At 70.6% G+C, this 47179-nt stretch carries 42 protein-coding genes, 1 tRNA gene and 1 pseudogene (1 of these 44 cut by a window edge); 26 read left to right on the top strand and 18 right to left on the bottom strand.

Annotated elements, in window-relative coordinates:
* Window positions 1–1432, bottom strand: a pseudogene (locus tag ACFWJW_RS21925) (hypothetical protein); the annotation flags it as partial.
* A gap of 8 nt (window positions 1433–1440) precedes the next feature.
* Complete coding sequence (locus ACFWJW_RS21920) at window positions 1441–2448, bottom strand: SMI1/KNR4 family protein (RefSeq protein ID WP_387243807.1); 1008 nt, start codon at window positions 2446–2448, stop codon at window positions 1441–1443.
* Window positions 2449–2769: 321 nt separating this feature from the next.
* Here ACFWJW_RS21920 and ACFWJW_RS21915 point away from each other — a divergent pair, with 321 nt between their 5' ends.
* A complete protein-coding gene (locus ACFWJW_RS21915) occupies window positions 2770–3282 on the top strand; it encodes a YwqJ-related putative deaminase (RefSeq protein WP_387243804.1) in 513 nt (170 codons plus the stop codon).
* A gap of 8 nt (window positions 3283–3290) precedes the next feature.
* Complete coding sequence (locus tag ACFWJW_RS21910; protein ID WP_387243801.1) at window positions 3291–3854, top strand: SUKH-3 domain-containing protein; 564 nt, start codon at window positions 3291–3293, stop codon at window positions 3852–3854.
* A gap of 27 nt (window positions 3855–3881) precedes the next feature.
* On the opposite strand, the gene ACFWJW_RS21905 is transcribed toward ACFWJW_RS21910, so the two are convergent.
* A complete protein-coding gene (locus ACFWJW_RS21905; RefSeq protein ID WP_387243798.1) occupies window positions 3882–5342 on the bottom strand; it encodes a sensor histidine kinase in 1461 nt (486 codons plus the stop codon).
* Window positions 5343–5498: 156 nt separating this feature from the next.
* Here ACFWJW_RS21905 and ACFWJW_RS21900 point away from each other — a divergent pair, with 156 nt between their 5' ends.
* From ACFWJW_RS21900 to ACFWJW_RS21870, 7 genes are all read left to right on the top strand, one after another.
* A complete protein-coding gene (locus ACFWJW_RS21900; RefSeq protein WP_387243795.1) occupies window positions 5499–6359 on the top strand; it encodes a hypothetical protein in 861 nt (286 codons plus the stop codon).
* A 29-nt stretch (window positions 6360–6388) separates the two neighbouring features.
* Window positions 6389–6460: transfer RNA gene (locus tag ACFWJW_RS21895), tRNA-Gln, on the top strand.
* Between the two features lie 132 nt (window positions 6461–6592).
* Window positions 6593–8050, top strand: coding sequence for a bifunctional UDP-N-acetylglucosamine diphosphorylase/glucosamine-1-phosphate N-acetyltransferase GlmU (gene glmU, locus ACFWJW_RS21890; RefSeq protein ID WP_387243792.1), 1458 nt, complete (start codon window positions 6593–6595; stop codon window positions 8048–8050).
* 72 nt (window positions 8051–8122) lie between these two features.
* Entirely contained in the window at window positions 8123–9097 is a 975-nt protein-coding gene (locus tag ACFWJW_RS21885; RefSeq protein ID WP_387243789.1) for a ribose-phosphate diphosphokinase, read from the top strand.
* Between the two features lie 192 nt (window positions 9098–9289).
* Complete coding sequence (locus tag ACFWJW_RS21880) at window positions 9290–9886, top strand: 50S ribosomal protein L25/general stress protein Ctc (protein ID WP_387243786.1); 597 nt, start codon at window positions 9290–9292, stop codon at window positions 9884–9886.
* Window positions 9887–10028: 142 nt separating this feature from the next.
* Window positions 10029–10616, top strand: coding sequence for an aminoacyl-tRNA hydrolase (gene pth, locus ACFWJW_RS21875; RefSeq protein ID WP_387243783.1), 588 nt, complete (start codon window positions 10029–10031; stop codon window positions 10614–10616).
* Between the two features lie 80 nt (window positions 10617–10696).
* Window positions 10697–11218 (top strand): hypothetical protein, encoded by a 522-nt coding sequence (locus ACFWJW_RS21870; protein ID WP_387243780.1) that lies wholly within the window; start codon window positions 10697–10699, stop codon window positions 11216–11218.
* Window positions 11219–11325: 107 nt separating this feature from the next.
* Here the strand turns inward: ACFWJW_RS21870 and ppc are convergent, their stop codons facing one another.
* Window positions 11326–14088 carry a phosphoenolpyruvate carboxylase gene (gene ppc / locus ACFWJW_RS21865; protein WP_387243777.1) on the bottom strand — a complete coding sequence of 921 codons (2763 nt, stop codon included), beginning with the start codon at window positions 14086–14088 and terminating at the stop codon, window positions 11326–11328.
* 303 nt (window positions 14089–14391) lie between these two features.
* Between ppc and ACFWJW_RS21860 the strand changes: the two genes are divergently transcribed.
* Entirely contained in the window at window positions 14392–15405 is a 1014-nt protein-coding gene (locus ACFWJW_RS21860; RefSeq protein ID WP_387243774.1) for an acyl-CoA desaturase, read from the top strand.
* A gap of 21 nt (window positions 15406–15426) precedes the next feature.
* Window positions 15427–16110: a TetR family transcriptional regulator gene (locus tag ACFWJW_RS21855; RefSeq protein WP_386689315.1), complete on the top strand. Its 684-nt coding sequence runs from the start codon at window positions 15427–15429 to the stop codon at window positions 16108–16110.
* A gap of 143 nt (window positions 16111–16253) precedes the next feature.
* On the opposite strand, the gene ACFWJW_RS21850 is transcribed toward ACFWJW_RS21855, so the two are convergent.
* Window positions 16254–17078 (bottom strand): trans-aconitate 2-methyltransferase, encoded by an 825-nt coding sequence (locus ACFWJW_RS21850; RefSeq protein ID WP_387243771.1) that lies wholly within the window; start codon window positions 17076–17078, stop codon window positions 16254–16256.
* 164 nt (window positions 17079–17242) lie between these two features.
* Between ACFWJW_RS21850 and ACFWJW_RS21845 the strand changes: the two genes are divergently transcribed.
* From ACFWJW_RS21845 to ACFWJW_RS21835, 3 genes are all read left to right on the top strand, one after another.
* The gene (locus tag ACFWJW_RS21845) at window positions 17243–17740 is read left to right on the top strand and encodes a MarR family winged helix-turn-helix transcriptional regulator (RefSeq protein ID WP_085926438.1); all 498 of its coding nucleotides are present in this window, start codon (window positions 17243–17245) and stop codon (window positions 17738–17740) included.
* 182 nt (window positions 17741–17922) lie between these two features.
* On the top strand, window positions 17923–18717 hold the full coding sequence (locus ACFWJW_RS21840; RefSeq protein WP_387243767.1) for an SDR family NAD(P)-dependent oxidoreductase: 795 nt from the start codon (window positions 17923–17925) through the stop codon (window positions 18715–18717).
* Window positions 18718–18811: 94 nt separating this feature from the next.
* The gene (locus ACFWJW_RS21835; RefSeq protein WP_387243764.1) at window positions 18812–20845 is read left to right on the top strand and encodes a beta-galactosidase; all 2034 of its coding nucleotides are present in this window, start codon (window positions 18812–18814) and stop codon (window positions 20843–20845) included.
* Window positions 20846–20852: 7 nt separating this feature from the next.
* Here ACFWJW_RS21835 and ACFWJW_RS21830 read toward each other — a convergent pair whose 3' ends face one another.
* Window positions 20853–22082 (bottom strand): MFS transporter, encoded by a 1230-nt coding sequence (locus tag ACFWJW_RS21830; protein WP_387243761.1) that lies wholly within the window; start codon window positions 22080–22082, stop codon window positions 20853–20855.
* A gap of 46 nt (window positions 22083–22128) precedes the next feature.
* Between ACFWJW_RS21830 and ACFWJW_RS21825 the strand changes: the two genes are divergently transcribed.
* Window positions 22129–23556: a PLP-dependent aminotransferase family protein gene (locus ACFWJW_RS21825; protein ID WP_387243758.1), complete on the top strand. Its 1428-nt coding sequence runs from the start codon at window positions 22129–22131 to the stop codon at window positions 23554–23556.
* A 65-nt stretch (window positions 23557–23621) separates the two neighbouring features.
* Here ACFWJW_RS21825 and ACFWJW_RS21820 read toward each other — a convergent pair whose 3' ends face one another.
* From ACFWJW_RS21820 to galT, 4 genes are all read right to left on the bottom strand, one after another.
* Complete coding sequence (locus tag ACFWJW_RS21820; protein WP_387243755.1) at window positions 23622–24392, bottom strand: LuxR C-terminal-related transcriptional regulator; 771 nt, start codon at window positions 24390–24392, stop codon at window positions 23622–23624.
* Between the two features lie 270 nt (window positions 24393–24662).
* The gene (gene galK / locus ACFWJW_RS21815) at window positions 24663–25859 is read right to left on the bottom strand and encodes a galactokinase (RefSeq protein ID WP_387243752.1); all 1197 of its coding nucleotides are present in this window, start codon (window positions 25857–25859) and stop codon (window positions 24663–24665) included.
* Window positions 25859–26884, bottom strand: coding sequence for a UDP-glucose 4-epimerase GalE (galE, locus tag ACFWJW_RS21810; RefSeq protein ID WP_387243750.1), 1026 nt, complete (start codon window positions 26882–26884; stop codon window positions 25859–25861). The genes galK and galE overlap by 1 nt, the downstream gene beginning before the upstream one ends.
* Window positions 26881–27978, bottom strand: a complete 1098-nt coding sequence (galT, locus tag ACFWJW_RS21805) for a galactose-1-phosphate uridylyltransferase (protein ID WP_387243747.1) — start codon at window positions 27976–27978, stop codon at window positions 26881–26883. Before galT ends, galE begins: the two co-directional genes overlap by 4 nt.
* Window positions 27979–28223: 245 nt before the next feature.
* Between galT and ACFWJW_RS21800 the strand changes: the two genes are divergently transcribed.
* On the top strand, window positions 28224–29894 hold the full coding sequence (locus tag ACFWJW_RS21800; protein WP_387243744.1) for a sodium:solute symporter family protein: 1671 nt from the start codon (window positions 28224–28226) through the stop codon (window positions 29892–29894).
* A gap of 30 nt (window positions 29895–29924) precedes the next feature.
* Entirely contained in the window at window positions 29925–30233 is a 309-nt protein-coding gene (locus ACFWJW_RS21795; RefSeq protein ID WP_387243741.1) for a hypothetical protein, read from the top strand.
* 8 nt (window positions 30234–30241) lie between these two features.
* Here ACFWJW_RS21795 and ACFWJW_RS21790 read toward each other — a convergent pair whose 3' ends face one another.
* A complete protein-coding gene (locus ACFWJW_RS21790) occupies window positions 30242–30961 on the bottom strand; it encodes a response regulator transcription factor (protein ID WP_387243738.1) in 720 nt (239 codons plus the stop codon).
* A 485-nt stretch (window positions 30962–31446) separates the two neighbouring features.
* Here ACFWJW_RS21790 and ACFWJW_RS21785 point away from each other — a divergent pair, with 485 nt between their 5' ends.
* The 4 genes from ACFWJW_RS21785 (at window position 31447) to ACFWJW_RS21770 (ending at window position 37748) form a co-directional block, all read left to right on the top strand.
* Window positions 31447–31878 carry an SseB family protein gene (locus tag ACFWJW_RS21785; RefSeq protein WP_387243735.1) on the top strand — a complete coding sequence of 144 codons (432 nt, stop codon included), beginning with the start codon at window positions 31447–31449 and terminating at the stop codon, window positions 31876–31878.
* Window positions 31875–32492 (top strand): hypothetical protein, encoded by a 618-nt coding sequence (locus ACFWJW_RS21780; protein ID WP_387243732.1) that lies wholly within the window; start codon window positions 31875–31877, stop codon window positions 32490–32492. The genes ACFWJW_RS21785 and ACFWJW_RS21780 overlap by 4 nt, the downstream gene beginning before the upstream one ends.
* Before the next feature lie 66 nt (window positions 32493–32558).
* Entirely contained in the window at window positions 32559–37361 is a 4803-nt protein-coding gene (locus ACFWJW_RS21775; protein WP_387243729.1) for a putative T7SS-secreted protein, read from the top strand.
* A 45-nt stretch (window positions 37362–37406) separates the two neighbouring features.
* On the top strand, window positions 37407–37748 hold the full coding sequence (locus ACFWJW_RS21770; protein WP_387243726.1) for a hypothetical protein: 342 nt from the start codon (window positions 37407–37409) through the stop codon (window positions 37746–37748).
* A gap of 629 nt (window positions 37749–38377) precedes the next feature.
* On the opposite strand, the gene ACFWJW_RS21765 is transcribed toward ACFWJW_RS21770, so the two are convergent.
* Window positions 38378–38530 carry a hypothetical protein gene (locus ACFWJW_RS21765; protein ID WP_387243723.1) on the bottom strand — a complete coding sequence of 51 codons (153 nt, stop codon included), beginning with the start codon at window positions 38528–38530 and terminating at the stop codon, window positions 38378–38380.
* A 64-nt stretch (window positions 38531–38594) separates the two neighbouring features.
* Here ACFWJW_RS21765 and ACFWJW_RS21760 point away from each other — a divergent pair, with 64 nt between their 5' ends.
* Window positions 38595–39077, top strand: a complete 483-nt coding sequence (locus tag ACFWJW_RS21760; protein ID WP_387243720.1) for a hypothetical protein — start codon at window positions 38595–38597, stop codon at window positions 39075–39077.
* A gap of 201 nt (window positions 39078–39278) precedes the next feature.
* Here the strand turns inward: ACFWJW_RS21760 and ACFWJW_RS21755 are convergent, their stop codons facing one another.
* A complete protein-coding gene (locus ACFWJW_RS21755) occupies window positions 39279–41081 on the bottom strand; it encodes an ABC-F family ATP-binding cassette domain-containing protein (protein WP_387243717.1) in 1803 nt (600 codons plus the stop codon).
* A 187-nt stretch (window positions 41082–41268) separates the two neighbouring features.
* On the opposite strand from ACFWJW_RS21755, the gene ACFWJW_RS21750 reads away from it, so the two are divergent.
* Together ACFWJW_RS21750 and ACFWJW_RS21745 are read left to right on the top strand one after the other, a co-directional pair.
* Window positions 41269–41634: a hypothetical protein gene (locus tag ACFWJW_RS21750; protein WP_387243714.1), complete on the top strand. Its 366-nt coding sequence runs from the start codon at window positions 41269–41271 to the stop codon at window positions 41632–41634.
* A 123-nt stretch (window positions 41635–41757) separates the two neighbouring features.
* Window positions 41758–42645, top strand: coding sequence for an alpha/beta hydrolase (locus tag ACFWJW_RS21745; protein ID WP_387243826.1), 888 nt, complete (start codon window positions 41758–41760; stop codon window positions 42643–42645).
* A gap of 201 nt (window positions 42646–42846) precedes the next feature.
* Here ACFWJW_RS21745 and ACFWJW_RS21740 read toward each other — a convergent pair whose 3' ends face one another.
* The 3 genes from ACFWJW_RS21740 to ACFWJW_RS21730 form a co-directional block, all read right to left on the bottom strand.
* Complete coding sequence (locus tag ACFWJW_RS21740; protein ID WP_387243823.1) at window positions 42847–43974, bottom strand: protein-L-isoaspartate(D-aspartate) O-methyltransferase; 1128 nt, start codon at window positions 43972–43974, stop codon at window positions 42847–42849.
* Between the two features lie 59 nt (window positions 43975–44033).
* Window positions 44034–44201, bottom strand: a complete 168-nt coding sequence (locus ACFWJW_RS21735) for a hypothetical protein (protein WP_387243711.1) — start codon at window positions 44199–44201, stop codon at window positions 44034–44036.
* 352 nt (window positions 44202–44553) lie between these two features.
* On the bottom strand, window positions 44554–44769 hold the full coding sequence (locus tag ACFWJW_RS21730) for a hypothetical protein (protein WP_387243708.1): 216 nt from the start codon (window positions 44767–44769) through the stop codon (window positions 44554–44556).
* Window positions 44770–44953: 184 nt separating this feature from the next.
* Between ACFWJW_RS21730 and ACFWJW_RS21725 the strand changes: the two genes are divergently transcribed.
* Both ACFWJW_RS21725 and ACFWJW_RS21720 read left to right on the top strand, forming a co-directional pair.
* A complete protein-coding gene (locus tag ACFWJW_RS21725) occupies window positions 44954–45835 on the top strand; it encodes a Scr1 family TA system antitoxin-like transcriptional regulator (protein WP_387243705.1) in 882 nt (293 codons plus the stop codon).
* Window positions 45786–46004, top strand: coding sequence for a DUF397 domain-containing protein (locus tag ACFWJW_RS21720; protein ID WP_387243702.1), 219 nt, complete (start codon window positions 45786–45788; stop codon window positions 46002–46004). Before ACFWJW_RS21725 ends, ACFWJW_RS21720 begins: the two co-directional genes overlap by 50 nt.
* 160 nt (window positions 46005–46164) lie before the next feature.
* Here ACFWJW_RS21720 and ACFWJW_RS21715 read toward each other — a convergent pair whose 3' ends face one another.
* Together ACFWJW_RS21715 and rsmA are read right to left on the bottom strand one after the other, a co-directional pair.
* Entirely contained in the window at window positions 46165–47139 is a 975-nt protein-coding gene (locus ACFWJW_RS21715) for a 4-(cytidine 5'-diphospho)-2-C-methyl-D-erythritol kinase (protein ID WP_387243699.1), read from the bottom strand.
* A protein-coding gene (gene rsmA / locus ACFWJW_RS21710) for a 16S rRNA (adenine(1518)-N(6)/adenine(1519)-N(6))-dimethyltransferase RsmA (RefSeq protein WP_387243696.1) crosses the window boundary here: on the bottom strand, window positions 47136–47179 show its final stretch. Its footprint extends 943 nt past the window's final position; the window shows 44 of its 987 coding nt (coding positions 944–987); the start codon falls outside the window, past its right edge — the gene reads right to left on this strand; its stop codon occupies window positions 47136–47138. The genes ACFWJW_RS21715 and rsmA overlap by 4 nt, the downstream gene beginning before the upstream one ends.

The following is a 47179-nucleotide window of genomic DNA, read 5'->3' as shown; positions in this document are numbered from 1 at the left end:
GCACCCCGGGGCCGGCGGCGGCACCGCCCGCACCCCCGAGGGGAGCCTGAAGGGCCGCGCCGTCGGCGAGCATCGTCGCGGCGGCATGCACCCCGCCGGACCCGGGACCGCCGGCCGCGGGGGAACCCGCGCCACCGGAGCCGGACCCGTCGGACGCCTCCGCCCCGCCCGGCCCGTCCACCGCGCTGAGATCCACGTCCGCCGCGTCCAGCTGCGAGACCAGCTGCGTCGGCACATAACCACCGGCCGGCCCGCCGGGCGCACCGGGGCCGGACGCCGCGGGGCCGCCGTCGGCCTGCTGCGGCGCACCGTCCCGGCCCGCACCGGGCGGACCGGGTGCGGCGGGCGGCGGGGGCGGGCCCGCGGCGGCGTTACCGGGCAGCGCCGAGCCGTCGGCCAGCATCGTCGCGGCGGCATGCACCCCACCGCCGGCGGGCGGCGCGGGCGGCGCGGCAGGAGGCGGCACCCCCGGCCCGGCCGCGGCGGGCGTACCGGCACCCGGCGGGGGCGGCACATCGGTGACCGGCACACCCGACGGCGGCGGCAGATCCGGCAGCGGAGCGGCGGCCGGCGGCGCGGGCGGCATCGGCGGCGGCAGCGGACCGCCGCCGGGCCGGGCCCCGTCCTCCGGCAGCGCCGGCGAGACCTGCGTACGCGGCAACTGACTGCCACCGTGCAGAAGTTCGGTCTTGGCCTCCGGCCGGGACCGCGGCGCCGACGGGGCGTCGTCCTCCTCGTCGAAACCCGCCAGCGGCGGTGCGAACACCGTGGCGGGCAGCCCCACCGAACGGTCCTCGCCCCCCGCACCGGAGGTGGTGTCCGCGTCGGCCCACGGCGTCGGCACACCGGAGGCACCGGCCCCCGGGCCCGTCTCCGCCGGCTGCGCACCGCTCTGCGCGGCCGCGCCGTCCGTGCCGTTGACGCTCACCTCGGCCCAGGCGTCCGAGGCCGACGCCTCGGGGGCGTGCGCGGGAGCGGGCACGGCCGGCGGGGCCGCCGGGGCCTGCGCACCGCCCGCGCCCCGCTGCTCCGCAACGCCCCGCGCGTCCGCCGCCTCCTGCAACCACTCCGGCGGCGTCAGCAGGAACGAGGTGGCCTCCAGGTCGATCCGCTGCGGCGGCGCCCCGTCCCCGCCGCCGTCCACCGCGGCGCCGTACTCCTCCTCGTAACGCCGGATCACCTCGCCCACCGGCAGCCCCGGCCACAGCGTCGTCTCCCCGCTGTCCCGCGCGATCACCAGCCGGGCCCGGCCGCCCTCCGCCGCCGGACCTCCCCCAGAGCCTTCGGCACCGGGGGGACCCCCATCCCGGTCCTCGGCCCAGGCCACGAAGCCCAGATCGAACTCCCGCACCCGCACCTCACGATGGAGCGCCGCCGGCACGTCACCGTTCACCCACCGCTCGGCGCGCTCCTGCGCCTGCGCGAACGTCACCACCGTGCTCAGCTCCCCACCGCGACCGCGTACGCGAAGCCGCCGTCGACCATCAGATCCGCCACCGTCTCCAGCTCCGGCGGATTGCCCGCCAGCCGCTGGAGAAAGTCATCGAAATCCGCGCCGCACGGCAACAACAGCCGCTCGACCCGCTCCTGCACCGTCCACCCGTCCTGGTCCCGCGCATCGTCGTACGGGCAGAACCACACCGAGCCGAGCGCCTCGCCGCGCACCTTCACCGCGACCACACCGCCCTGCACGAACGCCACGCCCAGATAGTCCTTGGTGAAGTGGTCCCGCAGGCACTTGTTCACATAGAGCAGGTCGTTGACCGCCGCGTCATCGCGCACCGTGAAGAACGGCTGGTCGACCAGCAGCCCCAACTCCGCGTCCAGCGCCGCCCCCACCGGCGCACAGCCGCCCGCCGCCTTCAGGAACGACCGGTAGGCACCCGGCAGCCGGTAGCCCAGCGCCTCCTCCGCCTGCGCCAACTGCTCCTCGCCCACGGACAGATCACGGTGCGGCAGCCCGAAGTGCGCCGGCCGGGTCTCCTGCAACGGGCGGGTACCGCGCTTGTCGTGCGCCACGGCGGCCGTCGCCAGCCCGCCGTGATGCCGCAGCAGCGCCTTCACCTCGACCGGGATCAGCTCCATCCGCCGGGTGCCGGCCACGTGATGCCAGGTCCAGCCGTGCGGCGTCGCCACCGCCGGCACCTCTATCCACAGCTCGTGCCCCTGCGCGTGCAGGGCCGCGTTCGCCGAGACATAGTCCGTCAGCCGCAGTTCATCGACGCCGAATCCCTCCGGCGGCTCGGCGATCTCCGCCGCCGCGCGCGCGTACGGCGAGAACTCCGGGAATCCCCGTTCGTCCATCCGCACACCGGCGGGGTACCGTGCGGCACGGACCGGATCCGGAAAATGCACGACCTGCCCGGCATAGGCCGAATTCGGTGGCGCGGCATGTCCCGCCGCCCGGGGGCCGGGGAGTGCCCCCAGCCCTTGCCGACCTGTCGTCATCGCGCTTGCCCCCTGGCTGAAGCTGGCTTTGGAGCACAGCCTAAGCCGTACCGCAATGCCCTCCGCCCTCCCCCGCCCCCGTCCGTCAGCCCCGCGACACACCGACGTCACCCACCGCCCCACCACCCCCGAGCCCCCCGCGCACCACCCCGCCCACCAGCTCCGTTACCCCACGACCGACGCCCCGTCAGCCCGCCGTGAGATCACCGACAGCCCGCCCGACTACCGCAACACCCAGCACATTTGGCAGGCTGACCCTCCCCCACCTAGGGCCGGGGGGACCCCCAGCGACACGGGGATTCGGGGAGGGAAAGCACCACCATGAGCACCACCGCACGCCACCACAACTCAGCCGCCGGCGACCCCCGCATCGGCTGGAGCGGCACCGCCGACGGCGCACCCGCCCTCCACCACCGCCGCGACGGCATCCTCCCCACCATCGGCGCCGCCCTGTCGGTACGCGGACAAACACTCACCTGCACCGCCGGCAAGGCCGAACAGCCCCCCGCCCTGCACCCCCTCGTCCAGGACTTCCTCGACACCCTCCCCACCGCACAACGCGAACGTTTCACCGGACGCTGCCCCGAAGCCGTCCTGCTCTCCCGGCACCTCACCGCCGTCGAAGGCAACCGCGGCAAACGCGCCTCCCGCAAACCCCTCACCAACGGCGAAGCCCGCCGCTCCCTCAAACACTCCAAACTCACCGCACGCCACATCCGCGAGGACGGCGACCCCCAGCACGGCAGCTACGCCCCGCCCTGCCGCTCCTGCGACGCCCTCCTCGCCCACTTCGGCGTCATGCCCATCAGCGGCACCACGCCCACAGGAAGCTGACCGCCACCATGCCGCCCACCACTCCCGGCCCCCGCACCCCCGCCCACGACCGGACCGACTCGACCCGCTTCCCCGCCGCCGTCGACGTCGCCCTGCACGAAGCCGGCTGGCACCCCGGCCGCTGGGACATAAAGCAGGCGGAACACTGGGCCGACACCCTCCGCGCCCACACCTCCCCCGCGGGCCACCGCCACACCGTCTTCGCCGCCGCCGTCGAAGCCTGGGCCGAATTCGGCGGACTGCGCCTCACCGGCCCCGGCCCCGGCCGGCACATCGCCCCCACCCCCTTCGCCATCGACCCGCTGCACGGCCTCCACCTCGCCCGCACCCTCGGCGACCTCGGCCGCGCCCTGGAAACCGACGTGGCCCCCCTCGGCCGCGAAGAACTCACCACCCACGACGGCGCCACCTACGGCCAGGCCACCCTCGCCATCGACGCCGAAGGCCGCGTCTACAGCCTCGACCACACCGGCGACTGGTACCTGGGACCGGACATCGACAGCGCGCTGGGGGTCCTGGTGCTGGGGACCCGGCCCGTACGGCTGGGCGTCGCGGGCCACACCGGCGACTGAACCGCCACCGCCCCGCGCACGGCGGGGTCAGCGCACCGCGGAGGCCGCCGGCAGCACCGCCGACACCCGGAAGCCACCGGCCTCCGTCGGGCCCGACACGAACACCCCGCCCAGCGCCGTCACCCGCTCCCGCATCCCCACCAGGCCATTGCCGCCGCTGGGCAGCCCCGCATCGGCCGCGCCGCCCTCACTGGGGCCGTTCTCCACCTGCACCGCGAGCTCACCGTCCCGGTGCGCCAGCCGCACCCGCGCCCGCGCACCCGGCGCATGCTTGTGCACATTCGTCAGCGCCTCCTGCACCACCCGGTAGACGGTCCGCTCCACCGGCGGCGCATACCGCTGCCCGGCGGCAGCCGCCGGCTCCCCCTCGGCCACCCCGTCCACCGTCAGCTCGACGACCATCCCGGCCGCCCGGGACTGACCCACCAGATCCCCCAGCTCCGCCAGATACGGCCCCTCGGAATCCGCCTCCGCGGCAGCCTGCGCCGGCACCGGCACACCGCCCTCAGGACCCCCGCCCCCCGCCGACTCCGCCACCACGGACACCTCCGGCGACCGCGCCTGCACCGTCGCCTGCGCACCCGCCCGGGACGCCACCGCCGCCAGCCGCTCCGGCGCACCCGACGCCGCCGCGCCCCGCACCGCCGCCCCGTCGGCCGTCCGCAGCACCCCCAGCATCTCCCGCAGCTCCGTCAGCGCCTGCCGCCCCATGTCACCGACCAGCCCCGCGTTCTTCGACGCCTTCTCCGGGTCCTTCAGCGCCACCGCCTGCAACGCCGCCGCATGCACCACCATCAGACTCACCCGGTGCGCGACCACATCGTGCATCTCCCGCGCGATCCGCGTCCGCTCCTCGTTACGGGCCCACTCCGCCCGCTCCTCGGCCCGGTCCGCCAGCAACGACAGCTCACGCTCCAGACCGTCCGCCCGCTCCCGCAGACTCTCCACGAGCCGCCGCCGGGCCCCGACATACAGCCCCCACAGCACCGGCGGCGCCGTCAGCACCAGCCCCAGCGCCAGCGACATCGCCGGCAGCAGCCACATCGGCGGCTGGAAGTCCTCCTGCGCCAGCACGTCCTGCCGCAGGCTGAGGAACGTCGTCACCAACGTCCCCGCCACGGTCATCCCCGCCAGCACCCCGGTGATCCGGCGCGGCACATCCGACGCGGCGAGCGTGTACAGCCCCACCGTGCTCAGCAGCCCGCCCATCTCCGCCGGGATCACCGCTATCGAGACCAGCACCACCACCACCGGCCAGCGCCGGCGCAACAACAGCACCGGACCCGCCAGCAGGCCGAGCAGCACCCCGACCAGCTCCGGCAGCTGCGCCCCCGAGGCGAACCGCGCGCCCTCGAACGCACACTCCACCGCCGAAGCCGCCGCCAGCACCACATCCAGCACGGCACTCCGCCGCCGGGCCCACCACCACGGCCCGCTCACCGGCGCGCCCCGCGCCCCCACACCTTCACTTGCCCCCGTCGCGGTCATACCGACCAGCCTACGGGCGCCCGCACCCGATTCCCCCGCCCCGTTATCAGCCACGACCCGGGCCGTTACCAGCCCTTACCGCCGGTCACCACTCGAACTACTGAATCGCCCACATTTTCGATACATCCGCCTGCCCGCACGCGTCACCCTGATCCCATGCCGAACCCCCACCGGGACCACCCCGACTACGAGTCCTTACGCCCCCAGGCCGTCGCCCTGCGCCGGGCCGGCCTCAGCCGCCGCCAGATCCGCGACCGCCTCCACCTCCACAACAACGACATCCTCAACCGCCTCCTCGAAGGCGTCCCCGCCCCCGACTGGACCCGCCGCCCCAACGCCAAGGACGACCTCCGCGCCCGCGCCCGCCAACTGCGCAAGCAGGGCCTGACCTACGACGCCATCCAGGTCGAACTGGGCTGCTCGAAGAGTTCGATCTCGCTGTGGGTACGGGATCTGCCGAAGCCGGCGCCGCGCCGCACCCCGGCGGAGCAGGCCCGGATCGCCCGCGAAAAACGGTGGGAGCACGAGCTGGCGGTACGGGACAGGGAGCGCCGGGAAACGAAGAGCGCAGCGACCCAGGAGGTCGGCGACCTGTCGGACCGGGAGCTCCTCTTCGCCGGAGCCGCCCTCTACTGGGCCGAGGGAGCCAAGGACAAGCCGTACAACCGGCGGGAACACGTCCAGTTCGTCAACAGTGACCCCGGCGTCATCGAGGTCTTCCTGGCCTGGCTGCGCCTGCTCGGCGTGGCGCCGGATCGGATTGCCTACCGGGTCATGATCCACATGACCGCCGACGTGGAGACGGCCGAGCACTACTGGGCCGAACTCGTCGGCGTGGACGTCGCCGCGCTCCAGAAGACCACGATCAAGAAGCACAACCCCAAGACCACGCGCAAGAACGTCGGAGAGGGCTACCGCGGCTGCCTGGTGGTCCGGGTGCTACAAAGTGCAGAGCTATACCGTCGCATCGAAGGCTGGTGGTACGGCATAGTGTTGGGTGCCAAGCGGCCAGACTGACGAGATGTCCGGTTTGGGCCGCTTTACTATCCCCTGTGGTGTAATTGGCAGCACTGAGGCTTTTGGTGCCTTATGTCCGGGTTCGAGTCCTGGCAGGGGAGCACACCCACAACAGGCGATTTTCCGGGTCCTGACCACCACGTCAGGACCCGCCCGCGTTTCGGCTGCAATACGCACCGGTATCCTTCGGATGACCACCACCCGAAGTAGCCAAGAAGCCGAAGGGCATCCCCGTGAGCGCCAACCGCCCGGCAGCCGTCGTCGTTCTCGCAGCGGGTGAGGGCACCCGCATGAAGTCGGCCACCCCAAAGGTCCTGCACACCGTCTCCGGCCGCTCCCTCGTCGGCCATGTCGTCGCCGCCTCCCGTGAGCTGGACCCCGAGCATCTCGTCGTGGTCGTCGGCCACGCCCGTGAGCAGGTGCAGGCACATCTCTCCGAGATCGATCCCGGCGTGCGCACCGCCGTGCAGCACGAGCAGAACGGCACCGGTCACGCGGTACGTACGGCTCTGGAGGAGCTGAGCCAGAGCGGTGTGGCCATCGACGGCACGGTGATCGTCGTCTGTGGTGACACCCCGCTGCTGACCGGTGAGACGCTCCGGCTGCTCGGTGACACGCACGCCGCGGACGGTAACGCCGTCACGGTGCTGTCGGCCGAGGTGCCGGACGCGACGGGTTATGGGCGCATCGTGCGTGAGGAAGGCTCGGGCGCGGTGACCGCGATCGTCGAGCACAAGGACGCGAGCGTGGCGCAGCGGGCGATCCGGGAGATCAATTCCGGGGTGTTCGCCTTTGACGGGCGGCTGCTGGTCGATGCGCTCGGCAAGGTGCGGACGGACAACAGTCAGGGTGAGGAGTACCTGACCGATGTGCTGGGCATCGTGCGGGAGGCCGGGCACCGGGTCGGTGCGGCGGTGGCCGCGGATCACCGGGAGATTCTGGGGATCAACAACCGGGTGCAGCTGGCGCAGGCGCGGCGGCTGCTGAACGACCGGTTGCTGGAGCGGGCGATGCTGGCCGGTGTGACGGTGGTGGATCCGGCGTCGACGTGGGTGGATGTGTCGGTGACGTTCGAGCCTGATGCGACGGTGCATCCGGGGACGCAGCTGCTGGGTGCCACGCATATCGCGTCGGGTGCCGAGGTGGGTCCGCATTCCCGGCTGACGGATACGTCGGTGGGTGCGGGCGCGGTGGCGTCGTTCACGGTGGCCGAGGGTGCGCGCATTGGCGACGGGGCGAATGTCGGGCCTTACGCCTATCTGCGTCCGGGGACGGATCTTGGTCCGAAGTCGAAGGCCGGTGCGTACGTGGAGATGAAGAACGCGTCGATCGGTGAGGGGACGAAGGTGCCGCATCTTTCGTATGTGGGGGATGCGACGATTGGTGAGTTCACCAATATCGGTGCGGCGAGTGTCTTTGTGAACTACGACGGTGAGGCGAAGCACCACACGACGGTCGGTTCACATTGCAGGACGGGGTCGGACAACATGTTTGTGGCTCCGGTCACGATCGGGGACGGCGCTTATACGGCGGCCGGCTCGGTTATCACCAAGGATGTGCCCCCGGGTTCGCTGGCGGTCGCGCGTGGCCAGCAGCGGAATATCGAGGGTTGGGTCGCGCGCAAGCGGCCTGGAAGTGCCGCCGCGCAGGCGGCTTCGGCTGCTCGCCAGGAGTCCGAGGGCGAGCGGTGATCGTGCAGAGGGCACGCCGTGCGGGGCGTACCGTGATGAGCGCACGCAAACTGTGATTCGAGGAGATTTGCTGTGACCGGGATCAAGACGACCGGCGAGAAGAAGCTGATGCTCTTCTCCGGCCGCGCCCACCCCGAGCTTGCCGAGGAGGTCGCGCACCAGCTGGGTGTGGGCCTGGTCCCGACGAAGGCATTCGACTTCGCCAATGGCGAGATCTATGTCCGCTATCAGGAGTCGGCGCGTGGCGCGGACTGCTTTTTGATTCAGAGCCACACGGCTCCGATCAATAAGTGGATCATGGAACAGCTGATCATGATTGATGCGCTGAAGCGGGCCTCGGCCCGGAGCATCACCGTGGTCGTGCCGTTCTACGGTTATGCGCGTCAGGACAAGAAGCACCGTGGCCGTGAGCCGATTTCGGCGCGGCTGATCGCGGATCTGATGAAGACGGCCGGTGCGGACCGTGTGGTCACGGTGGATCTGCACACCGACCAGATCATGGGCTTCTTCGACGGCCCGGTGGATCACCTTTTCGCGCTGCCGGTCCTCGCGGACTACGTGGGCGCGAAGGTGGACCGCGAGAAGCTGACGGTCGTGTCGCCGGACGCGGGCCGGGTGCGGGTGGCGGACCGCTGGTGTGACCGTCTGGGTGCGCCGCTGGCGATCGTGCACAAGCGGCGCGACAAGGACGTGGCGAATCAGGTCACCGTGCACGAGGTCGTCGGCGATGTGCGGGACCGGGTGTGTGTCCTGGTCGACGACATGATCGACACCGGTGGCACGATCTGCGCGGCGGCGGACGCACTGTTCGCGAATGGCGCGTCGGATGTGATCGTGACGGCGACGCACGGTGTGCTGTCGGGTCCGGCGGCGGACCGGCTGAAGAATTCGAAGGTGAGCGAGTTCGTGTTCACGAATACGCTGCCGACGCCTTCGGAGCTGGAGCTGGACAAGATCACGGTGCTGTCGATGGCGCCGACGATCGCCCGCGCGCTGCGTGAGGTGTTCGAGGACGGTTCGGTGACGAGCCTCTTCGAGGAGCAGTGAATCGTGCGGTGAGGTAGTTCCTCGCTGATCGACTTTGGGGCGGCCTTCCGGCCGGGTAGACTCATCGAGTTGCTCGGCGAGGGAGGCCGCCCTTTTGTGGTGGCTGTCCGTTATCGACGCGCTCTTCGTAGCAGGTCTGTCGTGGGCCGGGTGACGCCCACCAGATGTTTCTGAGATACGAGGAGTGCAGTCATGGCTGAGGTCAAGCTCGACGCCCAGGTCCGTTCCGACTTCGGTAAGGGTGCCGCCCGTCGTGCGCGCCGTGCGGACCTGGTTCCGGCGGTCATTTACGGTCACGGCGCGGAGCCGCAGCACGTGGCGATCCACAACCACGCGCTGATGATGGCGCTGAAGACCCCGAACGCGCTGATCCGTCTGGAGTTCGACGGCAAGAGCGAGCTGGTCATCCCCAAGGCCGTGCAGCGTGAGGCGATCCGTGGCTTCCTGGTGCACGTGGACTTCCTGGCCGTGAAGAAGGGCGAGAAGGTCAACGTCGAGCTGCCGATCCACACCGAGGGCGAGCTGGCCCCGGGCGGCAACCTCCTCGAGTACGTGCTGAACACCCTGCCGGTCGAGGCCGAGGCCACCCACATCCCGGAGTCGGTGACGATCTCCATCGCGGGTCTGGACGCCGGTCACTCGGTGTACGCCAAGGACATCGCGCTGCCGTCCGGTGTGTCGCTGGGCGTGGAGGACGACGCCGTGGTGCTCCAGGTCGTCGCGGCGCAGGCGGAGGCGCCGGCCGAGGAGGCCGCCGAGGGTGAGGGCGCCGAGGGCGCCGAAGCCTGAGTCGTTTTCGCTGAGGCGGGTTCTCAGCGCTTTGGCCAGCCGCTGCCGCGCGCCTTTGGGCGCGGGGTGGCGGTTGGGCTGTTTCATGGGCAGTTGCGGTCGGGGCCGGCGGGTGTGGCCGGCGGATGTGGGAGTGGCTGAGATGGCGGACGCTGATCCGTGGCTGGTGGTGGGGCTGGGTAATCCGGGCCCGGAGTATGCGCGTAATCGCCACAATGTGGGGTTCATGGTGGCGGATTTGCTGGCGGAGCGGATGGGGGGCCGTTTCAAGGCGCACAAGTCACGGGCTCAGGTGGTGGAGGGGCGTTGTGGTGCGCCGGGTCCGTCGAGCCGTCGTGTGGTGGTGGCGAAGCCGGGGACGTTCATGAATCTGTCGGGTGGGCCGACGACCGCGCTGCGGGATTTCTACAAGGTGCCGGTGGCCCATATCGTGGCGATTCACGATGAGTTGGATATTGATTACGGTGCGCTGCGGCTGAAGCTGGGCGGCGGTGACAACGGTCACAACGGTCTGAAGTCGATCACGAAGTCGCTGGGGGCGGAGTATCACCGGGTGCGGTTCGGGATCGGGCGTCCGCCGGGCCGTATGCAGGTGGCGGATTTCGTGCTGAAGGACTTTTCCGCGGCCGAGCGGCGTGAGTTGGACTATTTCGTGGACCGGGCGGCGGATGCGGTGGAGACGCTGATCGTCGATGGTCTGGAACGGGCGCAGAGTACGTACAACTCCTGAATAGGGCAGGTGTGGTCAGGCTCTGACGAACCGTTGTCGGAGGTTGACCGGGTGCTGGTGCATGGCCAAGGATCGCGGCCATGCCCAGAAGCAGTACGCGCACCCGTTCGGTCAGACGTAGTCGTACCCGGCGGGTCGGTGAGAGCGCCTATGGGGCGCTGCTCGTCGCCCGGGTGGGGGTGATGGGTCTGCTGGCGTTGCTCCTGCTGGTTGCGGGGGTGTGGACGTCGTGGCAGACGGCGCAGTACGCGATGCTCGTCAAGGCACAGGGGCGCGGCATGATGACGGTGTCGGCGTGTGCGGGCGAGCGGTGCACGGGCCCGTACGAGCCGTCGTCGGGTGAGACGCAGAAGCTGGCGAAGGTGTCGATCGCGGAGGGCGCCGCGGACAAGGGCACGCAGGTCGAGGTGACGGTCAAGCCGGGGACGACGCATGCGGTGCGGACCGGGGCGGCCGGGATCCTGCATGCGTGGGTGCCGTTCGCGGGGTCGTTGCTGCTGGCGGCGCTGGTGGTGGCCGGGGGGATGCGGCTGCGGCGTACGGCGTGGGTGATGGGCCTGTTGGGGGCGGTGTTGCTGGGCGCGGCCTTCGCGGCGCTCTAGAGCTTCCCCGGGACTGCTGCCTCCAGGGCTTCCCGGGACTGATACGGCGGCGGCCCGTCCTCCTCGGTGGGAGGGCGGGCCGCCGCCGTGGTGTGTGCCGGGCCGGGTCAGCCGGTGTTGCGCAGTCCGGCGGCGACGCCGTTGACGGTCAGCAGCAGGGCGCGGGCGAGGACCGGGTCGGCCTCCTCGCCGCGTTCGGCGGCGCTGCGCTGGCGGTGCAGCAGCGAGACCTGGAGGTAGGAGATCGGGTCCAGGTAGGCGTCGCGGATGTGGAAGGTCTGCTTGAGGACCGGGTTGGAGTCGAGGAGCTCCTTTTCGCCGGTGACGCGCAGGACCTCGGCGACGGTGAGCTCGTGCTCGGCCTTGATGACGTCGAAGACGTGCTTGAGCTCGTCGGGGACCAGGGTGTCGACGTAGTGCTGGGCGATCCGCAGGTCGGTCTTGGCCAGCGTCATGGTGACGTTGGACAGGAAGTTGCGGAAGAAGTGCCAGTACTCGTGCATCTCGTCCAGCACGCTGTCGAGTCCGGCTTCGCGGGCGGCCTTGAGGCCGGTGCCGACGCCGAACCAGCCGGGGACGATCTGGCGGGACTGGGTCCAGCCGAAGACCCACGGGATGGCGCGCAGTCCGTCGAGGCCGGCGCCGGAGTCCGGGCGGCGCGAGGGGCGCGATCCCAGGTGGAGCTCGGCGAGCTGGTCGACGGGGGTGGAGGCGAAGAAGTACGCGGGCAGGTCCGGGTCCTCGACCAGGCGGCGGTAGGCGCCGTGGGCCGCGTCGGAGACCTTCTCCATGGCCGCGTCCCAGCGGGCCAGCGCCTCGTCGGACTGCCGGGGGGCGGTGTGCAGGGCGGACGCCTGGAGGGTGGCGGCGACCGTCAGCTCCAGGTTCTCCCGCGCCAGCGACGGGACCAGGTACTTGTCGGAGATGACCTCGCCCTGCTCGGTGACCTTGATCTCGCCTTCGAGGGTGCCGTACGGCTGGGCGAGGATCGCGTCGTGGGAGGGGCCGCCGCCGCGGCCGACGGTGCCGCCGCGGCCGTGGAAGAGCCGCAGCCGGACGCCGTGCCGGTGGGCGACGTCGCGCAGCAGGCGCTGGGCGCGGTGGATCTCCCACTGGGAGGTGGTGATGCCGCCGAACTTGGAGGAGTCGGAGTAGCCGAGCATGACCTCCTGGACGTCGCCGCGCAGGGCGACCAGACGCCGGTAGGAGGGGTCGGCGAGCATCTCGTCGAGCAGCTGGTCGGCGATCTTCAGCTCGTCGGTGGTCTCCAGCAGCGGCACGATGCCGACCTTGGCCCAGCCGGCGTGCAGGTCGATCAGGCCGGCCTCGCGGGCGAGGACGGTGGCGGCGAAGACGTCGTCGGAGCCCTGGCACATCGAGATGATGTAGGACTCGATGACCTCGGGGCCGAAGGTGTCCTTGGCCTTGAGGATGGTGTGGAAGACGCCGAGCGTCTTGGCGCCGGCCTCGTCGAGGGGGGCCGGGGTGGGGGCCAGCGGACGGCGCGAGCGCAGTTCCTTGGCGAGGAGCTTGCGGCGGTAGTCGCGCGGCATGTCCACGTAACGCCAGGACTCCTCGCCGAGGCGGTCGAAGAGCTGGCCGAGGGCGTGGTGGTGCGCGTCGGCGTGCTCGCGGATGTCCATGGTGGCGAGCTGGAGGCCGAACGCGGCGATGGTGCGCAGGGTGCGCTCCAGACGGCCGTCGGCGACCAGGCCGCCGCGGTGTTCCCGCAGCGAGGTCTGGATGAGCGCGAGGTCGTCGAGGAGCTCGGTGGTGCCGAGGTAGTCCCGGCCGGGGACGTGCGGGGTGTCGCCGGCGAGGCGCTCGCGGGTGTTGAGGAGCTTCTGCCGGATGCAGGTCGCCTTGAGGCGGTAGGGCTCCTCGCTGTTCAGCCGCTTGTAGCGCGGGCTGATCTCCGGGAGGAGGTCGAGGTCGCTCTGGAGGGAGGCGAGCAGCTCGTCGGTGGCGCCGCAGTTGCGGATGGAGTTGGACAGCGCGCCGCGCAGCTCGTCGACGTGCTCCAGGGCGTCGGTGATGCCGTGCTCGTGCTGGAGCAGCAGGACGTCCCAGGTGACCTGGGGGGTGACGTTGGGGTTGCCGTCGCGGTCGCCGCCGATCCAGGTGCCGAAGGTGAGCGGGCGGGTGCCGGCGGGCAGCTCGGTGCCGGCCCGCTCCAGCTCGGCGGCGAGGTCCTCCAGGACGTCGCCGACCGCGCCGCGGCCCAGCTCGTCGAGGTAGTAGATGGCGTTGCGGGCCTCGTCGGTGGGCTCGGGGCGGGCGACGCGCAGCTCGTCCGTCTGCCAGATGAGGTCGATGTTCTCGGCCAGCCGCAGGTCGGCGCGGCGGCGCTCGCTCTCGGGGCTGTCCAGCAGCTCGGCGACCTTGCGGAGCTTGGTGAGGACGGAGCGCCGGGCGGCCTCGGTGGGGTGCGCGGTGAAGACGGGGCGTACGCCGAGGTTGCCGGCGGTGGCGCGCAGGTGCTCGGGGTCGGCGTCCTTCAGCATGTCGGCGGTGCGGGCGAGGATGCTGCCCTCGGCGGCGCGCCGGGCGCCCAGCTCGCGGCCGCGGTGGACCTGCTCGGTGACGTTCGCGAGGTGGAAGTACGTGGAGAAGGCGCGCACCAGCTTGGCGGCGGTGGCCAGGTCGGTGTCGCCCAGGAGCCCGGCAGCGGCTTCGCCGTCGGAGCGGGTCAGGGCGCGTACCTGCTCGACCAGGTCGAGCAGTTCCTTCCCCTCCTGTCGGACGAGGGTCTCGCCGAGGAGATCACCGAGGCGGCGGATGTCGGCGCGCAGGGCGACGTTGTCGCTCGGGCCGGTTTCCGGGCCTTCGATGGACACGATCTCGGCTGGAGTGTTGTCGGCACTGCTCACAGGTGCGGCTCCTTGCGGCGATCAGGGACGTCGCACGTGACCCATGGGTGGGGTCGGGACGGGCGACGGATTGGGCAGGTCTGATGCGGGCGGGTTGCGGACCGCGCTGTCCGACGTCCCCAGGATAGGTCTGCCCAGCCTCCGCAGATCACACCGTCCGCTGGGTGGGCACTGCGTCACAGCCGGGCGGGTGTGGCGCCTGTCACGGCCTTGCCCGGGGCTGCGGCACTGCCATACTTACGAGACCGTAGGTTACGGTTCCGTAGCCGTAGCCGTGCCCCCGAGCCCCCGACGAGGGACACCATGACCGCTGGTCCTGAAGCCGTAGAAGATCCCCCGATTCCCGCCGATTCCGCCGTTGGTGCGGCCGCCGGTGCGCCGGTTCCGTCCGCGACGCTCGGCGGCGAGCAGCGCAGGTCGGTCGAGCAGATCTCGCTCCTGCTGTTCATCACCGTCCCGTTCGTGGCGCTGGTGGCCGCGGTGCCACTGGCCTGGGGCTGGGGGGTGAGCTGGCTCGACCTGGCGCTGATGGTGGCGATGTACTACATCGGCTGCCACGGCATCACGATCGGCTTCCACCGTTACTTCACGCATGGTTCGTTCAAGGCGAAGCGGCCGCTGCGGATCGCGCTCGCGATCATGGGGTCGCTGGCCGTGGAGGGGCCGCTGGTGCGCTGGGTGGCGGATCACCGCAAGCACCACAAGTTCTCCGACGCCGAGGGCGACCCGCATTCGCCGTGGCGCTTCGGTGAGACGGTGCCCGCCCTGATGAAGGGCCTGTGGTGGGCGCACATCGGCTGGATGTTCGACGAGGAGCAGACGCCGCAGCAGAAGTACGCACCGGACCTGATCAAGGATCCGGCGATCCGGACGATCTCCCGCCAGTTCGTGCTGTGGACGGCGGTGTCGCTGCTGATCCCGCCGCTGGTGGGCGGCCTGGTGACCTGGTCCTGGCAGGGCGCGCTGAGCGCGTTCTTCTGGGGGTCCCTGGTCCGGGTGGCCCTGCTACACCACGTCACCTGGTCGATCAACTCCATCTGCCACGCGGTCGGCAAGCGCCCCTTCAAGTCCCGCGACCGCTCCGGGAACGTCTGGTGGCTGGCCGTCCTCTCGTGCGGCGAGTCCTGGCACAACCTGCACCACGCGGACCCGACCTCCGCCCGGCACGGGGTGATGAAGGGGCAGCTGGACTCCAGCGCCCGCTTGATCCGCTGGTTCGAGAAGGCGGGCTGGGCGTACGACGTCCGGTGGCCGGACGCGTCCCGTCTCGATGCCCGACGCGCGGAGAAGGCCGCCGGGGGTGCCGCCCGGCGGTAGCGGGGAAGGCATGATTGACGGGTGGCGATCGACGACAGCAGTACCAGCGGCAGCAAAAGCAAGTCTTCCTCCGCGGGCACGCGGCGGGCCCGCAGGGTCCGGATGACCGGTGCGGAGCGCCGGGAGCAGCTGCTGGACATCGGTCGCACACTCTTTGCCGAGCGGGGCTACGAGGGCACGTCGGTCGAGGAGATCGCCGCGAAGGCCGGCGTTTCCAAACCGGTGGTCTACGAGCACTTCGGCGGCAAGGAGGGCCTGTACGCGGTGGTGGTGGACCGCGAGATGCGGCAGCTGCTGGACATGGTGACGGGCGCACTGACCGCCGGCCATCCCCGCGAACTCCTCGAACAGGCGGCCTTCGCGCTGCTCGACTACATCGAGACCTTCACCGACGGCTTCCGCATCCTGGTCCGCGATTCCCCCGTGGCCCAGTCGACGGGCACGTTCGCCTCGCTCATCAGCGATATCGCCACCCAGGTCGAGGACATTCTGGGCCTGGAGTTCAAGGCCCGCGGCTTCGACCCGAAACTCGCCCCGCTCTATGCCCAGGCACTGGTCGGCATGGTGGCCCTGACCGGCCAGTGGTGGGTCGACACCCGCAAACCGAAGAAGGCCGAGGTGGCGGCCCACCTGGTCAACCTGGCCTGGCACGGCCTGGGCAACCTGGAGGCCAGGCCGCGGTTGATAGGGCATCGGAAGAACTGAGGGGCTCCCGCTCTCCGCGGCGGCCCGCGTCCGGGCGGTTCGCGCGGGAGCAGGCCCCGCCGCACCCGCCGGCGCCTGCGCTCCGGCCTTCGTACGAACCGGGCGTGGGGGCTGCCGTGACAGCCGCCGGCGGGCGGGACGGGTCAGCCGGCGGCGGGCTTTTGGGCGACGGCGAAGATGCGGCGGAACGGGAAGACCGTGCCGTGGCGGCCGGTGGGGTAAGCCTTGCGGAGGGCGTCGCGGTATTCGGCGAGGAAGGCTTCGCGGGCGGCCGGGTCGTTCTCCAGGGCGGTGAGGACGGGGCGCAGGGCGGTGCCCTTGACCCAGTCGAGGACCGGGTCGTCGCCCTCCAGGAGCTGGACGTAGGTGGTCTCCCAGACGTCGGCGGCGCAGCCGAGGTCGGCGAGGCGCTCCAGGTAGTCGGCCGGTTCGAGGACATGGACGAAGCGGCGGCCGTGGGTGGTGAGCCGCTCGCGCCACTGGGGGGCGTCACACAGTTCGCCGAGGAGGGCGTGGCTGGGTGAGGTGAAGTTGCCGGGGACCTGGAAGGCGAAGGTGCCGCCGGGGGCGAGGGCCTCGATCCAGCGGGCGAAGGAGTCCGGGTGGTTGGGGACCCACTGGAGGGCCGCGTTGGAGACGATCAGGTCGAAGGTCTCCTCGGGCGTCCAGTCGGCGGCGTCGGCGGGGGCGAAGTCGAGGTGGCCGCCGCCCGGGGTGGGGCCGGCGTAGGTCTCGGCCTCTTTGAGCATCTCCGCGGAGTTGTCGTATCCGGTGATGTGCGCGTCCGGCCAGCGGGCGGTGAGCTGGGCGGTGACGTTGCCGGGGCCGCAGCCGAGGTCGGCGATGCGGGCGGTGCGGTCCTGCCGGGGCAGGTCGGGTATCCGGTTGAGCAGGTCGTGGAACGGACGGGTACGGTGCCCGGAGTGGCGGAGGTATTGCTGCGGATCCCAGGTTGGTGCGTCGTGCATGTTCGAAACCCCTTTGCCGATGCAGGGCTGACACAAGGCTGGCACGGTCTGGTTCGGGCCGTCTCGGCTGGAAACCGAGCCCCCGCCGACGATGCCCATAGTCCAGCGAAATATATCTCGACGTCAAGAGACTTCATGTCGACAGACCCTCTACACTGATCGTCATGGAGGACGAGGTCGACCGACTGGTCGCAGCATGGCGCCGTGAGCGCCCGGACCTCGACGTGGAGCCGCTTGAGGTCCTCAGCCGCGTCTCCCGGCTGGCCAGACACCTTGACCGGGCCCGCCGTATCGCCTTTTCCGAGGTGGGCCTGGAGCCCTGGGAGTTCGATGTGCTCACCGCGCTGCGGCGCGCCGGGGCGCCGTATCAGCTCTCCCCCGGGGCGCTGCTGACACAGACACTGGTCACCTCGGGGACGATGACCAACCGCATCGACCGGCTGGCCAAGAAGAACCTCGTCGAGCGGCTGCCCGACCCCAGCGACCGGCGCGGGGTGCTGGTCAGGCTGACCGCGGAGGGCCGCGACAAGGCGGACCGGTCGCTGGCCGGGCTGCTCATCCAGGAGCGCGCGATTCTCGCCGAGCTCTCCCGGCAGCAGCGCGGCGAACTGGCCGGGCTGCTGCGGAAGTTGACCGGCCCGTTCGACAACACTCCCGGCTAGGGCCCCAGGGGCGCGGCCGCCCCGGGCGCGTCCGGGACGGCTTCCCGCACCGGCGTACGATCGGTTGGCGCACCGTATTTGGCGGCGCGTAAGAAGGCGGCGCGCGCCCCCTGAATTCACGCGCGCCCCTCTCCCTCCCTGTCCCCTTGCCCGCCGCTCGCCCCGTGGGCTTGGATCGCGCCATGAGCCAGCAGCGCGCATCGCATCCGCCGAACGGCCCGTACGGCAGGCGGTTCGAGGGCCGTACGGTCCTGGTGACCGGGGCCGCCGCCGGGATCGGGGCGGCCACCGCCGACCGGCTGGCGGCCGAGGGCGCCGGGGTGCTGCTGCTGGACATCGACGACGCGCGCGGCGAACGCACCGCGCGGCGCATCCGGGCAGCCGGCGGCCACGCCTCGTACGAGCACTGCGATGTGGCGGACGAGGACGGCTGGCGGCGGGCCGTCGAGGCGGCGCGGCGGCGCTACGGCCCGGTGGACGGGCTGGTCAGCAACGCCTTTCTGCCGCATGTGGCGGCCGCCGAGCACATCTCGCTCGCCGACTGGGACCGGCAGCTGGCGGTCAATCTCACCGGTTCGTTCCTCGGCGTACGCGCCGCCCTGCCCGACCTGCGGGCGCGCGGCGGCGCGGTGGTGCTGACCTCGTCCGTGCATGCCCTGGTCGGGCTGCCGGGGCGGCCCGCCTACGCCGCGGCGAAGGCCGGGCTGACCGGACTGGGCCGTCAACTGGCCGTCGAATACGGGCCGGAGGTGCGGGTCAACTGCGTGCTGCCGGGCCCGGTGCTGACCGCGGCCTGGGACGGTATCGGCGAGGAGGAGCGGCGGGCCAGCGCCGCGGAGACGGCGGCGCGACGGCTGGGGCGGCCCGAGGAGGTCGCCGCGGCCATCGCCTTTCTGCTCTCCCCCGAGGCGTCCTTCGTCACCGGGGCGGGCCTGGTCGTCGACGGCGGCTGGAGCGTGTACAAGAACTCCTCGTGAGGCGTGAGGCGTGAGACGTGCCCGCTGACGGCGGGGCGGCGGCGCCCCGCCGGGCTTCGGTCCGTAGGGAATCCATCGATCCGTAGGGGAATCCATGGGCATCCATTTCGGCGGCGACTACAACCCCGAGCAGTGGCCCGAGGAGGTGTGGGCCGAGGATCTGAAGCTGATGAAGGCGGCCCACGTCACCATGGTCACCGCCGGGATCTTCTCCTGGGCCAAGGTGGAACCCCGGCCCGGGGACTGGGACTTCGGCTGGTTCGACCGGGTGATGGACGGGCTGGCGGGCGCCGGGATCGCCGTCTGTCTGGCGACGATGACCGCCTCACCGCCACCATGGCTCTCCCGCGCGTACCCCGAGATCCTGCCCGAGGACGCCGACGGCCGGCGCCGCTGGCCCGGCAGCCGACAGCACTACTGCCCCTCCAGCCCCGTCTACCGCACCCACGCCGTACGCCTCGTCGAACGGCTCGCCACCCGCTACGCCGGCCACCCCGCGCTCGCCATGTGGCACATCGGCAACGAGTACGGCTGCCACACCCGCCACTGCTACTGCGAGGTGTCGGCGGAGGACTTCCGGCGCTGGCTGCGCGAGCGCTACCGGACCGTCGACGCGCTCAACGCCGCCTGGTCGACGGCCTTCTGGTCGCAGGCGTACGGCGACTTCGACGAGGTACTGCCGCCGCGCACCGCGCCCACCTTCCCCAACCCCGCCCAGCAGCTGGACTATCTGCGCTTCGGCGACGAGGCGCTGCGCGCCTGCTATCTGGCCGAAAAGGCGGTCCTGGAACGGGTCACCCCAGGGATTCCGGCCACCACCAATCTGATGCCGCAGCACAAGCCGGTCGACGCCTTCGCCTGGGCGCCCCATATGGACGCGATGGCACTGGACTTCTACCAGGACCCCTATGTGCCCGACGACCATGTCCGGGCCGGCTATGTCTTCGATCTGATGCGCTCGGCGCGCTCCGGGCAGCCCTGGATGCTGCTGGAGCAGGCGCCGGGCGCGGTCAACTGGCGGCCCCGCAACGGCCCCAAGCCGCCCGGCGCGATGCGGCTGTGGAGCTGGCAGGCCGTCGCCCAGGGCGCGGACGCGGTGCTGTTCTTCCAGTGGCGGCAGTCGCTGGGCGGCGCCGAGAAGTTCCACTCGGCGATGCTCCCGCACGGCGGGACCGACACCCGCATCTTCCGCGAGGTGACCGAACTCGGGCGGGAGTTGGCGTCCCTGCCGGGGATCGAGGGGACCCGGTCGCGGGCCGGGGTGGCGCTGCTGGCGGACTGGCACAGCTGGTGGGCGCTGGAGCTGGACTCCAAGCCGTCGACCGCGCTGGACCACTCCCGTATCGCGCTGGACCACTACCGGCCGCTGTTCGAGGCGGGCGTGGCCTGCGATGTGCTGCCGCCGCGGCGCGACCTGTCCGGCTACCGGCTGGTCGTGGCGCCCAACCTGTATCTGCTCACCCCATCGGACGCCGAGCGGCTGGCCGCCTATGTACACGGCGGCGGGCAGCTGCTGGTGTCGTTCTTCTCCGGCATCGTCGACGCGCACGACCGGGTGCACCCCGGCGGATATCCGGGGGCCTTGCGGGAGCTGCTGGGGCTGCGGGTGGCGGAGTTCTGGCCGCTGGACGCGGGCCGGTCGGTGGGCATCGGCGACGGGGCTTACACGGGGCGGGCGGATCTGTGGTCGGAGGAGATCGACCTGGAAGGGGCCGAGGCACTCGCCCACTTCACGGACGGGGAGCTGGCCGGCCGCCCCGCGCTGACCCGGCACTCCTACGGGCGCGGCACGGTCTGGTACGTCACCACCCGGCTCGATCCGGCGCTGATGCGGACGCTGCTGGACGATGTCCGCGCGGCGGCCGGGGTGGAACCCGTACTCCCGGGCCTGCCACCGGGCGTCCAGGCCACCGTCCGCGAGGGCACCGGCGGACGCTATCTCTTCCTGCTCAACCACGGGGCGCAGGCCGTGGAGGTCGGACTGCCGTCGCCGATGCGGGAGGCGCTCGCAGCACACGGGACGGCCGAGGTCGGCGCCACCGACCGGATCACGCTGGAGGCACGGGGCGTGGCCGTCCTGACGGAGCCCTGGGCGGTGCGTCCTGTCCCGGGGCAGGTGCGGGTGTGATCACACGTCAGCCCGACCCTGCTGACGCCTGATCCGTCCCGTCACCCGAGGCGTTCGTCATCTCGCCAGGCCGGCGGTCGCGCCAGGCCGGGGCGACGGCGGTGAGCATCAGCGCGGCGGTGAGGGTGAAGGCCAGGGGGTAGCCGACCCCGTCGGCGAGCACGCCGAACCCGAGGGCGCCGGCGCCCATGCCCGCGTCGTAGGCGAAGTTCCACAGGGCGCTGACCGTGCCGTAGCCGGCGGCGGAAACCCGCGCGTACATGAGGGTCAGGGTGGCGTTCTGGATGACCCCGAAGCCGATCCCGAACAGGGCCACACCGGCCATGACGGCGACCGGGCGGTGGGTCATCGCGATGAGCAGCGTCCCCGCGGCCGCCGCGGCCAGGCCGGGCAGCACGAGTCCGGCCGGCCCGTGCCGGTCGCTGTGCCGGCCCGCGACCCAGCGGGCCACGGTGGCTGCCGCGGACTGCGCGAACAGCGCCACGGAGACGAGTCCCAGGGAGGCCGACGGCACGGCCAGGGGGAGAAAGGTGACGATGATGCCGGCCGCGAGCGCGGCGGCCGCGAAGACGACAGCGGGCCGCAGCAGCGCCGCCGTTCGGAGCCCGGACAGCATGGTGACCGACCGTTCCGAGGCCGGCTCCCGGTCGGGCAGGCCCGGCACCGAGACGATCGCGGCCAGCGCGGCCAGGCCGCCGGCGAGGCAGACCGGTGCGTACCCCACCTGCCCGACCAGCCACACCCCCAGGGGCAGCGCCACCAGCGACGGCACCCCGGACACGATGCCGACCAGCGCCAGCCCCTCACCGCGGCGCTCCGGCGGGATCAGCGACGCCGTCAGCGCGCCCCCCGCGACGACCGTGAAGGCGAAGCCCAGACCGCGCACCAGACAGACCGCCACGATCCACACCATGTCCGCGGAGGCGGTCAGCACCAGTGCGGGTGCCCCGAGCAGGACCAGCCCGGTCGCCAGCACCAGGCGGTAGCCGAAGCGGGCCACCAACCGGGGAGTGGCCAGCTCACCCACGACCGTGGCCAGCATCAGGGCACCCGTGGCGGGCCCCGCCCCGTTATCGCCCCCACCGGACGTCTCGGCGTAGAGCGGCACGACCGACAACAGGAGGAAGAAGCTCGTCGAGGCACCGATGATCGACACGAACCGCAGCAGCAGCGGCCGCGTCACCAGCGGCGGGCGTGAACCGGCGTTCCGCGAGGGGGAGTTGGTCGTCTTCGTCATGCCTCGACGCTAGGGTCCGAGCGGACCACCAGTAAGCTCCAATTCCATGCCTCTTGAGTGGTCCGGTCTGTCCCCCGACCTGTTGTTGGACCTCGACCGGGACGGCGGCGAGCCCCTGCGGTCACAACTGGAACGCCGGATACGGGACGCGATCCGCACCCAGCGGCTGCGGGTCGGCGAACGGCTGCCGTCCACCCGTGAACTCGCCCGGACCCTCGGGCTGTCTCGCGGACTGGTGCAGGACTGCTATGCCCAACTCCAGGCCGAGGGCTACCTCGTGGCCCGCCCGGGCGCCGCCACGCAGGTGGCCGCGGGCGCCGGCGTACCGGCCGCGCCCACGACACCCCCTGCGGCGCCGCCACAGCTGCTGGCCGACTTCCGATGGGGCGTCCCGGATCTGGGCGCCTTCCCGTTGTCCGACTGGATGTGGGCCCTCCGCGATGCGGCACGCACCCTGCCGACGGCGGCGCTCGACTACGGCGACCCGCGCGGCAGCGCGGCGTTGCGCGAGGTCCTCGCCGGATATCTGCGGCGCGTACGGGCCGCCGCGGCGGATCCCGAACGGACCGTCGTCTGCTCCGGCTACGCGCAGGGCCTCGGTCTGGCCCTGCGGGCCCTGGCCCGGACCGGTGTCCACACGGTGGCGTACGAGGATCCCGGCTCACCGGCCACGCTCTCCTCGGCCGTCTCCTGGGCCGGCCTGTCGGCGGTCCCGGTGCCGGTCGACGCGCACGGCATCGACGTACGGGCGCTGGCCGCGACCGGCGCCCGTGCGGTCGTCGTGACCCCCGCGCACCAGTGGCCCACCGGTGTCGTCATGTCACCGGAGCGGCGGCTCGCCCTGATCGAGTGGGCCAGGCACCGGGACGCCGTGGTCATCGAGGACGACTACGACGCCGAATTCCGGTACGACCGGGAGCCGGTGGGTGCCCTGCAAGGGCTCGCCCCCGACCGCGTGATCTCCATGGGGACCGTCAGCAAGTCCCTCGCGCCCGCGCTGCGCCTCGGCTGGATGCTCTGCCCGCCCGCACTCGCCCCGCACATCATCACGCACAAGCAGCTGACCGACCGCGGGTCGCCCACGCTCGACCAGCTCGCCCTGGCGAGGATGATCGAGTCCGGGCGCTTCGACCGGCATCTGCGCCGGATGCGGACGGCCTACGCGGCACGGCGCACCGCCCTGGTGGCAGCGCTCGCCGCGCACGCCCCGGAGGCCCGGGTGACCGGCCTGGCGGCCGGCTTCCACGCCGTCGTCCACCTCGGCGGAGCGGCCGACGAGCAGACCGTCATCGCCGCCGCCCGCGCCCGCTCCGTCGGCCTCTACGGCATGCACGCCTGCCGCACCGCGCCGGCGGCACAGGGGACACAGCTGGTCCTGGGATTCGGCAACGTCGGCGAACGCGCCGTCACCGCAGGTATCGCGGCGGTCGGCGACCTGCTCAGAGGCGAGCGGCCCCGGGCCGCCAGGACCTAGGCACGTCGACCGGGGTGCGCGGGGTCTCCCCCAGGGCGGCCGGCCCGTCCACGGGCCCCGTCCCCTCACGGCACCGGTACCGACGCCGCCGCGCCCGCCGTCTCCAGTTCGACCGGGCCGACCCCGGCCCGGCGGGCCAGGGCCACCGCCGCGAGGGTGGAGTGCACCCCGAGCTTGCCGAGCACGTTCTGCATATGGGTACGGACCGTGTGCGGGGAGAGGAACAGCCGCTCGGCGACCGCCTTGCGGCCCAGGCCGGCCACCATGCAGCGCAGCACCTCACGCTCGCGCGGCGTCAGCGACTCCACCAGCCGCTCGCTCTCCGAACGGTGCTTGCGGGCGGCCGTCAGCTCCCGCAGGACGCCGGTCAGCAGCGCGGGCGGCAGATGCGTCTCGTCGCGCAGCACTCCGCGGATGACGGCGAGCAGCCGGGACAGCGAGCAGTCCTTGGCGACCCAGCCGGAGGCGCCGGCCTGGAGGGCGGCGGCCGCGCGGCGCGGGTCGTCGCGGTCGGCGAGGACGACGGTGCGCAGATACGGATGGCTGGTGCGCAGGCCGGAGACCAGCGCGATGCCGTCCCGCGGCACGGCGCGCGGCACCGCGTCGCGGGCCGCTCCCTGGGCGGGCACCGCGAGCAGCGGCGCGGCGAGGTCGGCGTCGGCGAGCAGCACGTCGAAGCGGCGGCCGTCGGTGGCCGCGCGGTCCAGATTGCGCAGGGCAGCGGGGGCGCTGCCCGCGGCCGCGACGTCCACGTCCTGTTCCGCGGCGAGCGCGGCCGCCAGGGATTCGGCGAAGATGCGGTGGTCGTCGACCACCAGAACCCGGATGCGTTGCACAGAGACCCCCTGTCTCGGTGAACGGACCATAGCGGGCACGACGCCCGGATTGAAGATCGCCCCAGCCGCACGGCCGCCGCCGTGCCGACATGACTACCCCACCCCGGGCGCCGTACCCGAACGGTCTCGCCCCCTGATCGGCACCGGCCCCCACCGGTGCAGGTTCCCAGCGTACGGACGGGGTGCGACGAGGGAAGGTGATTGGCGAAACTGCTCCGCCGGCCGGGCCATTCGGTGCCTGTCCGGCGGCTTCACGCCGTCCGGCGCGCCCTACGCGACGCGGTGCGCCCCCGCGCTCGCGACGGCCTCGAAGATCCGCGGGGCGGCATGGCCGGCCGCCGCGAACGCCTCGCCGACCGCCGTACCGACGGCCGTGGCAGCCGCCTCCTCGACGAGCACGATGGCCGAGCCGCCGAAGCCGCCGCCGGTCATCCGGGCCCCGAGGGCGCCCGCCGCCAGCGCGGTGTCGACGGCGAGATCGAGCTCCCGGCAGGAGATCTTGAAGTCGTCGCGGAGCGAGGCGTGACCGGCCGTCAGCAGGGGGCCGATGGCGCGGGTGCGGCCCGCGTCGAGGCAGGCGATGACCTCTTCGACGCGGTGGTTCTCGGTGACGATGTGCCGGACGAGGGCCTGGGTGACGGGCTCGCCGGCCAGCTCGGCCAGCGCCTCGGACAGATGCGCGTAGGGCACCTCACGCAGGGCACGCACCCCGAGCGCCCGCGCGCCACGCTCGCAGCCGGCGCGCCGCTCCGCGTATGCGCCGTCCCCCAGCTCATGCTTCACCCGGGTGTCGACCACGAGGAGCCGCAGCCCCTCCCCCGCCAGGTCGAACGGGACCTGGCGCCGGGTGAGGTCGCGGGTGTCCAGGAACAGGGCGTGGCCCTCGGTGCAGCAGGCCGCGGCGGTCTGGTCCATGATTCCGCAGGGCACGCCGACGAAGGCGTTCTCGGCCCGTTGGGCGAGCTGGGCCAGCCGCTGTGGCTCCTGGCCGAGCCCGTACAGGTCGTTGAGGGCGAGCGCGGTGACGACCTCCAGGGCGGCGGAGGAGGAGAGCCCGGCTCCGGTGGGCACCGTGCTCTCGAAGTGCAGATCCGCGCCGCCGACGGGCAGACCGGCCTCCCGCATCGCCCAGACGACGCCGGCCGGGTAGGCCGCCCACCCGCCCTGGGGGGCGGGGCGCAGCTCGTCGAGCCGCAGTTCGACGATGCCGCCGTCGGCACCGCCGGAGTGCAGTCGCAGCACCCCGTCGGTGCGGGCCGAGGCGGCGGCGAGGGTGGTGTGCGGGAGGGCCAGCGGCATCACGAAACCGTCGTTGTAATCGGTGTGTTCACCGATCAGGTTGACCCGGCCGGGCGCCGCCCAGGTGCCCGTGGGGGCGGCGCCGTACACCGCGGCGAACCGCGCGGCGGTGTGCTGAGCGCCGTGCGGGCGCTCGGTGGCCGGGGCGGCGGCTCCGGGTGCGGTCATCAGGACTCCTTCGTCCGTTCGAGGTGCTGCGCGAACTCCCAGGCGTCGGCGACGATGCCGGCGAGGTCGGCGCGGGCGGGCCGCCAGCCGAGGCGGTCGACGGCGGTCTGCGCGGAGGCCACCAGTACGGCGGGGTCGCCGCCGCGGCGCGGGGCGGCCACCTCCGGGATGGGGTGCCCGGTGACCTTGCGGACGGTCTCGATGACCTCGCGGACGGAGAAGCCGTTGCCGTTGCCGAGGTTGCAGATCAGGTGCTCGCCGGGATTGACACGGCGGCGCGAAGCGCCTCCTGCCGGGGTGGTGGCGGGAGAGGGGCTGGCAGCGTCGAGGGCGAGGAGGTGGGCCTCGGCGAGGTCGGCGACGTGGATGTAGTCGCGGACGCAGGTGCCGTCGGGGGTGGGGTAGTCCTCGCCGAAGACGGAGATCGCCTCGCGCTTGCCCTGGGCGACCTGGAGGACCAGCGGGATCAGGTGCGACTCGGGGTCGTGGCGCTCGCCGCAGCTGCCGTAGGCGCCGGCGACGTTGAAGTAGCGCAGCGAGACGGCGGCCAGCCCATGGGCGGCGGCCTCGCCGCTGATCATGTGGTCGACGGCGAGCTTGCTGGCGCCGTACGGGCTGGTGGGCGCGGTCTCGGCGGACTCGGTGATCGGGGTGGACCGCGGCTCGCCGTAGGTGGCGGCGGTGGAGGAGAAGACGAGGGTGCGGACGCCGGCGTCGCGCATCGCGGCGAGCAGGTCCATGGTGCCGCCGACGTTGTTGCGCCAGTACTTCTCGGGGTGCACGACGGACTCGCCCACCTGGGAGAAGGCGGCGAAGTGCAGCACCGCGTCATAGGAGGGGTCGAGCCACTTCGCCGCGTCCTGGATGCGGCCCTCGATGAAATGGGCGCCGGCGGGGATGCCCTCGCGGTGGCCGGTGGACAGGTCGTCCAGCACGGTCACCTCGTGGCCGGCCTGGAGCAGATGTGCCGCGACGACGCTGCCGACGTATCCCGCACCACCGGTGACCAGGTACTTCTTGCTCACTCGCTCGCTACCTCTCGCAGTCGGTCGGCCGCGGCCTCCGGCGGCACGTCATTGATGAACACGTTCATGCCGGATTCGGAACCCGCGAGAAACTTCAGCTTGCCGGAAGTACGTCGGATGGTGAAAAGCTCAAGGTGGAGGGCGAAGTCGCCGCGGTTCCCGGCGCGCAGCGGCGCCTGGTGCCAGGCGGCGATGTACGGCGTACGGGCGGCCTCGGCCGCCCGCTCCCCGCTCCCGCCGCCGGGCGCGGCCTCGCTCCCACCACCCTGCCCGGCGAAGATCCGGTCGAAGCGCCGCAAGACTTCCAGATAGATCTGTGGGAATTCTGTGCGCGCGGCGTCGTCGAGGGCGAGCAGGTCGGGGACCCGGCGCTTGGGGTAGAGGTGCACCTCGTAGGGCCAGTGGGCGGCGTACGGGACGAAGACCACCCAGTGCTCGCCCTCCAGGACGATCCGGCGGCCGTCGGCCAGCTCGTCGGCGACCGTGTCGTCGAAGAGGTTGCCGCCGGTGGCCTCGCGGTGCGCGGCGACCGAGGTGAGCATGCGCGCGGTGCGCGGGGTGACGAAGGGGTACGCGTAGATCTGGCCGTGCGGGTGGCCGAGGGTGACGCCGATCTCCGCGCCGCGGTTCTCGAAGCAGAAGACCTGTTCCACGCCCGGGAGTTGGGAGAGCTCCGCGGTGCGGTCGGTCCATGCCTCCAGGACCAGGGCGGCCTGCTCCTCGGTGAGGTCGGCGAAGGAGGCGTCGTGGTCGGGGGTGAAGCAGACGACCTCGCAGCGGCCGCTGTCTCCGGCGAGGGACGGGAAGCGGTTCTCGAAGACGGCGACGTCGTAGTCGGGGGCGGGGATCTCGGAGAGCCGGCCGTCCCGGGAGGGGCACAACGGGCACTCGTCGGCCGGCGGGTGGTAGGTGCGGGCCTGGCGGTGCGAGGCGATGGCGACGGAGTCCCCGAGGAGCCGGTCGTGGCGGATCTCGGCGGCGGTGGCGACGGGGTCGAGGGGGCGGAGGTCGCGCTCGCCGCGGACCGCGTCGTCGCGCAGGTCGTAGTAGATGAGCTCCCGGCCGTCCGCCAGCCGGGTCGTCGTCTTCTTCAACGGAGCTCCTCACCTGCGCCGTACCGCGCCGACCAAACACAAACAAACACAATGAAGCACAACTAAACAGCATCGTCAATGTCAGGCACAGCACCGGACACCACACGGATTCCCCAGGACATTCGCGACATATCGACAAGCTCAATCACGAATCAACAACTCAACCAAACAAAAGTATTCAGTTTCTGAAGGCCCGGGCGTAGCTTTCTGTGCACTCCGATCGCGCAGAGAAGCGAGTTCCCACCATGATCACCTTGGCCGAGGGGCTACGGCTCCCCACCAACGGGCTCGATTACACGATCCTGGCCCTCTACTTCGTCGTCGTCCTCGGCATCGGGTTCGCGGCCAAACGCAGCGTGAAGACGAGCCTGGACTTCTTCCTCTCCGGGCGGTCACTGCCCGCCTGGGTCACCGGTCTCGCGTTCGTCGCCGCCAACCTCGGCGCCACCGAGATCCTCGGTATGGCCGCCAACGGCGCGCAGTACGGGGCCTACACCGTCCACTGGTACTGGATCGGCGCCATCCCGGCGATGGTCTTCCTCGGCCTGGTGATGATGCCGTTCTACTACGGCTCGAAGGTCCGCTCGGTGCCGGAGTTCCTGCTGCACCGCTTCGGCCCCTCCTCGCACCTGCTCTCCTCGGTCATCTTCGCCGTCTCCTCCGTGCTGATCGCGGGCGTGAACCTGTACGCCATGGCGATCGTGCTCCAGGCGCTGCTCGGCTGGCCGCAATGGGTCGCGATCGTCGTCGCCGGCTTCTTCGTCCTCGCGTACATCACCATCGGCGGCCTGTCCTCGGCGATCTACAACGAGGTACTCCAGTTCTTCGTCATCCTGGCCGCGCTGATCCCGCTGACCGTCGTCGGCCTCAAGCGCGTCGGCGGCTGGGACGGCCTGACCGACTCGCTCTCCTCTTCACACGGGGACGCCTTCCTCACCGCCTGGAAGGGCACCGGCATCGGCGAGGCCAACCCGCTCGGCGCGAACTGGCTGACCATCGTGCTCGGCCTCGGCTTCGTGATGAGCTTCGGCTACTGGACCACCAACTTCGCCGAGGTGCAGCGCGCGCTGTCCGCGAAGAACCTCTCCGCCGCCAAGCGGACCCCGCTGATCGCCGCCTTCCCCAAGATCTTCATCCCGCTGGTGGTGGTCGTCCCCGGCCTGATCGCGCTGGTCATGGAGCCGACGCTGGGCAAGTCCAAGGACGGGCTCCAGTACAACGACGCGATCCCGGTGCTGATGCGCGACCTGCTCCCCAACGGTGTCCTGGGCATCGCGGTGACCGGTCTGCTGGCGGCCTTCATGGCTGGCATGGCCGCCAATGTCTCGTCCTTCAACACGGTCTTCACCAACGACATATGGGCGGCCTACCTGAAGAAGGGCCGCGACGACGCGCACTACCTGAAGACGGGCCGCGTGGTGACCGCGGTCGGCGTGCTGATCGGCATGGGCACCGCCTTCATCGCGTCATCCTTCAGCAACATCATGAACTACCTCCAGACCCTCTTCTCCTTCTTCAACGTCCCGCTGTTCGTCGTCTTCATCATCGGCATGTTCTGGAAGCGGACCAGCGCCGCGGCCGGCTTCTGGGGCCTGCTCTCCGGCACCGCGGCCGCGATGGTCAACTACTTCTGGCTCTACAAGCAGGGCATCATCGCGATCCCCTCCGACCAGGGCGCCAACTTCGTCTCCTCCATCGTCGCCTTCGTCGTCGGCGCGCTCGTGATGTTCGTGGTCACCCTGTTCACCGAGCCCAGGTCCGCCGAGTCGCTGGCCGGCCTGGTCTACGGCACGAGGTCCCCCGGCATGGCGGAGCTGCCGGCCGAGGGCGACGACGCCTGGTACCGCAGGCCCGCCCTGCTGGGCTGGGGCGCCGTCGTCCTCGCCGCCCTCTGCTACCTCCCGTTCTCCCTCTGACCTGCCTGAACCAGCGGAGTTGACGCACCCATGAGTGACTACCAGCACGAGGTCGAGGAACTGGAACGCGAGTCGGCGACCGCCGCGCGGCTCTTCGACGTACGGCGCATCATCGGCGGCCTGTTCACCGTCTACGGCGTGATCGTCACCATCGCCGGCCTGATGGCGAACGACGCGGACCTGAAGAAGGCCCAGAACATCAACATCAACCTCTGGACGGGCCTGGGCATGCTCGCCCTCGGCCTGTTCTTCCTGATCTGGCAGACGCTGCGTCCGGCGGTTCCGCCGACGGTGGGGGAAGGGGAGGCCAAGGCGGAGGGTGGGCCTGCGAAAGACTGAACGCGTCGTCACCCCGGCGGCGGCACCGGTGTGTCCGGTCCCGCCGCCGTGGCGCGCGCGGTCTGCCCGCCCGCCCGGTCCAGCAGTCCCGTACGCGCCGCGAGCGCGGCGGCCTCCAACCGGGAGCCCACCTCCAGCTTCATCAACACCCGCTGGACATGCGTCCGCGCCGTACTGGGCGCGATATCCATCCCGGCGGCGATGAGCCGGGTGTCCTCCCCGTCCGCGACCCGCATCAGCACCTCGACCTCACGCGGGGTGAGCAGCTCCAGCAGCCGCGCCCCCTCGTCGTCCGGCTGCGCCGCGGGGTGCAACAGCTCCTCGAAGGCTTGCTGCAACAACTGCGGCGACACCGCCGACTCCCCCGCCCGCGCCTTCATCATGGCGCGCTCCACACCCTCGATCCGCTCGTCATTGCGGACGTAACCGGAGGCCCCGGCGGCAAACGCGGCAGCGATCCCCCGCGGGCTGGGCACCGGCCCCAGCACCACCACCGCGACCTGCGGCCGCTCCTTCTTGATCCGTACGACCGGGTCGAAGGCCCCCGGCCGGGCCGGCGCGGCGGTGCCCAGCAGGCACACCTCGGGCGCCCGGCTCACCACCAACTCCGCGGCCCCCGCACTCGGCGCGGCGGCCGCCAGCACCCGGTGCCCGCGCAGTTTCAGCGCCGAGGCGAGCGCCTCCGCGAGCAGACGATGATCGTCGACCACCATGAGCCGCACGCCCATCGAGCAACCTCCCCCGCTCCGGCGGGCCCCGGCGCAGCCCCCGGCCGGGCCGCTTGTCCCCGGGAAGCTACACGCTCGGCTGCAAGAGCGCGCCCCCTACCCGGAAGAAGCCCCCCGGAATGCTGGAATCCCGGCCATTCGGGGCCGATTGGCGCGCTTGGGAGGGGGATGGGGCCGGGGCTCTCACGGACCGGGCTCTGCCGACGCGCGGGGCGCAGCAGGTGTAACGGCGTAACCCAGCGCCTCTCGCGCAGAGTTGAGGCGACCCACCCGGAGGCGCCACCCATGGCAAGAAGCCCCGGTCGCCACGTCGGGCGCGTCATCCGCAATTGCCGTTCTCCGAACTCCACCCCACTCCAAGCTGGTTGAATTTAAAAGAAACCAGTGTCCGGTTTTCCGGCGGAGCGTCATCGCCTGCATTGTCAGTGCCGTATGCGAAAGTGGGTTCGACAGTTGAGCTGAAGTCGGGGAGGGGGCCAGCCGTCATGTCATTGGCCGACGAAGTAGCGGCAGCACACGCAGGGGATCCGAATCCGGCCGCACTGGTGGGTGAGTTCCGCCGGACGCCGGTACTGGTACCGCTTATCAACGACTCCCTCATGTCGGCAGAGTTGTCCGGTATCCGCTGGTTGTACGCCTTCTCCGACGAACAGGAACTGGCTCGCTTCGCGGCATCCCGCGGCGCCGCCCCCGAGACCGAGCTGCCCTACGCCCGCGCGGTCGGCGCGCGTCTCCTGGACGTCGTCATCCCCGCCATCGAAGGGCCGGCGGGCGTGGTGCTGGACGCGGGAAGCGCGCAGGGGATGGTATTTCCGCCGGTCAGCGGCATCGTGCCGGACTCCGTGGCGATCGACCTCGCCGAGCCGGACCCCACCGCGAGCGTGCCCGGAGCGCCCGTGGCCGGGGGTGCGGCATGACATCCGCCGAGGGCTACGAGCTCGACCCGAATGCCCTCAAGCAGGTCACCAAGGGCATCGATGGCGCCATCGCGGAGCTGAAGGAGCTGGGCTTCGACATCAACGCCCAACTCGGCCAGGGATTCGACAAGCTGGCTCTTTCCGGCATGGAGAGCGGGCATGCCGGCGTGAGTTCCGTATTCGATGATTTCTGTGAACGCTGGGGCTGGGGCGTACGCCTGCTCATTCATGAGGCCAACGAATTCGCGCGCCGCCTTGATTTGACGGCCGGGCTCTATCACGAGCAGGAGCAGTACGTTTCGACGACGTTGAAGGTCGGGGCGAATGCGCTGCTGATGGGGGACCCGACGATGACAGAGGAACGGCTGAAGCAACGGACGTGGAAGCAGGTCCGCGACGACAACGCATTCACCCAGTTCGATGACGCGGACTGGGACCCCAATTCGACCAAGTCCCGCACGGCCTATCAGGAAGTCGACCAGGCGGCGCAGCAGACCGGCGAGGACTTCTCGACGTCCAAGTGGGCGGGCGACGCGGACCACAACTGGGCCCTGCGGCCACTGAAGATGACTCGTGACGCCCCGTCGCAGGCCAACGACCACGACGGGTCCTGAGACACCGTTGCACAGCCACCACTGCACATCCATCGCTGCACAGCACGACTCGGGGGTTAATCACTGATGGGCGTCGGCGACTTCATCAATTCCGCGGCAGAGAAGGTCGGCAACGCCGTCGACGGCGTCAAGGAGGCGGCCGGTGAGGCCGTCGACTCCGCCTCGGACATGACCGCGGACGCACTCGACTACGTCGGTGCGGACGGCGCGGCCAAGGCCGTCCGCTCGGCCGGTGACGACGTCGCCGATGCGCTGGGCGCGCAGGTCGACGAGCGGCAGCTGGGCGAGAGCGACGACCCCAAGGAGCTGATCCACGGGGACGTCGCGAAGATCAATGAATCAGCCGCCCATCTGAAGGACTTCTACGCGGCCTTCGAACGCGTCGGCCAGGGAATCCGCAAACTGGACGCCGGCTCGTGGAAGGGAAAGGCCGCCGACAGCTTCCACGAGAAATTCGACGTACACCCCAAGCAGTGGATGCGCACCGCGGATGCCTGCGAGGCGGCGTGGAAGGCCCTCGACTCCTACGCCGAGACGGTCTCCTGGGCCCAGAAAAAGGCCCAGTCGGCCATCGACGCATGGCACGCGGCCGAGAAGAAAACCATGAAGGCGTTCAAGGCGTACAGCCACGCGGTCGACACGTACAACACCAAGGCAGACGCGTACAACGCCGCGCTGGACGAGGGTTCCGACCCGGGACCCAAGCCCGACAAGCCCGGTGACTTCCACGACCCCGCCGAGCCGGATCGCGAGGCGGCGCAGGAAATCCTGAAGAACGCCCGCAGCCAGCGCAACGAGGCCGCGGAAAAGGCTCAACACGCCCTCAAAGGCGCCTTGGAACACGCCCCACAGGCACCGAAGTTCACCACTGAGGCGGCTCTGGACGTCGTTGACGGCGTCGCAGCCGGCGGCATGAACCTGATGCACGTCGTCGGCGGTGTGGGAAAGGCCCTGGTCGAAACGGTCAATCTGGCCCGCACGGTGAACCCGGCGGAACCGTACAACCTCGCCCACCCCCATCAGTACATGGCCAACGTCTCCAAGATCACACTCGGCCTCGCCAGTACCGCCGCCCATCCCGGGCGCCTGGCCAAGGGGATGCTCGGCGAGGGCTGGGGCAGCGACCCCGGGGATGCGCTTGGCGGCGTCATAGGCAACCTCATCGGCGCCAAGGGCGTCGGTGCCGTCGGCAAGGGCCTGGTGAAGGCGGGGGCGAAGGACGCGGCCAAGGGGGCCGCGCGGACAGCCGCCAAGGAGGGCGGCAAGCGCACCGTCATGGACCGCTTCCGTAAGCTCTGGTCCAGGAAATGCGCCAACGACCCCATCGACATGGCCACCGGCCGGATGGTCCTGCCGCAGACCGACGTCACCCTCCCCGGCAGCCTCCCCCTCTCCTTCACCCGCACCTTCGAGTCGTCCTACCGCCAAGGCCGCTGGTTCGGCCCGGCGTGGATGAGCACCGTCGACCAGCGTCTGGAGATTGACGCCGAGGGCGTCATCCTCATCGGCGACGAGGGCGACTTCCGCCTCTACCCGCACCCTGCCGTCGGCGTCCCCACCCTCCCCGCCGAGGGCGACGGCCACCCCCTGGAGCGCACACCGGACGGCGACTATCTCCTCACCGACCCGGTCACCGGCACCCGCCGCTACTTCACCACCTACACCGAAGACCTCGCCGTCCTCGACGAGATATCCGACCGGCGCGGCAACCACCACACCTTCGACTACACCGAAGACGGCACCCCCACCGCCATCGCCCACAGCGCCGGCTACCGCCTCCTGCTGACCACCGACGAAGGCCGCATCACGGCCCTCCACCTGGCGGGCGCGGCCCCCGACGGCTCCGACCAACTGCTGATGACGTACGGCTACGACGAAGCCGGCAACCTCATCACCACCACCAACTCCTCCGGCCTCCCGCTCCGCTTCACCTACGACGACCACGGCCGGATCACGTCCTGGACGGACACCAACAACAGCAGCTACACCTACGTTTACGACGACGATGACCGCTGCATCTCACAGGGCGGCATAGCGGGCCACCTCCGCGCCCAGTTCACCTGGGGCGACCCGGACCCCGTCACCGGCCTGCGCACCAACCTGCTCCACAACTCCCAAGGCCAGGTCACCCGCTACGAGGTCAACGATCGCCACCAGATCGTCGCGGAGACCGACCCCACCGGCGCCACCACCCGCACCGTCCGCGACGCCAAACACCGCGTCCTGTCGACCACCGACCCGCTGGGCCGCACCACCCACATCGACTACGACGACGAGGGCCGCCCGGTAAGCGTCGTCCTCCCCGACGGCAGCCGCTCGACCACCACCTACGACGACCTCGGCAACCCACTGGCCGTCACCGGCCCGGACGGCACCACCTGGACCCACACCTACGACGCCCACGGCACCCGCACCTCCACCACGGACCCCGCGGGCGCCACCACCACCTACACCCATGACGAGCGCGGCCATCTCAGCGCCGTCACCGACGCCTTGGGCAACACCACCCGCCTCTACTGCGACAAGGCGGGCCTGCCGATCTCGGTCACCGACCCGCTCGGCGCGGTGACCCACTACCGCCGCGATGCCTTCGGCCGCACCACCTCGGTCACGGACCCGCTCGGCGAGACGACGCACATGGTGTGGACCGTCGAAGGCAAGCTGGCAGCCCGCATCGACGCCACCGGCGCCACCGAGGAGTGGACCTACGACGGCGAGGGCAACCGCCTCACCCACACCGACGCCATCGGCCAGACCACCCGCTTCGAATACACCCACTTCGACCTGCTGACGGCCCGCACCGACCCCGACGGCGTCCGCCACGAGTTCACCCACGACACCGAACTCCGCCTCACCCAGGTCACCAACCCCCAGGGCCTGACCTGGAACTACACCTACGACGGCGCCGGCCGCCTGATATCGGAGACCGACTTCGACGACCGGATCCTCGCCTACACCCACGACGCCGCCGGCCAACTGACCACCCGCACCAACGCTCTCGGCGAGATCACCACCTACACCCGCGACACCCTCGGCCGCATTACGGAGAAGAACGCCGCGGGCCTGGTCACCACCTACGAACACGACACCGGCGGCAGCCTTCGGCAGGCAACCAACCCCGACGCCACCGTCACCTACACCCGCGACACCCTCGGCCGCGTCACCGCCGAAACAGTCAACGGCCGCACCATGACGTTCACTTACGACGCCCTGGGCCGCCGTACCTCCCGCACCACCCCCACCGGCCACACCACCACCTACACCTACGACGCCGCCGGCAACCGCACTGCCATGGACATCGCCGGCCACGTCCTCACCTTCGACCACGACGCCGCCGGCCAAGAACTCACCCGCACCATCGGCGACCATCTCCAGCTCGCCCACACCTGGGACCCCACCGGCCGCCTCACCAGCCAGTCACTCACCACAGCAGCGTCCGGCACCCTCCAGTCCCCCACCGGCGCGGACCGCCCACAGAACCCTGCCGCCGCCGCAGCACAACGAGTCCTCCACCGCGGCTACACCTACCGCCCCGACGGCAACCTCACCGCGATCGACGACTCCCACACCGGCCGCCGCACCTTCGACCTCGACCGCGCCGGCCGCGTCACCGCCGTCCACGCCACCGACTGGACCGAGACCTACGCCTACGACGAAGCCGGCAACCAAACCCACGCCGACTGGCCGGACCGGCACGCCAGCCCGTCAGCTCGGGGCGAGCGCGCTTACACGGGCACCAACATCACCCGCGCCGGCCGCATCCGCTACGAACACGACGGGCTTGGGCGCGTCACCCTCCGCCAGAAAGCCCGCCTTTCCCGTAAGCCCGACACCTGGCACTACGCCTGGAACACCGAAGACCGCCTCACGTCGGTAGTCACACCCGACGGCATCACCTGGCGCTACCTCTACGACCCCTTCGCCCGCCGCATAGCCAAACAACGCCTCGGCGCAGACGGCCAATCAGTCACCGAGCAAATCAACTTCTCATGGGATGACTCAACCCTTACCGAACAAACCGCCAGTTCGGCAGGTGCGTCGAAAGAAATTACCCTCACCTGGAATCATCAAGGTCTGACACCTCTCACCCAAACGGAGCGAAAGACCGCAGAATCGGCCCTTTTGAGCACTTCGCAAGAATTCATTGATCAGCGTTTCTTCGCTATCGTCACCGACTCTGCCGGGAGACCAGTAGAGCTAATTTCTGAATCTGGCGGAATTGCCTGGCAGGCGAGTGCCGCGCTTTGGGGCGCCACGGCCTGGAAGAATGATGCCGTCGCCTACACGCCGCTGCGGTTCCCAGGTCAGTACTTCGATACCGAGGTGGCACTCCACTACAATTTCTTCCGCTATTATGATCCGGAGACGGGAAGGTATTTGTCTTCGGATCCACTAGGGCTCGCCCCCACCCCCAATCCATCCACCTACGTGTCAAACCCACATTCGGCCGTGGATCCCTTGGGCCTCAGTCCCTGCAATCATGTCGCGGTAGACACTAACGCTGTGACTGATGCGTTGTCAGGCGCAAAGGTCGCGGAGGTAGACGCGGCGCTGGCGGGGCGTAGGCCCGTATTGTCGCCAACGGCGCATCGTGAGCTACTCGAAGGCGGGCACACCCCGGAAGCTATCTCCGACTGGCTCACCTCACGCAGTGGCCGCATGGGGCCAGAATCTACACCTGAAGGTGTAGCTTCAATCCAGGACGCCCTTAAGAGGATGTGGAAGGGGAAATCCTTTAGGCCCATGATTGCCGATGACGACGCCTCGGTCCTGCACTCTGCAGCACAAGAGGGACTTTCGATAATCACCAACGATAAGAGATTCTATAAAAACGCAGAAAGGCTAGGCTATACAACCGAGCGATATTAGGGCATCCAAACTTCACAAGATTCAACTTTAAGGTGCGGGTAATAAATGGAAAATCAGCACATTGACGAGGATGAGCTGGGAGAGATCGAAGAGTTGTGTTCGGCGGCTACGCCGGGACCTTGGTTCGTCAGGGTTCTGGACGACGAGTCCGCGATGAATCTAATTGCCGTTAGCACGGTGCCCGATACTGGGCATAGTGAGAGATGGCCCGGATTCAACCACGGAGAAATCGTGGCGGCTACACTGGTTCAGCACCCACGCTACGTCGATAGCGCCGATGAGTGCTGGGATGAAAATGCCGCCTTTATTGCAATGGCAAGGGATGCCCTACCTCGACTGGTAGCCGAAGTGCGACGCCTTCGAGATGTCGTTGAAAGGGAAAAATAGGAGCGCCCCGGGCCGGGTCTCACCGACGTTGCGGTACCCATCACGGCTCCTCTCCTGAACCGCGGCCTGCAGGGTGGGAGGCGGGGCGGCGGCGTCGATGCCTGCTGGTGGGCTCCAGGGGGCTGCGTGTGATCGCAGTGGCTTACGCCAGGGGCCAAGGTGCGCGCAACAGTTGCTGCCTGCTGCCTCGCCGTCGCGGTAATGCAGCCAGTCACCTGCTCAAGGCTGTCCCGTAAGCCGAGCATAGGGTGGCAGCCTGGAAGCCTTGACCACCTTGAATATGAGGAAAGCGGGATCGGCGTCGTTCTCAACGCGAAGGCTCAGGATGACCGTCAGTCGTAGGGCGTCATCTATGCGCTGTTGGGGAGCGGGGCATCGGGATGAAATCAGCGTGTTCAAGAAGCCCTTCTCGGGCGTTCAGTCGCGCCTCGGAAAAGAAAGATGTTGATGACTACTCCGCAACAGCCGCCAGGTGGGTTCGGGCAGGTGCCGGGTTACGGTGCTCCGCAAGGGATGCCACAGCCCGGACAGCCCGACGCGTATCCGCCGGGGGCCGCTCCTGGCGGGTCGGGGCCGTACGGACAGCAACCGCACCCCGGCGGACCGGCGCCCTACGGCCAGCCGAGCCCCTACGGAATGCCGCCGCAAGCCCCCCAGTTCGGGTACGGGGGCGGGCCAGGCATGCCGCCTCCTATACCGCCGAAGCGGAAGGCGGCGAAGGTCTGGGGGATCATCGGCGCCGTGGCCGGAATGGTGGTGGTCGGGTCGGTGGTGTCGGCCATGGGGCTCCGTGGTGGAGGGAGTTCGTCGGGCGGGTCCGACGGTGGGCCGAGGTACCGGATCACAGTGTCGCAGACGCTGGTGGGCGGGGAGTACAAGCTCGCCAAGGACATATCCCAGCAGGCCAGCGATGCGGTGCCGTCTGACGGAGCGGGTGCGCACAACCTCAAGGCAGTGGGCGGCCAGTATTCGGCGGGGACCAAGTCACTGGTGATGCTGGGGCTCTACGGCGTCATCGACGATCCCGAGACGGCCGTCGACCACACAGTCCGCGGCATGTCGCGTGACGGTAGGACGGAAGTTGCCGTCGCGGACAAGGAGTTCACGCCCAGCGGGGGCGGAGATCCGCTCACCTGTGGTGTGAATGTGAAGACGGATATGGGGCAGAAGGTGACAGTGCCGTTCTGCGTCTGGGCCGATTCCAGTACGAGCGGGAATGTCGTCGAAACCGATGCCTCGGCGCTGTCGAAGGATCCGCGTTCCGTCGACCTTCAGGAATTCGCCGATAAGGCGGGCAAGATTCGCGGTGAGGTCAGGAAGCCACTGTGATTCCGCATGATTCGCCGTGATTCGCTGTAGTCAGCGGTAATCGCGCCTCGCCGCTGCGCGCGGAGCAACTCCTGGAGCGGAGCTGAGCGCCGTACGGCCACCACGTCGATGTGCCGCGGTGACCGTACGGGACCGGCATCGCTCCAGAGGTCAGTAGCGCCCCGCCCGTCTCCGAGCGTCCGCCCCTACGCCCCCGACTCCCTACGCCTCCTCAGCCAACTCCAGCCACCGCATTTCCAACTCATCCTTCTCCGCGCTGAGTTCGCGGAGTTGGGCGTCGAGGCCGGCGACCTTTTCGAAGTCGGTGGCGTTTTCGGCGATTTGGGTGTGGAGGGTGGCTTCCTTGGTGCTGATTTTGTCCAGTTGGCGTTCGATCTTCTGGAGTTCCTTCTGGGCGGCGCGGTTGACGGCGGCGGCCTTTTTGGGGGCCGTTGCGGTCTGCTGCGCGGGGGCCGGGGTGGCGGCGTCGATGACCTGCTGGCGGCGTTCGAGGTACTCGTCCAGGCCGCGCGGGAGCATCCGGAGGGTGGCGTCGCCGAGGAGGGCGTGGACGCGGTCGGTGGTGCGCTCGATGAAGTAGCGGTCGTGGCTGATGACGATGAGGGAGCCGGGCCAGCCGTCGAGGAGGTCTTCCAGCTGGGTCAGGGTCTCGATGTCGAGGTCGTTGGTGGGCTCGTCGAGGAAGAGGACGTTGGGCTCGTCCATCAGGAGGCGGAGGATCTGGAGGCGGCGGCGTTCACCGCCGGAGAGGTCGCCGACCGGGGTCCACTGCTTCTCCTTGGTGAAGCCGAACTTCTCGCAGAGCTGGCCGGCGGTCATCTCGCGGCCCTTGCCCAGGTCGACGCGCTCGCGCACCTGCTGGACGGCCTCCAGCACCCGCAGTGTCGGGGGGAGTTCGCCGACTTCCTGGGAGAGGTAGGCCAGTTTGACGGTCTTGCCGACGGTGATCCGGCCGGCCACCGGCTGCGTCTCGCCCTGGGTGCGGGCCGCCTCGGCCAGCGCGCGCAGCAGTGAGGTCTTGCCGGCGCCGTTGACGCCTACCAGGCCGATCCGGTCGCCGGGGCCGAGCTGCCAGGTCAGGTGCTTGAGGAGGACCTTCGGCCCGGCCTGGACGCTGACGTTCTCCAGCTCGAAGACGGTCTTGCCGAGGCGGGAGCTGGCGAACTTCATCAGCTCGGCGTTGTCGCGGGGCGGCGGGACGTCGGCGATCAGCTCATTCGCCGCCTCGATGCGGAAGCGCGGCTTGCTCGTACGGGCCGGGGCGCCGCGCCGCAGCCACGCCAGCTCCTTGCGCATCAGGTTCTGCCGCTTGACCTCCTCGGTGGCGGCGATCCGCTCCCGTTCGGCCCGCGCGAAGACGTAGTCGCTGTAGCCGCCCTCGTACTCGTGGACGTCGCCGCGCTGGACGTCCCACATCCGCGTACAGACCTGGTCGAGGAACCAGCGGTCGTGGGTGACGACCACGAGGGCGGAGCGGCGGGCCCGGAGGTGGCGGGCCAGCCAGGAGATGCCCTCGACGTCGAGGTGGTTGGTGGGCTCGTCGAGGACGATCAGGTCCTGTTCGGCGATGAGGAGCTTGGCGAGGGCGATGCGGCGGCGCTCGCCGCCGGAGAGCGGGCCGATGACGGTGTCCAGGCCGTGGGTGAAGCCCGGCAGGTGCAGATCGCCGAAGAGGCCGGTGAGCACGTCGCGGATCTTGGCGTTGCCGGCCCACTCGTGGTCGGCGAGATCGCCGATGACCTCGTGCCGGATGGTGGCGGCCGGGTCGAGGGAGTCGTGCTGGGTGAGGACGCCGAGGCGCAGGCCGCCGCTGTGGGTGACCCGGCCGTCGTCCGCGCTCTCCAGCTTGGCGAGGATCCGGATCAGGGTGGTCTTGCCGTCCCCATTGCGCCCGACGACGCCGATCCGGTCCCCCTCGTTGACGCCGAGCGAGACACCGTCGAGCAGGGCACGGGTCCCGTACACCTTGCCGACGGCTTCCAGATTGACGAGGTTGACGGCCATCTCACTCCTGCACTCAGACCTGCGCTTCCGACCTGCACGTCAGATCGATCGACCCACCCAGCCTAGTCGTCGTGCGGAGGAGGGCCGCCGGGAGACAAATACCTGTGGATAAGTGCGGGGAGGTGAGTACCGGGAGATGAGTAGCCGTACTGATGGCAGGGGCTGTGGCCGGACCTAGCGTGGGCGCATGATCAACGACCAGGCACCGGGCGTCCCTTCCGTGCGCGACGCGGCACCGTCGGTGACGGGTTCCGCCGTGGGCCGCATCGTCATCGGGCTGCTGGTGCTCGCGTTCGCCGGGGTGACCGGGCTGTTCGCGCCGCTGCTGGTGATGGCGAGCGACAGTTGTTCCGAGGACGACGCCCGCATGATCTGCTCCGCGGGCACCCAGCAGATCGTCGGCGGCCTGCCGGTCGGCGCCGCCTTCGTGGCCGCCGTGCTGGCGGTGGTGGGCATGGGCAACAGGAGCGCGGTGGGCTGGAGCTGCCTCCTGGCGGCGCCGTTTCTGCTGGTCGTGTCGTGGGTGGTGGCGCTGGGTCTCGCGGGCAGCTGAGACACCCCGCTCCCGTTGTAACGTGCCGTCATGGCACCGGACATGGGCATGACGGGCGGGACTGGCGGGACCAGCAGGGCTGGCGGGGCTGGCGGAGCTGGCGGAGCTGGCGGGGCAGTGGAGATGGAGACTGAGGCGGTACGCGGGCTGGTCTATGGGCCGAGCGGCAAGCGGCTGGATGTCTACCGTCCGGTGGGGGTGGGCGGGGCGGCGGGAGTGGCCGGGGCGGCCCGGCCGGCCAGGGATGCCGAGCCCGCCGGGGACGCCCGGCCAGCCAGGGATGCCGGGCCGGCTGGGAACGCCCAGCCCTCCGAAGACGCCCGGCCTTCCGGGGACGCCCGGCTCTCCCCGGCGCCCGGACCGGCGCCCACCGTGCTGCTCTGGCACGGCATCGGCCCCGACGAGCGGGACGTGCTGGAACCGCTGGCGCGGGCGACGGCGGCCCTCGGTGCGCTGGTGCTCGTACCGGACTGGCGCTCGGACGCCCCGGACGGCGGCCGGTCGCAGCTGCTGGAGTCCGTCGCGTTCCTGCGCAAGGAGGCGGGCGGGCTGGGCGGCGACGAGGCGTCGTGCGTGCTGGCCGGGTGGTCGGCGGGGGCCGGGGCCGCGCTGGGCGTCGCGCTGCGGCCCGAGAGCGTGGCGGAGTGGCGTCCGGGGGCTGTGGTGGGCATCGCGGGCCGCTACGACCTGCCGGCGCGCACCACCGGCACCGCCCCGCTGGACGATCTCGCGGCGGGCCGGGACCCGGGTGTACCGGTCCATCTGCTGCACGGCACCCGCGACACCGTCGTGGACGCCCAGTGCTCCCGCGCCCTCACCGAGGCGCTACGGGCCGCGGGCCGCACGGTGACCCTCCAGGAGCCGGACACCGACCACGCGGGCGTGATCATGACCGCGTACGACCCGGCGGCGGACCGCTGCGTCCCGACGACGGCCGAGCAGGCGGTACGGGCGGGGCGGCTCGCCGCCGAGGCGCTGGCGGGGGCCGGCGGGGGTGGGGGCGTGGCGTAGCGCCCTCGCTGCTGTCTGGGCGATGGCCGGCCCCACTGGACCGCCTCCACCGGACGACTAAGTGGCGCACCTGCTCGTACACCGCCCCGACGGCCTCGCTCCCACTGCGAAGTGTCGGTCCGCCACTGCGGGGGTGTCGGCCCACGGAGTGACGTAACCGGCCTTCGGCTCCCCGGGGAAGTGCTGATGCGCGCGGGTCCATCACGGCCCCGTCAGCGCCCAGGAGTCGGCCGGGTCGTCCAGCCACACCCGTTCGCCCTCGGCCGTCACGATCAGGCCGAACCGGGTGTGATCGGGCCTCCCCCGGTCTACCCACCAGCGGAAGGCGTCCGCCACCTCGTCCCAGAGTCTGCGGGGGCCGGACTGCCAGACGCGGGCGGTGTCCCCGTCCCGGAACAGGACGCACGCCCAGGACGCGTCGCCCAGCCCGTAGAACCACACCGGGCGCGCGCCGTCACGTTTGTCCGCCACGACGTGCAGGCACCGGGGTACGCGCAGGCCCAGGGCGAACCGCTCGGGGCCGAACCGGTCCCCGGCGAACTCCGCCTCGGTGAGCGTCGTGGACGACTCCTCGCCGTCCGCGACGCTGCCCGTCACATACGCGGAGTGCTCCACGGCGGCCGGGCGTTGGGAGCGGAGCTTCATGAACTCCACGGGGCCGGTGAAGGGTCCGGTGGCGCTCTTCCCGTCCGGTGCGACCACCAGGCGGGCCACCGCGTCGCTGTGGCTGTAGTGCGTCCCCCACGGGGCCACGACGAGGCCGCCGGGACGGCACTGCTCCACCCACGCGAACGGAACGGACCGGACGCCACACGTCGCCATGATGCGGTCGTACGGAGCACCTTCCCGGTGGCCCCGGCTCCCGTCGCCGTGGAGGACGCGGACGGAGTTCCCGAACCGCGCGGCCGTGGCGCGGGCGGCGGCGGCCAGCGCGCCGTCGATCTCCATGGTGGTGACGTTCCCCGGCCCGGCGCGGTGCGCCATGAGGAGCGCGTTCCACAGCGTCGCGGTGCCGATCTCCAGGACCGTGTGCCCGGGGTGGAGGTCCATGTCCTGGAGCATCCGGAAGACGACCGAGGGCATCGACGCGGAGCTGGTGGGCGCCTCGCCGGGCTCGGTGCCGGGGTGCTGGCCGTCATCCCATTGGGTGACCACGGGAACGTCCGCGTCCGCGTATTCCTGCCACGCGTCCGGGCTCTCCGTACGGGACACCGGCACGCTGCGCCCGGCCGCCACGTCGAACGGCCAGATGAGATCGGGCAGTACGGCGGAACGGGGTACGGCCGTGTAGGCGGAGACCCAGTCCGGGGAGAGGGCGCCCGCCGCCATGAGGGCATGCCCCAGTTCGTGGAGAACGGGGCGCTCGTTGCCTGTTACACCGGCCACGGTCAGGCGGCCTTGGGCGGGTTGGGGACGCCGGGGCCGCCGTCCGGGGTCGGCGCCGGGTGCGGGCCGGGGTAAGGCTGACCGGGCAGCTTGTCGCCGCCTCCGTTTCCCTCGTTGCCGTAGTTGCCGTCGTTGCCGTCGTTGCCGTGGTTCTGGAGAAGCATGTGCATCTTTTCTCTTCCTCCTGGTGCCTTGGTGAGTGGTGGCCTCGTGAGTGGCGGATTGTGACTGGCGGACTTGTGAGTGGCGCCTTCGTGGACGGTGGCTTTGGGAGTGGCGCCTTCGTACGTGTCGGTCAGCGGCGGCCGCCCCCACCGGACGACCAGGTGTTGAGCCTCCGTACGGCCTCCTCCAGCTCCCGACGCCGGGCCTCCTGATCTCCGGGATGCTCCGCCTCCTCCGGCAACCAGGCCGTGGGCGAGAGGGCGCCGGTACTACGGTGCGCCCGGTGGTCGCCACGGCCCGGGAGTAACCAACTCAGCAGTCCGCCGAAGGCGCTTCGTACGAGGCCCGCCCCACCCTTCAACGAGCTGCCGCCTTGCGGAGAACCTCGGCGAGGCGGCGGGCGGTGGCCGCGTTGCAGTTACCGAGCGCGACCAGCGAGACGCTGTAGACGCCCGCGAAGCCGGGCAGGTCGACGCCGAGCGACGGCAGCGTGATGCCGTGGTCCTTGAGCGCGGTACGCAGCTCTTCGGCGCTGTCGTGTACGTCGTCAGGGAGGGAGCGATCGAGGGGCATGGGCCCCGCCTTTCTGTACGCATAGCAACGAACCGCTTACAGAGTGACGTGACGCGGCGTAGCGTGAAAGGGGGTTGGGCTCCCGGCCGTGGTCCGGGGAATGCGGTGCGATGCGGTGGAATGCGGTAGCCGCCGGGGCTCATCCGCAACGACTGTGAATCAGCTACACGTACGGCGGTGAACCGTGGCACGACGCAAGGAAATCGACGGGTCGGCGGGAGTTCCGACCTTCTACGGCAAAGAGCTGCGCTGGAAGAGAGAGGCGGCAGGGCTCACGCTCCAGCAGTTGACAGAGGGGAGTTTCTACGGACTGAGCCACCTCAGCGAGATCGAGCGTGGCCAGCGCCGGATGCCCCAGGACCTGGCCGAGCATGTGGACCGGGTTCTGAAGACGGACGGCTTCTTCGCCCGCTGCTGCGAGGACGTGCGGAAGGCGAAGACCAGAGGGCACGCCGACTACTACGCCGACGTCGTCGAATTGGAGGAGCGAGCCCGGGACGTCGAGGAATGGATGCCCGATTTGCTCCCCGGCCCGCTGCAACTGGAGCCGTACATCCGAGCCGTCGTCCACGCAACGCACCCAACCGAGTCCGAGGAACAGGTGTCGACGAAGGTATCCGCGCGGCGGGAACGAGCGTGGCTCTTCGAGGATGCCAAGAGCCCTGAAACCTGGGTTGTTCTGAGCGAGTTGGTTCTACTGCGCCCGATCCTTGACCCGGAAGGCATGGCCGAACAGCTGGCCCACGTCGTCGAAGTTGCACGACACCGCCGATTCATTCCACAGATTCTTCCGTGGAATGTCACAGGCCACCCGTTCACGATGGGCACGACCAGGCTCCTGACCTTCGCCGATGCCCCGCCCCTCATGTACACCGAGGGCATGTACAGCGGTCAGCTCATCGATGATCCGAGCTGCATCAGGCAGTATGCAAAGGCATACGATCGACTCAGGGCCGCCGCTCTGCCACCTGATGTGTCTCTGAAAGCGATCGAGAAAGCAGCAGAGGACTACCGGAATGGCAAGCAGTCTCGTGGACTTGAGCAAGGCTCATTGGGTCAAAAGTAGCCGCAGCAACGGGGACGGGGGCTACTGCGTAGAGGTCGCCGACGACTTCCCCGGCATCATTCCCGTCCGCGACTCCAAGGACCCGCACGGACCGGCGATCATCTTCCCGGCCGCCGCCTGGTCGTCCTTCGTTACCGCCGTCAAGGACACTGCCCTGCCGGGTACTTGAGCTTCCCGGCCGACCAAAAGCGGCGGAGCCGCGGGAATACCGCCCGCCCCCGCCGCGTTGTGGCCCCGCAGGGGGCGCTCGTACCCCCTACGGGATCTGTTCCCCCGCCCCTTAGAGGACCATCGGCCTCAGCGGGCCACCGCCTCAGCGGCCCACCGCCCTAAAGAACCCGCGCCCCCACCGCCGGCGCCTCCGCCACCCGCACCTGCCGGCAGGTCCCCGACGTCATCAGCGCCGACGCGACGACCTCCGCCGCCTCCGCGTCCTTGACCAGGAAGGCGGTCGTCGGCCCCGAGCCGGAGACCAGCGCGGCCAGCGCACCCGCCGCAGTCCCCGCCTCCAACGTCTCGGTCAACGAAGGCCGCAGAGACAGCGCCGCCGGCTGAAGGTCATTGGACAGGGCCGAGGCCAGCGCCGTGGCGTCGCCGGACTCCAGGGCGGCCAGTAGCTCCGGCGACGCCTCCGGCTCCGGTACGTCCGTCCCGGCCGTCAGGCGGTCGAACTCGCCGTAGACGGCCGGGGTGGACAGGCCGCCCTCGGCAACCGCGAAGACCCAGTGGAAGGTGCCGCCGACGGGGAGGGGGGTCAGCAGTTCGCCGCGGCCACGGCCCAGCGCCGCGCCGCCGACCAGGCTGAACGGGACGTCGCTGCCCAACTCGGCGCAGATGGAGAGGAGTTCGTCCTGCGAGGCGCCGGTGGACCAGAGGGTGTCGCAGGCCAGGAGGGCGGCTGCGGCGTCCGCGCTGCCGCCGGCCATGCCGCCCGCTACCGGGATGTCCTTGCGGATGTGGAGGTGGACGTGTGGCTCGATGCCGTGGCGGGCGGCGAGGAGTTCGGCGGCGCGGGCCGCCAGGTTGGTGCGGTCCAGCGGGATCTGGTCGACGTCGTGGCCCTCGGCGGTGATCCGGAGGGTGTCGGCGGGGGTGGCGGTGACCTCGTCGTAGAGGCCGACGGCGAGGAAGACGTTCGCCAGGTCATGGAAGCCGTCCGGGCGGGCGGCACCCACGGCCAGCTGGACGTTGACCTTGGCCGGTACCCGGACGGTGACCGGGGCGGCGGTCGCGCCGGTCGCGTTGCTCGTGTCGGTCGCGCCGGTCGCGCCGGTCGCGCCGGTCGTGTTGCTCGCGTCGGTCATGCCTGCTCTCCCCCTGATGCCTGCTTTCCCCCGGATGCCT

It is taken from the genome of Streptomyces sp. NPDC127097 (genome assembly GCF_042724075.1).
GTDB lineage: Bacteria > Actinomycetota > Actinomycetes > Streptomycetales > Streptomycetaceae > Streptomyces.
Note: the sequence above shows the minus strand (reverse complement) of the source record. Positions and strands in the feature narration are given on the sequence as shown.

What these genes read in the sequence shown, in the direction of transcription:
- ACFWJW_RS21920 (WP_387243807.1), bottom strand. Translation starts at nt 2,448, where the DNA reads ATGACGACAGGTCGGCAAGGGCTGGGGGCACTCCCCGGCCCCCGGGCG.
- ACFWJW_RS21915 (WP_387243804.1), top strand. Translation starts at nt 2,770, where the DNA reads ATGAGCACCACCGCACGCCACCACAACTCAGCCGCCGGCGACCCCCGC.
- ACFWJW_RS21910 (WP_387243801.1), top strand. Translation starts at nt 3,291, where the DNA reads ATGCCGCCCACCACTCCCGGCCCCCGCACCCCCGCCCACGACCGGACC.
- ACFWJW_RS21905 (WP_387243798.1), bottom strand. Translation starts at nt 5,342, where the DNA reads ATGACCGCGACGGGGGCAAGTGAAGGTGTGGGGGCGCGGGGCGCGCCG.
- ACFWJW_RS21900 (WP_387243795.1), top strand. Translation starts at nt 5,499, where the DNA reads ATGCCGAACCCCCACCGGGACCACCCCGACTACGAGTCCTTACGCCCC.
- ACFWJW_RS21880 (WP_387243786.1), top strand. Translation starts at nt 9,290, where the DNA reads ATGGCTGAGGTCAAGCTCGACGCCCAGGTCCGTTCCGACTTCGGTAAG.
- pth (WP_387243783.1), top strand. Translation starts at nt 10,029, where the DNA reads ATGGCGGACGCTGATCCGTGGCTGGTGGTGGGGCTGGGTAATCCGGGC.
- ACFWJW_RS21870 (WP_387243780.1), top strand. Translation starts at nt 10,697, where the DNA reads ATGCCCAGAAGCAGTACGCGCACCCGTTCGGTCAGACGTAGTCGTACC.
- ACFWJW_RS21860 (WP_387243774.1), top strand. Translation starts at nt 14,392, where the DNA reads ATGACCGCTGGTCCTGAAGCCGTAGAAGATCCCCCGATTCCCGCCGAT.
- ACFWJW_RS21850 (WP_387243771.1), bottom strand. Translation starts at nt 17,078, where the DNA reads ATGCACGACGCACCAACCTGGGATCCGCAGCAATACCTCCGCCACTCC.
- ACFWJW_RS21845 (WP_085926438.1), top strand. Translation starts at nt 17,243, where the DNA reads ATGGAGGACGAGGTCGACCGACTGGTCGCAGCATGGCGCCGTGAGCGC.
- ACFWJW_RS21840 (WP_387243767.1), top strand. Translation starts at nt 17,923, where the DNA reads ATGAGCCAGCAGCGCGCATCGCATCCGCCGAACGGCCCGTACGGCAGG.
- ACFWJW_RS21835 (WP_387243764.1), top strand. Translation starts at nt 18,812, where the DNA reads ATGGGCATCCATTTCGGCGGCGACTACAACCCCGAGCAGTGGCCCGAG.
- ACFWJW_RS21830 (WP_387243761.1), bottom strand. Translation starts at nt 22,082, where the DNA reads ATGACGAAGACGACCAACTCCCCCTCGCGGAACGCCGGTTCACGCCCG.
- ACFWJW_RS21825 (WP_387243758.1), top strand. Translation starts at nt 22,129, where the DNA reads ATGCCTCTTGAGTGGTCCGGTCTGTCCCCCGACCTGTTGTTGGACCTC.
- galK (WP_387243752.1), bottom strand. Translation starts at nt 25,859, where the DNA reads ATGACCGCACCCGGAGCCGCCGCCCCGGCCACCGAGCGCCCGCACGGC.
- ACFWJW_RS21800 (WP_387243744.1), top strand. Translation starts at nt 28,224, where the DNA reads ATGATCACCTTGGCCGAGGGGCTACGGCTCCCCACCAACGGGCTCGAT.
- ACFWJW_RS21795 (WP_387243741.1), top strand. Translation starts at nt 29,925, where the DNA reads ATGAGTGACTACCAGCACGAGGTCGAGGAACTGGAACGCGAGTCGGCG.
- ACFWJW_RS21790 (WP_387243738.1), bottom strand. Translation starts at nt 30,961, where the DNA reads ATGGGCGTGCGGCTCATGGTGGTCGACGATCATCGTCTGCTCGCGGAG.
- ACFWJW_RS21785 (WP_387243735.1), top strand. Translation starts at nt 31,447, where the DNA reads ATGTCATTGGCCGACGAAGTAGCGGCAGCACACGCAGGGGATCCGAAT.
- ACFWJW_RS21780 (WP_387243732.1), top strand. Translation starts at nt 31,875, where the DNA reads ATGACATCCGCCGAGGGCTACGAGCTCGACCCGAATGCCCTCAAGCAG.
- ACFWJW_RS21775 (WP_387243729.1), top strand. Translation starts at nt 32,559, where the DNA reads ATGGGCGTCGGCGACTTCATCAATTCCGCGGCAGAGAAGGTCGGCAAC.
- ACFWJW_RS21770 (WP_387243726.1), top strand. Translation starts at nt 37,407, where the DNA reads ATGGAAAATCAGCACATTGACGAGGATGAGCTGGGAGAGATCGAAGAG.
- ACFWJW_RS21765 (WP_387243723.1), bottom strand. Translation starts at nt 38,530, where the DNA reads ATGGCCGACACCACCGACCCGACCACCACCATTCCGGCCACGGCGCCG.
- ACFWJW_RS21755 (WP_387243717.1), bottom strand. Translation starts at nt 41,081, where the DNA reads ATGGCCGTCAACCTCGTCAATCTGGAAGCCGTCGGCAAGGTGTACGGG.
- ACFWJW_RS21750 (WP_387243714.1), top strand. Translation starts at nt 41,269, where the DNA reads ATGATCAACGACCAGGCACCGGGCGTCCCTTCCGTGCGCGACGCGGCA.
- ACFWJW_RS21745 (WP_387243826.1), top strand. Translation starts at nt 41,758, where the DNA reads ATGGAGACTGAGGCGGTACGCGGGCTGGTCTATGGGCCGAGCGGCAAG.
- ACFWJW_RS21740 (WP_387243823.1), bottom strand. Translation starts at nt 43,974, where the DNA reads ATGGCGGCGGGCGCCCTCTCCCCGGACTGGGTCTCCGCCTACACGGCC.
- ACFWJW_RS21735 (WP_387243711.1), bottom strand. Translation starts at nt 44,201, where the DNA reads ATGCACATGCTTCTCCAGAACCACGGCAACGACGGCAACGACGGCAAC.
- ACFWJW_RS21730 (WP_387243708.1), bottom strand. Translation starts at nt 44,769, where the DNA reads ATGCCCCTCGATCGCTCCCTCCCTGACGACGTACACGACAGCGCCGAA.
- ACFWJW_RS21720 (WP_387243702.1), top strand. Translation starts at nt 45,786, where the DNA reads ATGGCAAGCAGTCTCGTGGACTTGAGCAAGGCTCATTGGGTCAAAAGT.
- ACFWJW_RS21715 (WP_387243699.1), bottom strand. Translation starts at nt 47,139, where the DNA reads ATGACCGACGCGAGCAACACGACCGGCGCGACCGGCGCGACCGGCGCG.